The 57,671-nt window shown below is 41.9% G+C and carries 51 protein-coding genes (1 of these 51 running past the window's edge); 31 read left to right on the top strand and 20 right to left on the bottom strand.

Going from position 1 to position 57,671, the window contains the following annotated elements; genetic code table 11:
• Positions 1 to 172 (bottom strand): hypothetical protein (locus tag FTU80_RS16515; protein WP_180084355.1); only part of this gene is annotated, 172 nt, incomplete at its 3' end.
• Positions 173 to 305: 133 nt separating this feature from the next.
• Positions 306 to 563 (bottom strand): sulfurtransferase TusA, encoded by a 258-nt coding sequence (gene tusA, locus FTU80_RS04410; protein ID WP_180084356.1) that lies wholly within the window; start codon positions 561 to 563, stop codon positions 306 to 308.
• A 200-nt stretch (positions 564 to 763) separates the two neighbouring features.
• On the opposite strand from tusA, the gene FTU80_RS04415 reads away from it, so the two are divergent.
• Both FTU80_RS04415 and lnt read left to right on the top strand, forming a co-directional pair.
• A complete protein-coding gene (locus FTU80_RS04415) occupies positions 764 to 1,603 on the top strand; it encodes an HlyC/CorC family transporter (RefSeq protein ID WP_078189781.1) in 840 nt (279 codons plus the stop codon).
• Complete coding sequence (gene lnt / locus FTU80_RS04420; RefSeq protein WP_180084357.1) at positions 1,600 to 3,159, top strand: apolipoprotein N-acyltransferase; 1,560 nt, start codon at positions 1,600 to 1,602, stop codon at positions 3,157 to 3,159. Before FTU80_RS04415 ends, lnt begins: the two co-directional genes overlap by 4 nt.
• A gap of 85 nt (positions 3,160 to 3,244) precedes the next feature.
• Here the strand turns inward: lnt and FTU80_RS04425 are convergent, their stop codons facing one another.
• The 4 genes from FTU80_RS04425 to gspF form a co-directional block, all read right to left on the bottom strand.
• Complete coding sequence (locus FTU80_RS04425; protein ID WP_180084358.1) at positions 3,245 to 3,583, bottom strand: tRNA-binding protein; 339 nt, start codon at positions 3,581 to 3,583, stop codon at positions 3,245 to 3,247.
• Between the two features lie 251 nt (positions 3,584 to 3,834).
• A complete protein-coding gene (locus FTU80_RS04430; protein WP_180084359.1) occupies positions 3,835 to 4,170 on the bottom strand; it encodes a hypothetical protein in 336 nt (111 codons plus the stop codon).
• Between the two features lie 283 nt (positions 4,171 to 4,453).
• Complete coding sequence (gene gspG / locus FTU80_RS04435; RefSeq protein WP_078189784.1) at positions 4,454 to 4,891, bottom strand: type II secretion system major pseudopilin GspG; 438 nt, start codon at positions 4,889 to 4,891, stop codon at positions 4,454 to 4,456.
• Positions 4,892 to 4,927: 36 nt separating this feature from the next.
• Positions 4,928 to 6,133 (bottom strand): type II secretion system inner membrane protein GspF, encoded by a 1,206-nt coding sequence (gspF, locus tag FTU80_RS04440; RefSeq protein WP_078189785.1) that lies wholly within the window; start codon positions 6,131 to 6,133, stop codon positions 4,928 to 4,930.
• Between the two features lie 150 nt (positions 6,134 to 6,283).
• Here gspF and FTU80_RS04445 point away from each other — a divergent pair, with 150 nt between their 5' ends.
• The 11 genes from FTU80_RS04445 (at position 6,284) to FTU80_RS16385 (ending at position 15,860) form a co-directional block, all read left to right on the top strand.
• Positions 6,284 to 8,506: a primosomal protein N' gene (locus FTU80_RS04445; protein ID WP_180084360.1), complete on the top strand. Its 2,223-nt coding sequence runs from the start codon at positions 6,284 to 6,286 to the stop codon at positions 8,504 to 8,506.
• 79 nt (positions 8,507 to 8,585) lie between these two features.
• Positions 8,586 to 10,427, top strand: a complete 1,842-nt coding sequence (locus tag FTU80_RS04450; protein ID WP_111885622.1) for a monovalent cation:proton antiporter-2 (CPA2) family protein — start codon at positions 8,586 to 8,588, stop codon at positions 10,425 to 10,427.
• 50 nt (positions 10,428 to 10,477) lie between these two features.
• Positions 10,478 to 11,353: an Hsp33 family molecular chaperone HslO gene (gene hslO / locus FTU80_RS04455; RefSeq protein WP_111885623.1), complete on the top strand. Its 876-nt coding sequence runs from the start codon at positions 10,478 to 10,480 to the stop codon at positions 11,351 to 11,353.
• A 248-nt stretch (positions 11,354 to 11,601) separates the two neighbouring features.
• Positions 11,602 to 12,054: a DUF2147 domain-containing protein gene (locus tag FTU80_RS04460; protein ID WP_180035003.1), complete on the top strand. Its 453-nt coding sequence runs from the start codon at positions 11,602 to 11,604 to the stop codon at positions 12,052 to 12,054.
• A gap of 284 nt (positions 12,055 to 12,338) precedes the next feature.
• Positions 12,339 to 12,803, top strand: a complete 465-nt coding sequence (locus FTU80_RS04465) for a DUF2147 domain-containing protein (protein WP_168377964.1) — start codon at positions 12,339 to 12,341, stop codon at positions 12,801 to 12,803.
• A gap of 187 nt (positions 12,804 to 12,990) precedes the next feature.
• Entirely contained in the window at positions 12,991 to 13,455 is a 465-nt protein-coding gene (locus FTU80_RS04470) for a DUF2147 domain-containing protein (RefSeq protein WP_078192815.1), read from the top strand.
• Between the two features lie 141 nt (positions 13,456 to 13,596).
• Positions 13,597 to 14,559 carry a DnaJ C-terminal domain-containing protein gene (locus FTU80_RS04475; protein WP_078192879.1) on the top strand — a complete coding sequence of 321 codons (963 nt, stop codon included), beginning with the start codon at positions 13,597 to 13,599 and terminating at the stop codon, positions 14,557 to 14,559.
• 10 nt (positions 14,560 to 14,569) lie between these two features.
• On the top strand, positions 14,570 to 14,908 hold the full coding sequence (locus FTU80_RS04480) for a chaperone modulator CbpM (RefSeq protein ID WP_111885626.1): 339 nt from the start codon (positions 14,570 to 14,572) through the stop codon (positions 14,906 to 14,908).
• Positions 14,909 to 14,989: 81 nt separating this feature from the next.
• Positions 14,990 to 15,253 (top strand): YdcH family protein, encoded by a 264-nt coding sequence (locus FTU80_RS04485; RefSeq protein ID WP_078192816.1) that lies wholly within the window; start codon positions 14,990 to 14,992, stop codon positions 15,251 to 15,253.
• A 158-nt stretch (positions 15,254 to 15,411) separates the two neighbouring features.
• The gene (locus FTU80_RS16380; RefSeq protein WP_257221431.1) at positions 15,412 to 15,657 is read left to right on the top strand and encodes a hypothetical protein; all 246 of its coding nucleotides are present in this window, start codon (positions 15,412 to 15,414) and stop codon (positions 15,655 to 15,657) included.
• On the top strand, positions 15,654 to 15,860 hold the full coding sequence (locus FTU80_RS16385; RefSeq protein ID WP_249748506.1) for a DUF2147 domain-containing protein: 207 nt from the start codon (positions 15,654 to 15,656) through the stop codon (positions 15,858 to 15,860). The genes FTU80_RS16380 and FTU80_RS16385 overlap by 4 nt, the downstream gene beginning before the upstream one ends.
• A gap of 35 nt (positions 15,861 to 15,895) precedes the next feature.
• On the opposite strand, the gene FTU80_RS04495 is transcribed toward FTU80_RS16385, so the two are convergent.
• The 6 genes from FTU80_RS04495 to FTU80_RS04520 form a co-directional block, all read right to left on the bottom strand.
• Positions 15,896 to 17,164 carry a magnesium transporter CorA family protein gene (locus tag FTU80_RS04495; protein WP_180084361.1) on the bottom strand — a complete coding sequence of 423 codons (1,269 nt, stop codon included), beginning with the start codon at positions 17,162 to 17,164 and terminating at the stop codon, positions 15,896 to 15,898.
• 138 nt (positions 17,165 to 17,302) lie between these two features.
• On the bottom strand, positions 17,303 to 19,390 hold the full coding sequence (pnp, locus tag FTU80_RS04500; protein ID WP_111885640.1) for a polyribonucleotide nucleotidyltransferase: 2,088 nt from the start codon (positions 19,388 to 19,390) through the stop codon (positions 17,303 to 17,305).
• 273 nt (positions 19,391 to 19,663) lie between these two features.
• The gene (gene rpsO, locus FTU80_RS04505; RefSeq protein WP_067761248.1) at positions 19,664 to 19,933 is read right to left on the bottom strand and encodes a 30S ribosomal protein S15; all 270 of its coding nucleotides are present in this window, start codon (positions 19,931 to 19,933) and stop codon (positions 19,664 to 19,666) included.
• Between the two features lie 867 nt (positions 19,934 to 20,800).
• A complete protein-coding gene (gene recD, locus FTU80_RS04510) occupies positions 20,801 to 22,576 on the bottom strand; it encodes an exodeoxyribonuclease V subunit alpha (protein ID WP_373685176.1) in 1,776 nt (591 codons plus the stop codon).
• 146 nt (positions 22,577 to 22,722) lie between these two features.
• A complete protein-coding gene (locus tag FTU80_RS04515; protein WP_257221432.1) occupies positions 22,723 to 26,493 on the bottom strand; it encodes a UvrD-helicase domain-containing protein in 3,771 nt (1,256 codons plus the stop codon).
• Positions 26,490 to 30,275: an exodeoxyribonuclease V subunit gamma gene (locus FTU80_RS04520; RefSeq protein WP_180084362.1), complete on the bottom strand. Its 3,786-nt coding sequence runs from the start codon at positions 30,273 to 30,275 to the stop codon at positions 26,490 to 26,492. The genes FTU80_RS04515 and FTU80_RS04520 overlap by 4 nt, the downstream gene beginning before the upstream one ends.
• Positions 30,276 to 30,454: 179 nt before the next feature.
• On the opposite strand from FTU80_RS04520, the gene FTU80_RS04525 reads away from it, so the two are divergent.
• Complete coding sequence (locus FTU80_RS04525) at positions 30,455 to 30,976, top strand: hypothetical protein (protein WP_180024754.1); 522 nt, start codon at positions 30,455 to 30,457, stop codon at positions 30,974 to 30,976.
• A 141-nt stretch (positions 30,977 to 31,117) separates the two neighbouring features.
• Here the strand turns inward: FTU80_RS04525 and FTU80_RS04530 are convergent, their stop codons facing one another.
• A complete protein-coding gene (locus FTU80_RS04530) occupies positions 31,118 to 32,536 on the bottom strand; it encodes a phosphate--AMP phosphotransferase (RefSeq protein ID WP_180084363.1) in 1,419 nt (472 codons plus the stop codon).
• 205 nt (positions 32,537 to 32,741) lie between these two features.
• Here FTU80_RS04530 and FTU80_RS04535 point away from each other — a divergent pair, with 205 nt between their 5' ends.
• The 7 genes from FTU80_RS04535 to FTU80_RS04565 all read left to right on the top strand — a co-directional run bounded on the left by FTU80_RS04535 (position 32,742) and on the right by FTU80_RS04565 (position 39,033).
• Positions 32,742 to 33,455: a hypothetical protein gene (locus FTU80_RS04535; RefSeq protein WP_078192822.1), complete on the top strand. Its 714-nt coding sequence runs from the start codon at positions 32,742 to 32,744 to the stop codon at positions 33,453 to 33,455.
• A 226-nt stretch (positions 33,456 to 33,681) separates the two neighbouring features.
• The gene (ubiE, locus tag FTU80_RS04540) at positions 33,682 to 34,626 is read left to right on the top strand and encodes a bifunctional demethylmenaquinone methyltransferase/2-methoxy-6-polyprenyl-1,4-benzoquinol methylase UbiE (RefSeq protein WP_078192823.1); all 945 of its coding nucleotides are present in this window, start codon (positions 33,682 to 33,684) and stop codon (positions 34,624 to 34,626) included.
• 16 nt (positions 34,627 to 34,642) lie between these two features.
• Positions 34,643 to 35,311 (top strand): SCP2 domain-containing protein, encoded by a 669-nt coding sequence (locus FTU80_RS04545; protein ID WP_180084364.1) that lies wholly within the window; start codon positions 34,643 to 34,645, stop codon positions 35,309 to 35,311.
• An 18-nt stretch (positions 35,312 to 35,329) separates the two neighbouring features.
• Complete coding sequence (locus tag FTU80_RS04550) at positions 35,330 to 36,949, top strand: AarF/ABC1/UbiB kinase family protein (protein WP_180084365.1); 1,620 nt, start codon at positions 35,330 to 35,332, stop codon at positions 36,947 to 36,949.
• Positions 36,950 to 37,052: 103 nt separating this feature from the next.
• Positions 37,053 to 37,241, top strand: a complete 189-nt coding sequence (locus FTU80_RS04555; RefSeq protein WP_180084366.1) for a hypothetical protein — start codon at positions 37,053 to 37,055, stop codon at positions 37,239 to 37,241.
• A gap of 325 nt (positions 37,242 to 37,566) precedes the next feature.
• Complete coding sequence (locus tag FTU80_RS04560) at positions 37,567 to 38,646, top strand: patatin-like phospholipase family protein (protein ID WP_180084367.1); 1,080 nt, start codon at positions 37,567 to 37,569, stop codon at positions 38,644 to 38,646.
• A gap of 72 nt (positions 38,647 to 38,718) precedes the next feature.
• A complete protein-coding gene (locus tag FTU80_RS04565; RefSeq protein WP_078189807.1) occupies positions 38,719 to 39,033 on the top strand; it encodes a hypothetical protein in 315 nt (104 codons plus the stop codon).
• 69 nt (positions 39,034 to 39,102) lie between these two features.
• Here FTU80_RS04565 and FTU80_RS04570 read toward each other — a convergent pair whose 3' ends face one another.
• Both FTU80_RS04570 and FTU80_RS04575 read right to left on the bottom strand, forming a co-directional pair.
• Positions 39,103 to 41,283, bottom strand: a complete 2,181-nt coding sequence (locus FTU80_RS04570; protein ID WP_180084490.1) for a SulP family inorganic anion transporter — start codon at positions 41,281 to 41,283, stop codon at positions 39,103 to 39,105.
• Positions 41,284 to 41,532: 249 nt separating this feature from the next.
• Entirely contained in the window at positions 41,533 to 43,893 is a 2,361-nt protein-coding gene (locus FTU80_RS04575; protein WP_180084368.1) for a Tex family protein, read from the bottom strand.
• Positions 43,894 to 44,228: 335 nt separating this feature from the next.
• Between FTU80_RS04575 and ompR the strand changes: the two genes are divergently transcribed.
• The 5 genes from ompR (at position 44,229) to FTU80_RS04600 (ending at position 49,807) form a co-directional block, all read left to right on the top strand.
• Positions 44,229 to 44,993 carry a two-component system response regulator OmpR gene (gene ompR, locus FTU80_RS04580; protein ID WP_078189809.1) on the top strand — a complete coding sequence of 255 codons (765 nt, stop codon included), beginning with the start codon at positions 44,229 to 44,231 and terminating at the stop codon, positions 44,991 to 44,993.
• A gap of 246 nt (positions 44,994 to 45,239) precedes the next feature.
• Positions 45,240 to 46,700, top strand: coding sequence for an ATP-binding protein (locus FTU80_RS04585; RefSeq protein WP_111885830.1), 1,461 nt, complete (start codon positions 45,240 to 45,242; stop codon positions 46,698 to 46,700).
• A gap of 206 nt (positions 46,701 to 46,906) precedes the next feature.
• Entirely contained in the window at positions 46,907 to 48,424 is a 1,518-nt protein-coding gene (locus FTU80_RS04590) for an acetyl-CoA hydrolase/transferase family protein (protein ID WP_078192882.1), read from the top strand.
• Positions 48,425 to 48,550: 126 nt separating this feature from the next.
• On the top strand, positions 48,551 to 48,970 hold the full coding sequence (locus FTU80_RS04595) for a GNAT family acetyltransferase (protein WP_180084369.1): 420 nt from the start codon (positions 48,551 to 48,553) through the stop codon (positions 48,968 to 48,970).
• Positions 48,971 to 49,120: 150 nt separating this feature from the next.
• Positions 49,121 to 49,807 carry a DsbA family protein gene (locus tag FTU80_RS04600; RefSeq protein WP_111885832.1) on the top strand — a complete coding sequence of 229 codons (687 nt, stop codon included), beginning with the start codon at positions 49,121 to 49,123 and terminating at the stop codon, positions 49,805 to 49,807.
• A gap of 76 nt (positions 49,808 to 49,883) precedes the next feature.
• Here FTU80_RS04600 and FTU80_RS04605 read toward each other — a convergent pair whose 3' ends face one another.
• On the bottom strand, positions 49,884 to 50,084 hold the full coding sequence (locus FTU80_RS04605; RefSeq protein ID WP_180084370.1) for a dodecin family protein: 201 nt from the start codon (positions 50,082 to 50,084) through the stop codon (positions 49,884 to 49,886).
• Positions 50,085 to 50,321: 237 nt separating this feature from the next.
• Here FTU80_RS04605 and FTU80_RS04610 point away from each other — a divergent pair, with 237 nt between their 5' ends.
• The 5 genes from FTU80_RS04610 to FTU80_RS04630 all read left to right on the top strand — a co-directional run bounded on the left by FTU80_RS04610 (position 50,322) and on the right by FTU80_RS04630 (position 54,242).
• Positions 50,322 to 50,570 carry a glycine zipper domain-containing protein gene (locus tag FTU80_RS04610; protein ID WP_218946142.1) on the top strand — a complete coding sequence of 83 codons (249 nt, stop codon included), beginning with the start codon at positions 50,322 to 50,324 and terminating at the stop codon, positions 50,568 to 50,570.
• A 234-nt stretch (positions 50,571 to 50,804) separates the two neighbouring features.
• Positions 50,805 to 50,993, top strand: coding sequence for a hypothetical protein (locus FTU80_RS04615; RefSeq protein WP_111885834.1), 189 nt, complete (start codon positions 50,805 to 50,807; stop codon positions 50,991 to 50,993).
• 350 nt (positions 50,994 to 51,343) lie between these two features.
• Positions 51,344 to 51,523 (top strand): hypothetical protein, encoded by a 180-nt coding sequence (locus FTU80_RS04620; RefSeq protein ID WP_078189814.1) that lies wholly within the window; start codon positions 51,344 to 51,346, stop codon positions 51,521 to 51,523.
• 11 nt (positions 51,524 to 51,534) lie between these two features.
• Positions 51,535 to 52,983 carry a hypothetical protein gene (locus FTU80_RS04625; RefSeq protein WP_180024742.1) on the top strand — a complete coding sequence of 483 codons (1,449 nt, stop codon included), beginning with the start codon at positions 51,535 to 51,537 and terminating at the stop codon, positions 52,981 to 52,983.
• A 98-nt stretch (positions 52,984 to 53,081) separates the two neighbouring features.
• Positions 53,082 to 54,242 carry a hypothetical protein gene (locus tag FTU80_RS04630; RefSeq protein WP_180084371.1) on the top strand — a complete coding sequence of 387 codons (1,161 nt, stop codon included), beginning with the start codon at positions 53,082 to 53,084 and terminating at the stop codon, positions 54,240 to 54,242.
• 68 nt (positions 54,243 to 54,310) lie between these two features.
• Here FTU80_RS04630 and FTU80_RS04635 read toward each other — a convergent pair whose 3' ends face one another.
• From FTU80_RS04635 to FTU80_RS04650, 4 genes are all read right to left on the bottom strand, one after another.
• A complete protein-coding gene (locus tag FTU80_RS04635; protein WP_180084372.1) occupies positions 54,311 to 54,586 on the bottom strand; it encodes a hypothetical protein in 276 nt (91 codons plus the stop codon).
• 154 nt (positions 54,587 to 54,740) lie between these two features.
• On the bottom strand, positions 54,741 to 56,660 hold the full coding sequence (htpG, locus tag FTU80_RS04640) for a molecular chaperone HtpG (RefSeq protein WP_180010233.1): 1,920 nt from the start codon (positions 56,658 to 56,660) through the stop codon (positions 54,741 to 54,743).
• Between the two features lie 117 nt (positions 56,661 to 56,777).
• The gene (locus FTU80_RS04645) at positions 56,778 to 57,125 is read right to left on the bottom strand and encodes a lysozyme inhibitor LprI family protein (RefSeq protein WP_078189819.1); all 348 of its coding nucleotides are present in this window, start codon (positions 57,123 to 57,125) and stop codon (positions 56,778 to 56,780) included.
• Positions 57,126 to 57,282: 157 nt separating this feature from the next.
• On the bottom strand, positions 57,283 to 57,671 hold the 3' portion of the coding sequence (locus FTU80_RS04650) for an OmpW family protein (protein ID WP_180035020.1). It continues 220 nt past the right edge of the window; only the last 389 of its 609 coding nucleotides appear in the window; its start codon lies beyond the right edge, outside the window; its stop codon occupies positions 57,283 to 57,285.

Raw genomic sequence — 57,671 nt, forward strand, 5'->3', positions numbered from 1 at the left:
TAGATAGGCAAATCAAAGTCGCTTGCAGGCCTTGGTTTAAGACATGCTCCCCATCAATACGTTGAATAAAAAGCTCATCATTCAACGCAGGGTTGGAGAATTGCACATGAATGGCACGTTTTTGGGCAGATAAGCCTAATTTTTCAAGTATAAGAGCAATCGAATTTAACATTTTAAAAGTCTGTTTTTTAAACTTTGTATAATTATGCTGCGAATGATATAGGCTAGCCATCAGACTTGACCAGCCTATTTTATTAATAAAAATGTAACATCTTAATAATTATTATTTTTTACAATCTCTTAAATTAACCTTTCTGAACCAAATAATGGAATTCTTTATTTCCATTTTCATCAAGACGTTCTTCTTGAAGCAAAAGCTCATGACCTAAATGCATACAAAATTTCGGAATATCCCAAGAGGTCGAATTATCTGTTGCAAAAACCTCAACAATATCGCCCGATTTTGATTTACGAATGGCTTGATGCAACATCATCACAGGCTCAGGGCAACGTAAGCCACGGGTGTTTAATTGAATTGATGGGTGCACAGAAGGCTCAGACATTAGAAAACTCAGTATTAAAATCTAGGGCTATTTTAGCATAATCCTGACGACCGAATGTTAGCTTGAAAAATGCAAACGATAGCGTCTTAAAATGACTTGATCGCTCATCATCTAGATCAACATTAACAATAGACAACTGTATTTTCTACGGTATGATAAAATCATCATTTATTAGATATTAAGAGTCTTTAGGAAAGATCATGCAAGAGGAATCCGGCCCGTCGTGGGGCATGCGCGGCTTACGTAAATGGCTGGGCACTGCACCAGAAACCCGTGACGAACTGTTGAAATTGGTACAAGATTCACGTCGTTTCTTAGAACCCGATACAGTTGCCATGCTCGAAGGGGTACTCGACTTACCTGCAACTAAAATCCGCGAGGTCATGACCCCCCGTACTGCGATGATCAGCTTACAAGAAGATGATGAGCTATTAGATATTTTGCATGTACTTGTTGAATCTGCACACTCACGTTTCCCAGTCTTTTCCTCAGACCAGCCAGACAATGTTGTCGGTATTTTGTTGGCCAAAGATTTGTTGCCATTTTTGACAGAACCGACCACCAAAGTCGATATTCGTGCATTAATGCGTCAACCCTTATTTGTACCTGAGAGCGCGCGTTCTGACCAAGTTTTACGTATGTTGAAAAATACCCAAACCCATATCGCTGTTGTTATTGATGAATATGGCACAACTTCAGGCTTAGTCACTTTAGAGGACATTCTTGAAGAAATTGTGGGTGAAATTGAAGATGAACACGACAAAGTCGATGAAGAAGCTCAATTTATCATTCCAGATGAAGACCCACTAAGTGCAAATACATGGTTGGTTCAAGCACTTACACCAATTGAACACTTTAACAATCTTTTAGATGCTGATTTTTCAGATGATGAAGTAGAAACTGTGGGCGGCTTACTGCTACAAGAAATGGGCTTGGTCAGTGATTTACAAGGTCAAGTGATTGAACTTGAAAACTGGGAATTTACCATTTTGGAGGCAGATGCACGTACCATTCATCTGATCCGAGCTGTCCGTAAATGAGAACCTACTTTGATAAGCTGCTAAACCACTCACAACAAAAAAAACAGCTACCTTTCATCTATCCTTTGCTGATCGCATTATTTTCAGGTGCCATCTTCAGCTTGTCGCTGGCACCCTATCATTATTGGTGGTTGGCAATTTTATCTCCAGCCCTGTTGTATGCCTGCCTAAGTCAACGTGCACCTAAACAATCGTTTTTCATTGGTCTAGCTTATGGCTTTGGCTTATGGTTTGTCGGGGCTTTTTGGCTATATACCTCAATCCATGTCTATGGTGATACCAATTCAGCACTCAGTGTTTTGATGATTGCCATTATGGCGATTGTGATGGGGCTGTTTACCGCAGTTCAGAGTTGGCTCTACCGCCGCTTCTTTCCAGAAACCCCACTGACCTTTGCGCCACTGTGGGTGTTTTTCGAGTGGAGTAAAACTTGGGTCTTTACCGGTTTTCCATGGCTGTTTGCAGGTTATGCCTTTACTGAACGGTTCCTCGATGGCTATGCGCCATTATTCGGGATCTTTGGGGTGTCTTTTGCGGTCATTTTATTGGCCTGTGCCTTAGTTGAAATCCTGCGTAAACGCATATTTTGGATTGTTCCATCTGCCCTTGTTTTGCTCGGCGCATGGGGTGCAGCGCAACTGCAATTTGTTCAGCCTAAAAATGAAAAACCGCTGAGTGTTTCCTTAATTCAAGGCAATATTCCACAAGATTTAAAATGGTTAACAGAATACCAAGCTCAAACCTTAATGAAATATGCGTCATTAAGTCGGACCGAATGGGGGCGTGATGTCATTGTTTGGCCGGAATCCTCCATTCCAATGTTCCAAACCGATATTGAGCCGTTTCTGGATGCGATGAAAGTCCAAGCCAATAAAACAGGGACGGCTTGGGTGACAGGTATTCCCTATTGGGATTTAGCGGAATCACAGCAAAACCAACACCCTATGTATTACAACACCATCATGGCAACTGGTGATGAATCTTCTGGTCTATACAAGAAGCAACGTCTGGTACCCTTTGGTGAATACATTCCGCTTTCAGGGATGTTAAGTTGGGTACTACCTGCCCTACAAAATGACCCGTCGATGAGTGGCTTTTCACGTGGTGCAAACAACCAAAAGCCTTTGAATGTTAAAGGTCATGATTTAGGTGCGGCGATTTGCTATGAAGTGGCTTATCCTAACTTAACGCGCCGTAATGCCAGTCAAAGTGACTACCTAGTGACTATTTCCAATGACGCTTGGTTTACTGGAACAGCGAGCCCGCATCAGCACCTACAAATGGTTCAAATGCGTGCCAAAGAAAATGGCCGTTGGTTTATCCGTGCAACCAATACCGGCATTACCGCCTTTATTGATCATAATGGTCACATTGTGAAGCAGGCACCGATGGATAAAGATGCGGTACTGCGTGGTGATTTACCTGCCATGCAAGGCGAAACGCTTTACACTCGCTTAAGTGATTGGCCTGTGTTGATTTTTTCATTCTTGTTATTGGTTCTCGGTTGGATTTATCGCCCGCGTAAAGTTGATATTTCTTTTAAATCACGCCGTTGATTCCGCTACAAAAGATCAAAAAAAACCGAGCTTTGGCTCGGTTTTTTATTGATAAACTTTCAGGGTGCCAGTTCACCCTGCTTTTTTAAAGTAACTTGGTGCCGAGGGGAATCTCTGCATCAGGCACACAAAGAGCAACATGCCCCTCTGCATTATGAAAGCCTGTGACTAGGCATTCTGACTGGATCGGACCAATTTGTTTTTTTGGAAAATTCACGACAGCAACGACCAATTTCCCCACTAGATTTTCCGGCTGATATAGCTGTGTAATTTGTGCACTGGACTTTTTAATGCCCAGTTTATCTCCAAAATCCACATGGAGAATGTACGCGGGTTTACGTGCTTGCTCAAAGACTTCTGCCTGCACAATTTTCCCTACACGTAATTCAACTTTCACAAAATCGTGCCAATCGATCTGTTGCATTTTTCCCTCTTTCTTTTCTTTGTTGTACTTCATCTAACTATCTAAGATCTGATATGTAAAGATTATAAAAATTTCATTCAGGCTGACCATATGTGAAACAGACATTCGATGCGTCAAAACGGACAAAGCAAGGTTATGTTAGAGCGCGTACCATGTAGAAGTATGCACTGATGTACGCTACGAACTGTTCATTAACACGAGACATAAAAAAAACTGGAGCAAGCTCCAGTTTTGAAGGTTTAATTTTGGGGTTATAACTGCGTAACTAAATAGGAAAGCATGGCAGCTAAAGATACCATTGGAATATATCGATAAAGACGAACAACCAGTTGTTCGATGGCAGATGCATGTTCTTGTTTTAAATTTGCCACAGTCGCTTTTAATGCAGACCAAAAACTTAAAGCCAGTAATGAACTCATTAAGCTCATGGCAAAGAAGCCCACCATAATTTGGCTACTGCCCTCAGTGCTTTGCCATAAATACACAATGCCTTGACTGATCGGCAGAATACTTAAAATCAAAAGAACAGATTTCAGCATAGACCAATGAAATTGGTTAATTTCATCCGTTAATATTAATGCTTTCATACTATCCTCCATGGCTAAAAAAGTACCATAAAAGATATTATGCGCGGTTTTATTTAAATGAAAAGCCTATATTTATTCATATTTTGCGATTATTGTAATCAATAAAATTGGGAATAAATCTTATTATAAATATCACATATTTTATATTATGCAATTTAAATAAAATTCAATAACTTAATATTAATTTTATAATTAAGATTTATTATCACTTCACTCAATATTGAAACATCCTATTAAGTGAAGTGATTAATTCCATTAAAACTGAATTTATAATTATTCTCAGTTAGTGTTTATAGTAAATATCGGCATCATTTTCTTCACCGCCAGACTGACCATCCGCACCAAATGAATAAAGATCATAAGGACGGCCTTCAGAACCTGGAATCACATATTGGATGTCATTGTCCCAACTGTCTTTTGGATAGCCACCTTTGATATAGCCACCCGGCAACCAGTTTTTAGCAGACTCAGGTTTAGTGACCAAAGCATTTAATCCACCGTCTTGCATTGAAGGGAATTTACCATTATCCATTTTGTATTGATCTAATGAGCCAGCGACACTTTTTAAAGTAATTGCTGTGGTATCAACTTTGGCTTTTTCACCACGGCCCATCACGTTCGGTACAATCAGCGCAGCCAAAACACCTAAAATGACAATGACCACCATCACTTCAATTAAAGTAAAACCTTGTTGCTTCATATTTTTTGTCTTCACTTGCATGTTACAAATCTCTGTTCACATCATTGTTCGAATGTCTTAAATCATATTATTCATATTCACGATTGGCAGCATCACAGCAATCACGATCACCAGTACAATGCTCGCCATAAATACCAACATCAGCGGTTCAAGTAACGCCAATAAAGTTGAAATTAAGGTCGTCACTTCTCGGTCTTGCATCGTCGACGCACGTTCTAGCATCCGGTCTAATTCGCCTGAACTTTCACCACTTTTGATCATTTGTACCATCATCGGTGGGAAATAACCACTTCGCTCAAGCTGTGTTGCTAAATTACCACCTTCTGTTACTTTCTCTGCCGCAAGGTTGACCGAATCTCGAATCACCCAATTATTACTGACCGCTGCACCAATTTTTAAAGCATCGACCAAAGGCACACCAGACTTGGTTAAAATCGATAATGTACTGGCAAAACGAGCGGCATTAATGCCTTTAGACAGTTTGGAAAATAACGGTAATTTCAAGGTCAATCGATCAAAGGCATAATGTCCCGCCGCTGTTCTGAGGAATCGAACCAAGAGAAAAATCGAGACTACGCTACCGACCAATAAAAATGGCCAAGCCATTCGGATAAAATCACTGGCTTTCATTAAAGCGACTGTTATCCACGGCAAGGCATCTTTGCTTTGGTCAAAGGTTTTGACAATATCTGGGACCACATAGGTCATGAGTCCCATCACAATACCGAAAGACATTAACATCAGGATGATGGGATAAATCATCGCACCCTGCACTTTTTTTTGCATGGCGAAGCGGTTTTCGGTGTAATCGGCAAGTTGGTCGAGAATGAGATCGAGATGACCTGAACGCTCACCTGCTGCAATCGTGGCAATATACAGTTCAGGAAAGCGTCCCGCTTGTTGTAGTGCGTTGGCTAAAGAATGCCCTTCCAAAACTTTAGAACGCACCGACATCAACAGGTTTTGCACATGGGCTTTTTCGTTTTGTTTTCCCACAGCACGAATCGCTTCTTCTAATGGAATTGCAGCGGCAACCAAAACTGAAAGTTGGCGAGTCAATAAAGCCAAGTCATAGGCATTCAGCCCTTTTTGAAACCAGCGCTGCTGCGCGTGTTTGTCTTTTTGCTCTATCGGATCGACAGCAACTGGAATGAGTGACTGATCTCTGAGCTGTTGACGAATTTGACGCGCAGAATCACCCTCAAGTACACCCTTCTGCTGCTTCCCTGAAGCGTCTATGGCAGTAAACTGATATGCAGGCATTGTAATGCTCTAATTTTCCAAAATTTCTATCAGCGCAGTTGCGTCTGACCATCAAAATCATTCATATTCTTAGATATAAAATATGAGCTCACTCTAACACAACTCCTTTACGATCACGACGAAATTTAATCAGGAACTTATCCACGTTTTATGGCAAATTCAGCGAGCATTGCAACACCTATTTACCGCGTTCGAGTCGCCGTTCCGGTATATTTATACGACTGCTTCGATTACAGCTTAAACCAAGAGCAATACCAACAAGCTGAAGTAGGTGCACGCGTTGCTGTATCTTTTGGTCGGCAAAATTTGACCGGTATCATCGTGGAAAAAATTGCTCCCGATGCACCACTCGATTCAAGCTTTAAACTCAAGGCCATTACCGAACTTCTTGATGATCGTGCCATTTTAGATGAGAAAGTTTTAAATTTATTGACATGGTCTGCACAGTATTACCAATTTCCGATTGGTGAAGTGATGCAAAGTGCCCTTCCGACGCTGTTACGCCAAGGAAAGCCCTATAATTTACTGGCACGGACATGGAATCTGATCGACCATAATGCTGAAGCCAAAATTAAACGTTCAGAGCGTCAGCAAGAAGCGTATAAAATACTAAAATTACATCCCACAGGCACAGGTGAAAATCTTTTAAATTTGTCAGGTGTGGAAACAGCAACACTCAAAGCCTTAGAGAAAAAAGGCATCTGCGAATGTGTGTTAGCAGAACAAGACTTTAGCCCGATGCCGATGAGCATGGCGCAAATGCCACTTACAGCAAACCCTGACCAAAAAAAAGCGATCGATAGCGTATTAAAAGCACGTAAAAAATATCAGGCCTTCCTGCTCGATGGCTTAACTGGCAGTGGTAAAACTGAAGTCTATTTACAAATCATGCAAGAGATTCTAAAGCATGGCAAACAGGTCTTGGTTTTAGTTCCTGAGATTGGGCTCACCCCACAGACCATCAGCCGTTTCCAATCACGTTTTCATTGCAATATTGCTCTACTACATTCGGGTTTGAACGATTCAAAACGTATGCAAGCTTGGCAAGCTGCGCAAACGGGCAAGGCTTCAATTATCTTAGGCACACGTTCTGCGATTTATACGCCACTGCCTAATCTAGGTTTAATTGTGATTGATGAAGAGCATGATCTGTCCTTTAAACAACAAGAAGGCTTTCGCTACCATGCACGCGATGTTGCTCTGTTCCGTGGGCATCTGGAACAATGCCCTGTCATTCTTGGCTCTGCCACACCTAGTATTGAATGCTATGCCCTTGCCAAACAAGGCAAGATGACAATTTTGGAACTAAACCAACGCGCAGGCACCGCGGTCATGCCGAAAATGCACATCCTTGATTTGAAAGTGGCACAGAAACAGCATGGAATTAGCCAATTATTAATTGGTGAAATCCGTAAGCGCCTAGAAAAAAAAGAACAGGTGTTAGTGTTCTTAAACCGTCGAGGATATGCCCCAGTTTTAATTTGTGAAAGCTGTGCATGGCAGGCCAAATGTCCGCACTGTGATGCCAATTTCACGGTTCATCGCACACCTTATCAACATTTACATTGTCATCACTGCGGCACCATTCACCGTATGCCAGAGCATTGCCCGCAGTGTAATCACCAAGAACTGAAGTCCGTGGGCATGGGCACAGCGAAGGTTGAAGAAAGCCTGAATGAGCTATTTCCGCAGCATGACGTTATACGCGTCGATCGTGATTCCACCAGTCGCGTCGGCAGCTGGCAAAAAATCTATGACAAGATTCAAAAAAGTGAGCCTGCTATTTTGCTTGGTACGCAAATGCTGGCCAAAGGTCATCATTTCCCTTACGTCACCTTGGTGGCGATTTTAGATATCGATTCAGGTCTGCTGAGTGTGGACTTCCGTGCCATCGAACGTACCGCTCAACTCATTGTGCAAGTCACAGGGCGTGCCGGCCGTGGCGAACGTAAAGGCGATGTATTCCTACAAACATTAAGACCCGACCATCCGCTTTTGAATATTTTGGTCAATGAAGACTATCGAAAATTTGCCAAAGAAACCATGAAAGAACGGAAAATGGCACAAATGCCACCGTTTCGCTATGCCGCATTGGTACGCTGTGAGTCAAAAAACCAAGAACTCAATACTGAATTTTTACAGCAACATGCCCAATTGCTGCATCAGGACTCTGCTGGAATTATTGACATTTGGGGGCCGATTCCTGCCCCGATGGAGCGCAAAGCAGGGCGTTACCAATCCCACATGGTTTTACTGTCTACAGATCGTGCGCGCTTACATTATTATCTGCGTTATTGGTGGCAAAAAATCTTGCATAACAAGCCATCAAATATGAAATTGAGCCTCGATATAGACCCACAGGAACTCAGTTAAACGCGTACAATTCAGTCTGAAAATATCAGTCATACTGAATTGCAACTTTCGACCAAAAACACAACTCTAGGACGAGTAAATGTCACTACTGTTACAGATCACAATTTTCCTTGGCGCATCCTTATTGCTTGTCCCTTTGCTCAAGCGCTTTGGTATTGCAACGGTATTGGGATATCTGTTCACTGGTATTTTGCTCGGCCCCGATGTCTTTAACATTGCCAGTGATCCCCAAGCGATCCAAGATCTCGCTGAGTTTGGCGTGATCTTACTGATGTTCCTGATCGGCCTCGAACTCCGTCCACAGCGTCTATGGAGTATGCGTAGTTCTATTTTCGGCATGGGGAGTTTACAAGTCGGTCTGACCGGTCTTGTTTTAGCGCTAGGCAGTTTTTTTGCCTTACAACAAGGCATTGCAGCCAGTATCGTTATCGGTTTCGCTCTCGCTCTTTCTTCTACTGCCTTTGTCTTGCAGATGCTGAGTGAGAAGCAGCAATTAAACACCACTTATGGGCAACAATCCTTTTCGATTTTGCTGTTTCAAGATATGGCCGCGATTCCCCTGATTGCAGTCATTCCCCTGCTCGCAGGAACAGAATCATCACATCACGGAATCGCCTATTTCGCTGCAATCATTGCGACTTTTTCAGGCTTATTTTTATTTAGTCGATACTTAATGCGGCCTTTTTTCCGCTTCGTCGCGAAAAGTGGTGCGCATGAACTGATCACCGCTGTCGGTTTATTTATAGTGCTGGGTGTCGTGGTGTTGATGGATGTACTTGGCATCAGTACCACACTCGGAGCATTTTTGACTGGCGTGCTATTGGCAGACTCGGAATTCCGCCATGAACTCGAAGCGAGTATTGCTCCGTTTAAAGGGCTTTTACTTGGTCTGTTCTTTATGACCGTGGGCATGACCACGGAACTGTCGTTGTTTGTTGAAATGCCATGGTTCATTATCGGTGGTGCGTTGGCACTGATGCTCATCAAAATGGCGTCACTTACCGCGATTGCGCGTTATCTCAAAAATTCATGGCGCAACAGTATTTTACTGGCGACCTGTTTGGCTCAAGGCGGTGAATTTGCCTTTGTGGTCTTTAGTGTGGCGAAAAGTGAAAATGTCGTACAACAAGCCATTTTGGAGCCATTAACCCTCATCGTCACCTTGTCGATGGTGTTGACCCCTATGTTGTATTGGTTAATACAATCACAAATTTTGCCACGTTTTAATCCAAAAACCATTCCCGAATATGACGATATTCCGGATGAACATAATCCTGTGATTATTGCGGGCTTTGGACGTTTTGGACAAATCATTGCTCGTGTGGCGCATTTACAGCATTTGTCTTTTACCGCCATTGATAGCAACTTAGACAAAGTCGATTTCGTACGTAATTATGGTGGTCATCTGTATTATGGCGATGCCACACAACCAGATATTTTACGCGCTGCGGGCATTGAACATGCCAAAGTGTTTGTCCTTGCCATAGATGATATTGAAGACTCGATGAACGTGGCGCGTCATATTCGTCTGAATTACCCTCAGTTAAAATTATTGGTCCGCGCGCGTGACCGTCATCAGGTGCATTTGCTGCGTGATTTAGGAATTGAGCATATTTGGCGTGAAACCTATTTATCCTCTTTAGGAATGGCCTATCACATGCTGTGCGACTTAGGCATCAGCGATGAAGATGCATATAAAAGTATCGAATTGTTCCGTGATTATGATGAAAAACTGCTGACTCAACAGCAGCAAATCTATACCGATGAACAAAAGATTTATGAAACGCATCGTAACGCTTTAGCTGAACTGGAACATTTGTTTGAAAGCGATGCGCAAGCCCGTGAAAAACCTACAGGTGTTGATTTACAACGCAGCTTACAACGTCATCGTATTGATGTCACAAGAGATGATAATGAATGACTTGTGTTTTACAATATCGTCACCATTAAAGCAGGGTTATGGAGAATTTTATGTCAGATTTACGCCAACGCTTTTTTATTGAAGATAGCCCTGTTCGTGGAGAAGTGGTTCATCTTGAAGAAGCCCTACAAACGATTCTTGCACAGCGTGACTATGCACCTGCTGTACAAATTCTCTTGGGTGAAATGCTCAGCGCGACTGCCTTGTTGGCCAGTACCTTAAAAATTAAAGGTCGTATTAGCTTACAAATTCAGGCTGCAGGCACATTTAAATGGGCAATGGCGGAATGTAATCATCTCGGTGAAGTTCGCGCACTTGCCGATTATGAAGAAGACCCGCACTTTCAAGCCGCTGAAGACAGCAGCACGGTACTCAAAGCCTTGGTAAACCCAGTACTTTTCATTAATATCGAGCCTGAATTTGGTGAGCGTTATCAAGGGATTGTACCTTTAGATAAACCGACATTAGCGGGTTGCTTGATGCAATATTATGATCTATCTGCACAGATCCCAACACGTATCGTCTTAGCAAGCAGCAACAGCCGTTCAGGTGGTTTACTGATTCAATTATTACCACGTAACAACGAAGAAGAACAACGCCGTGTCGATGAAGACCTATGGCCACGTTTAACCATGCTGACTGAGACATTAAAAGCAGAAGAGTTAACGTCTTTATCCGCAAATGAAATCTTATATCGTTTATACAACGAAGAAGAAGTTCGTCTTCCTGAAACTGAGGCCTTAAAATTTGGCTGTACATGTTCAAAAGAACGCTGTGCGACAGCACTTGAACAAATCGGTGTTGCTGCAGTTCGTGAAACCCTAGAGTTTCAAAACCCAATTGAAATGGATTGCCAATTCTGTAATACAAAATATACCTTTACTGCAGAAGAAGCTTTATCCCTTTTTGGTCAACACCTCAGCTAAATCATCGTGATGATTGAAAGCCTAAATCTAAGCATCCTTCGGGGTGCTTTTTTTATTATTCCCATTAAATTTAGAACAGTTACTTTCTTGCGCTTAGTCGAATGGTTGCGAACTTTATAACCTCAAGATGATCAGCTGTATTTGCGATCAATTTTTTTTCGAGTAGAATCGCGCCAGAAATAAAGTCAAAAAAATCAACAGAGCTTTATTTTTAATAGAAAAATAATGTAAAAAAAACTGGATAAAATATGAAACTCAAAATACTCGCTATTCTTTTAGCCATGTTCTGCTTTGGCCCAATAACAGCACATGCAGCAGACCTCGTCGGGACATGGAAAACCATAGATGATAAAACAGGCTATGCCCGTGCAGAAGTCCAAATCACCAAATTAAAAGACGGTAGCTATAGCGGTAAAATCACCAAAGTACATGCCATCCCCAACCGCCCTGTCACCACCATTTGTGAAAAATGCGAAGGTAAACTCAAAAATGCACCTTTAATTGGTTTACCGATCTTCTCTGGCTTTAAACATAATGCAAAAGAGAATGCCTATACCGATGGCAAGGTGATCGACCCACTTTCAGGCAATACTTATCAAGGTAAAGGGCAATTGAATGCACGCGGCAATGTGCTGACACTTCGAGGTTATGTTGGAACCACGCTCCTCGGCCGGACGGTATCTTGGATCCGCGTCAACTAAAGCGGCCTTTTGGCTTTCATTGGCATGATAAACTCAACTCCAGACGAGTTCATCATGCCGATAACAATCTACTTTGAGATGAATTCCGACTATTTTACTAGTGCGTAGACGTTCAGCATAAACCTCATTTAGCGCCAACGCGTTCATGTTTTGGCTCAAAATATAAATACCAATCCTAAAAAAATCACTAGAATATTCATATTATTTCAGGCTACATTAAACCCATAATATTTTTATGCCTTTAAGTTTTAGGCATCCGCTTTTTGTGTAATGTGGGTAATTGTATGGCTGTTAAATTCCTCCCTTCTATCCTGTTCGGTATGTTCTCCATCTGCAGTTTATCCTCTGCTTTTGCAGCGATTGACCCCTTAGTGGGGACATGGAAAACCATTGATGATAGAACAGGTTATTCACTTGCCGATGTGGTGATTCGCAAAGATAAGCATGACCTGTATTCGGCTACTATTATCCAAAGCCGAAGCGTACCGGGAACGGCAAATGTTTCGACATGCACGCAATGCACCGGTGCTCAGAAAAATAAACCCATGGTCGGTTTAACCACTTTAAGCGGCCTAAGCGCTGATCCAGAAAAGCCCAATGAATTTGTGGGTGGAGTGATGCTCGATCCTAAATCAGGCAAGCACTACAATGCACGCGCTCGTTTGATGAATAATGGTAAGCATTTGATCATCAATGGTCGTACTGAAGGCTCTGCAATTGGACGCAATGTCACTTGGGTCAAAAACTAAGCACGAGGCCTTTAAATCATTAAAGGCCTTTTTTAACTTAAAATTAGAGTAAAAACTCCATATTAAAGCAGCGTTTTAAAAAAATATGCCAAATACATCACAAACTATCGAATTGATTTTGTAGGACTTTATATATAAATTAGGCAACTTACTCTAAAAACACAATTCTGAATTTTCAGGGGATGAAATGAAAAAAATATATCAACAATTATTTGCCGGAATACTACTTAGCACTTTGTCAGGATTGTCAATCGCTGCGGAAACCGATCCGCTAGTGGGGAAGTGGAAAACCGTCGATGACCGTACAGGATATTCGCGTGCAGACGTTGAAATTCGCAAAAAAGCCGATGGAAGCTATGAAGGCATCATTGTTACCACACGCAATGTCCCTGGCACTGAAAAAATGGGCGTCTGCTCGAACTGCCCAGGTGAATTGAAAAATAAACCTTTTATCGGCTTGCCATTTATTTGGGACTTTAAACAAGATCCAAAAAATCCACGTGAATTCCAAAACGGTAAAGTTCTGGACCCGATTGGTGGAAAAATCTATAAAGGCAAAGCAAGACTTAGTGCTTCAGGAAAACATTTAACTATACGTGGGTATGTTGGTGTATCTGTGATTGGTCGTAGTGTCACTTGGATAAAATATTAATTTTAAATGTGTTTTTAAAAGCCTCCTCGTGAGGCTTTTTTATTGTCATGTTTTGAAACAATAAGCTGCAGTTTGCCCCTATGACAGTTTGATGAACCCTTCTATATTGATTAAAACATGATCAATATTTATACAGAGAGTATGCCAGACAATCACTATCAAACTTTAGGGATCGCCCGAGATGCTTCGGCAGATCAAATTAAAAAAGCCTATCGAAAATTGGCGCGTAAATATCACCCTGACGTCAGCAAAGAAGCTGATGCTGAAACGCGTATGCAAGCGATTAATGTTGCATACGACACTTTAAGTGATGCCGAAAAGAAAAAACAATACGATTTTGAACTCGATCATCCTCAAGGATTTGCTGGGTTTAATGCTGGCAACCAAGGTGGTTTTGACCAATCTCAGTTTTATCGCCAATCGACGAGTGATGGTCAGCATGCGGACTTTAGTGGATTTGAAGACTTGTTTGGTCGTTTTGGGCAAGGCTTTGGTGGCGGTGACTATCAGTATCAACGTGCAAACCGCCAAACCAAGAGCTTCCGTGGTGAAGACCAACACGCCAGTTTAGAAGTGGATTTAGAAATCGCATTTCATGGTGCAACGCAGAATATCACCTTACAGATTCCAAGCCTCAACGCCCATGGTGAGCCTGAAGTCCAACGTAAAACCCTGCAAGTCAAAATTCCTGCAGGTATGAAATCAGGTCAACAAATTCGACTCTCCGGCCAAGGGCAAGCTGGCTATAATGGTGGAGCCGCCGGCGATTTATACATTGAAATTTTGTATAAACAAACTGAGCAAACCCGTGTAGAAGGCGTTGATATTTTCCAACAACTGAATATCAGTCCATGGGAAGCCGCATTGGGTCAAAAAATTGCATTTACCAGTCCTGATGGCAAAACATTAGAACTACAAATTCCTAAAAATGCACGTACTGGGCAGCAGCTACGATTAAAGGACAAAGGGATACCAAATAAAACACCCGGCCACCTTTACCTGATTTTAAATATACAGATACCAGCTGCACAAACCGAACAAGAGCAACAAGCATATGCGGCTTTTGCTCAAGCTTTTCCGTCATTTAATCCACGACAGTCTTAAGGAGAGCACCATGACAACAATTCATTATCGTGAAATTGTCTGTGACGGATGTAAACAGACTGAAATCGTAGACGAAAAAAGTAGTTTTGATCTACAACACTTTGCCTCTGCCTGTGGGCAAAGTCCAGAATGGGTTCTGCAACTACTCGAATACGATATTCTGCCTAGCCGTTCAGAAGACAGGATTCATCAATTTTTTGGCGATGATATATCTCGCGCACGGCGTGCGTATCGGCTTCAACGAGATTTCGATGCCAGTTTTACTGCGGTCGCTATGATGCTTGATTTAATTGACGAGGTTCAACAACTACGTCGCCAAGTCAAACACCAACAGTTTCATTCACATTAAATGTAATCATGAACGCTCTGCCTCGCAGGGCGTTTTTCTTTTCTTGTAGAGTTTGTCTTGTAGAGGAAGTGATCGACAACCATGAAAACACGAGATTGCAATAAAAAAGTCAAAAACATGTTTCCTGAGTACCGTGATTTGGTCTCTCAGTTACGTGATGAAAATCCATACTTTGCACGGATCTTTGAAGAACATGATGAGTTAGATCGTGAAATTATTCAATTGGAATTAAATCCTGTCAATCATCATAACACGGATATTGAGACCATTAAGCGTAAGAAATTAAAGCTAAAAGATGAAATTTATCGCTTGCTGAAAAGTAACGAAAATGATGATATCTCTTGAGATATCGATTCATGTATAGGGGATTTTTCATGATGCATGTCGTTCGCAGTACAACCCACGAGGCTACGCAATTGAATTACTAAGACCATAAGGATCGGTCAAATCGCGTTGTACTGCAGATTTTTAAAAAACAATAAAATCATGACAAAGGATTCATCATGCAAATACATCATGTGCTATTTGGAGCATTACTCAGTTTCAGCGGTCTGTTGCATGCCAAAGATATGACCAGTGTTTGGAAAACAATTGATGACCAAACAGGATATTCACGCGGCGATGTCACCGTCGTTAAAAATGCCGACGGGACGTATAGTGGAACACTCACTGCAATATGCCCATTGCCGTACAAACCCTTGGTTGAAGTATGCTTAAAATGTAATGGCAAACTCAAAAATGGGTTTTGATAGGTTCCGAAATTATCAAAGAATTTAAACCAGACCCACAATATCCAAATCAATATAGCAATGGAAACGTGCTGGATCCCCTCTCGGGCAATATCTATAAAGGCAAAGGCAAGCTGAGTGCAAATGGCAAACGTTTAACCATGCGCGGCTATATTGGCGTGTCTGCACTCGGACGTAGTACCACATGGATTCGTAATGATTAGCAACTAAACCCGCCCATCAGAGAAACTGACGCGAACTATTTGAGTTTCGTCAGCTTCTCAATTTCTTTCATGGTTTTAACCGTACCTTTGACTGTGCCCTTCACCGTCTGTTTGATTGGTTCATAATCCATAAACCAAAACAGATTCATATTTTGATCGCCGTGCTGCTGTGCCAACATATCAATCACGCTTTTTTCACCGCGCCCGACCAAATGCCGTCGATAAAAATAATACAGTAGTAAAATCGTGGTGATCAGCATGATGCCGAGCATGATCCAAAAACCGGTTGGCGATTTGAGTCCCGGAATAAACTCAAAGTTCATGCCGTATATACCGGTTAATAAGGTTAATGGTGCGAAAATCGCCGTAATAATCGCCAGAATCCGCATATTTTCATTGGTTTGGTTGGCGACAGCTGAAAAATGCAGATCAATCGCGGCCTGCACAGCACTGCGTAATCGTGTGGTGTGTTTTTGAATGCGTTCGATATGACTGCTTAAATCATCTACGCGAACCAGCATGATATCTTGCTTTTCACTGCGCTTTTTGCCTTTCAAATGCGGGTAATTATCCACAACTTCATCACGCAGTTCTTGCAAAGCTTCAATTTGCTCTTCACACAAATTTTCCACTTGCTGAAAGGCCATATTTTCCTGCAGCAGCTGATGCCACTTGGTAAAACGTCGATGCCCTTGCAGCAGCTCTTGCTGCCAAAACTCGACACGGCGGGTCAAAGGAACACGTAAATCCAAGTATCCATCTACCATATTATTCAGTAAGCGCAATGCCAAATCTAAGGGTGTGATGGCTAATTTTCGTGGTTTATTTTGTTCATCAATCGGACGAGACATTAAAGTTTCAATCCGTTGGATATAACTTTCAATGGCTTTGTTGCCTTTTTCGCGCACCGTGATCAGCACTTGGGGCGTGATCAAAAAACTGATCGGGGTGGTCGCCAAACCAAAGACCCGCTCATGCTTTTCAAGAGCTTCTGCACCTGCAACAATTTGGTCATCGGGTGTGACCATTTTTCTAAAAATTAATAAATCATAATCATCGAGTGTGTCAAAGGCACACGGATGCTCTAAATTTAAAATATCCCGCAGATGGTATTCATTGACCCGTAGATCTGATGCCTGAAAAATATCACTCTGCCACTGCTCTGGGCGGTTGACGACATCTTCACGGGTACAATCAATCCAAATAAACTCAGGTTCAAGTTCAGGATGATGCTCACATTGCACTTGGTCTTGCACATAGATATGCGCGGCTGTTGGATGCTGAAAAAAATAATAGGTTTGCATATCTCATTTATTATTGTGTTTACTTTTTGCATGATGCCATAAAAAAAGCCTTGAGCAAGTCAAAGTTCATACTCTGACTACACTCAAGGCTTTTGTGAATCCATTCACAGAGCCGAAACTCTGTGAATCAACAAACCATTAAGCTTGTTCGATGTCTTTCATAGTTAATTTGATACGACCACGGTTGTCGACATCAGCAACTTGTACTTTGATCTCTTGACCTTCAGACAATACGTCTGAAACGTTCGCAATGCGTTCGTTTGAAATTTGAGAGATGTGAAGTAAGCCATCAGTACCTGGAAGGATGTTTACAAACGCACCAAATTCAACGATACGGATTACTTTACCAGTGTAGATTGTACCTGGTTCGATTTCAGCAGTAAGCGCTTGGATTTTCGCAACAGCAGCAGAAGCAGCAGCTTTAGTTTCACCAAATACGCGTACTGTACCGTTGTCTTCGATATCAATTGCCGCTTTGGTTTCTTCAGTGATTTGACGGATTGTTGCACCGCCTTTACCAATCACGTCACGGATCTTATCAGGGTTGATGTTGATCACTTGGAATGTAGGTGCATGCATTGAAATTTCAGGACGAGCACGTGAAATCACTTGGTTCATTGCATTTAAGATGTGCATACGACCTGCATACGCTTGGTTTAATGCAACTTCCATGATTTCTTCAGTGATACCTTCGATTTTGATATCCATTTGAAGTGCAGTAATACCGTTTGCAGAACCGGCTACTTTAAAGTCCATATCACCAAGGTGGTCTTCATCACCCAAGATGTCAGAAAGCACTGCGAAACGTTCGCCTTCTTTCACAAGACCCATCGCAATACCAGCAACTGGCGCTTTAATTGGCACACCAGCATCCATAAGTGATAAAGAAGCACCACATACAGACGCCATTGAAGATGAACCGTTTGATTCAGTAATATCAGATACGATACGAATCACGTACGGGAAGCGGTCAGCTGCAGGAAGAACAGCTTGTACACCACGACGCGCTAGACGACCATGACCGATTTCACGACGTTTAGGACCAGATTCACGACCAGTTTCACCTACAGAGTATGCAGGGAAGTTGTAGTGCAACATGAAGTTGTCAGTTTTCGTACCTGCTAATGTATCCACCATTAACGCATCACGTGTATTACCCAAAGTTGTTGTTACCAACGCCTGAGTTTCACCACGTGTAAATAATGCAGAACCGTGAGCACGGTCTAATACACCAACTTGTACGTCAAGCGCACGAACTGTTTTGGTATCACGGCCATCAATACGTGGCTTACCTGACAAAATATTGTCACGTACTGTACGGTATTTAAGGTCTTCGAATAATTCAGCTAAGTCGTCAGCGATACCATCAACGTCTTCTTCTGGAACGAATTGAGCAACAGCTTCAGCTTGAAGCGCATCAAGTGCGGCATAACGATCGTGTTTAACAGCGATTGTGTATGCTTCAGAGATTTTCGCTTCAAACGCTTCTTTTAATTTCGCACGAAGCTCTTCGTTTTTCGCAGGTGCAGTCCAAGTAGACTCTGTTGCACCAGCAGCTGCAGCAAATTCTTTAATCGCTTGGATCGCGATTTGCATTTCGTCATGACCGAACAATACAGCGCCAAGCATTTGGTCTTCAGAAAGCTCTTTCGCTTCTGATTCAACCATCAATACCGCAGATTCTGTACCTGCAACCACAAGGTCAAGGTCAGATTCTTTTAGCTGTTCGTGGTTCGGGTTTAGGATGTATTCACCGTTGATTAAACCAACGCGTGCACCACCAATTGGACCACGGAAAGGTGTACCCGCAATTGCAAGAGCAGCTGAAGTACCTAACATTGCAGCAATGTCAGCTTCCATTGTCTTATCAGAAGAAATAACAGTCGCAGTCACTTGGATTTCGTTGTAGTAACCTTCTGGGAACAATGGACGAATTGGACGGTCAATTAAGCGTGAAATAAGCGTTTCAGCTTCAGACGCACGGCCTTCACGTTTACCATAACCACCCGGAATACGACCTGCAGCATATTGTTTTTCTTGGTAGTTAACAGTCAATGGGAAGAAGTCTTGACCTGCTTTCGCTGTTGGCTGAGCAACAACAGCAACAAGAACTTGTACACCACCCATAGTGATGATCACAGTATTCGCTTGACGCGCAATACGACCTGTTTCTAGGACAACTTGATGCTGACCATATTGGAATTCTTTACGAATAATATTAAACATCGACATGTTTTATTTTTTCCTGATTTTATTCTAGTGGAGACCCCTAAGGTTTGGCATTCATTCAACGCCCCAAACGCTGTAACATAAATGACAAAGCTTAGAAGCCGACCTCACTAGAGATTAAAAACATTAATTTAAAATACTAATTTAAGACACAAAGAAGGAGCGAATCATCGCCCCTTCCCCATTATCCAACCAAGGTTGGATAGACTTTAGTTTTCAGTAATACGGCACTTAGCATGCAATAGTCCGAAAATAAAAGTTTAAATCGAATTAACGACGTAAACCTAAAGCAGCAATCAATGCGCTGTAACGAGTAGCGTCTTTACCTTTAAGGTAGTCAAGAAGCTTACGACGTTGGTTAACCATACGAATAAGACCGCGACGGCTATGGTGGTCGTGTTTATGCTCTTTGAAGTGACCTTGTAAATCATTGATTTGAGCAGTTAAAAGAGCTACTTGAACTTCTGGTGAACCAGTGTCGTTTTCAGCGCGAGCGAATTTTGCAATGATCTCTGCGCGATCTGCGTTTGTTAAAGCCATTCGATTTCTCCGAGATGCTTATAAAGTTAACTATTGATACGAATCAACCGATAAATCAGCTGACTGCCGTGCATCACTACAGCAAGTGCATTATATTAAGGGAAAATCGTCCCAATTGCAAAAAGAGATGGCCGACTTCGTCAGGTTTTCTTAATGACAATAACGCCTTATTTTTCCTCTCGATTCCATTATAAATTTTTTATATGCTTCGACACTCTATACGACATAAAACTGCATATTTCCAACACATTGAATTCCAGATTATTGAATGAATTTTAAACTTATTTTTGATACATTTTGCCACTCGATGTTTAGAATACAAAACTCAAACTGGAATGATTAAAAAAAAGCCCGAGCTGGGCTCGGGCTTTTTTGCGCTGTAGTTTCTTCTTTTTTAGTTATTGTTTTATTATTTATTGTTTTATGTGGCGCTTTTCCGCGTCCTTATGTTAAACATTCCATGTTTTAACTTGCACTTCCTTATGTGGTAGATTTTGCCACAACGGCTGTTAGATAAAAGTCGTATTTTTCGTATCTATATGTAAGCTTTTTCGTACATCGGTTAAGCTCTATTTCCTTTCTGTTACAGCATATAGGCATTTCTTATTTTCTATACATAAAAAAGCCTTGTAGTCTCTCCCAAAACTACAAGGCTTAGCGGCTGTAAGTTTCCTATTTCCTTACTTCACTGTAAGTTCGCTGTCTTTTGACGTTATTCTTATACTTTTGCGATTTTACTCAACCATCCGTGTTGAGTTCTTTTTCTGTGAAGTCATCTTCTCAAAAAGCTCTAAGAAGCTCTATGCGCAAATCTCCTGAATCAATGTAAGCTATTTCTTACAAAATACGGTACATTTTGCCCAGGCTTTACAAAGATAGGTGATTGTTAATTTTTTCTAACAAACCACTAACTCGTGCTGTTCTTTTTATAAGCGCTTTTGCCAATGCATCTTTTGCAACAAGTAAACTCACCACTTTTTTCGCACGAGTGATGGCGGTATAAATCAGCTCTTTACTCATCATTTCGGTTGCATGATTTTCCAAAACTACCGTCGTATGGGTAAATTCAGAACCTTGAGACTTATGTATGGTCAATGCGTAGGCAGTTTCTATACTTTTAGGTAACCGTGTTACCACAACCCATTTATCCAAACTTGGAAAATAAACCTCAAACTGCGACTTTTCCGTCATCGGTCGTTTTAAGCAAATCCCAATATCACCATTTGATAGTCCAAGTTGATAATCGTTATAGGTCATCATAACTGGACGACCAACATACCAATCCCCTTGTTTCAACACACCCAAGGCATTTAAGACCCGAAGTTCAATCTGCTGATTGAGTTCATGTAAGCCTAATTTTCCATGTCGAATGGCCGATAGAATTCGATAATCATCAAAATAACGAATCAATTGGGCTAACCAATCTGCATATTCAGCGGGTTGCTCTGGCCATTGTTTTAACCATGCCACATAGGGCTGAAAACCATACATTAGTTGATCATAATATTTTGCCCAATGTGCCGCACTGTTCGTGGCTTCGGGGAGATATTGCAACTGAATCACATCGCTCATATTCGGTGTTAGATGAATCGGCTGAAGTTCGGATGCAGATACCACCTGATGTTCGAATTTCGCCAGAACTTCTGTGGTTGTTTGCTGTTGTTCTTGTTGTTGAATAAAATGGGCAAACTCACCAATGGCTGCACCCTGTACAAAACGGCGGCTGGTCTGTAAATGGGTACGGTTGGCTTGTAAGGCATCCACATCCTGAAGATTAGCCAAAACAGCGCCAACATCGACCGAAGCCAACTGTTCTGCATCCCCCAATAGAATCAGCTTACTGTTCTGAGGGATTGCCGCGAATAGCATCTGCGCCAAACTTAAGTCCAACATAGAGGCTTCATCGACCACAATGACGTCATAGGGTAAGCGTTGACGTTCATTAAACCGCGGGATAGCGCGCGTCCCTAATCCCAATAGACGATGCAAAGTTATAGGTTTCAGTTGTTTATGAATAATCGAATAATGCTGCAATGCAGGATCTTTAAACGCTGCTTGTAAGGCTTCCTCCATTCGCTGCGCCGCTTTTCCTGTCGGCGCTGCCATGGCAATTCTTAAATTTGGATTTTGCTCATTCAACACGGCAATAATCCGTGCCAAGGTATAGGTTTTACCTGTCCCAGGCCCACCGGTAATGATATTAAAATTGTGCTGACACACCATGTGCAGTGCTTGAATCTGAAGGGGATCGGTCAGTAAATCCTTTTCAATATTAAGCGTCTGCGTTTGATTGAGATTTTGCTCTGTTTGCTGCTTTAAACGTGCGACTTGCTTGGCCAAAGCATTTTCTAATGCCCAATAGCGATAAAGATAAAGTCGTTGTGAATCAAAAATAAAAGGCGCAACAGGTGTTTTTTCAGCTTGCTCATGCTGAACCATCTGAGCCAAACATTGAATCTCTGCATCTTCGGCCAAAATACAACTATCGCCTTTTTCCACGGCTTGCATCAATTGTTGAATTAACTGATTTGCAGCAGGATGACTGGCCTGATTGGGTAAATAATGTTGGATTAAATAGTCAATCCAATCCGGCAAAACCGCCTCTAAATCAGCTTTTTCTTGGGTATTTTGGGGAACTAAAATCTGCGTTTCTACAGTGTTTTCTTTTCCCGCGTGCAAAGGCTGTGCTGATAAGGCTTTTTGATTATTTTCCACACAGTTATCCTCAAACTTATCCACAATGCAACTTATTGTTTCAGCGTAAATATTTTTATCTTTTTCGTGCTTATTCACGTTTTAGCCACAACCTTTTCGCTCAATATTGCATCGAGGTTTTGAATGAATGTATCCGCCGGCTTCCAGTGATATACCCCACGATCGGACTGTCCATCCATACCGCGAAGATACAAATAACTCGCCCCACCCAAATGCTGCTTCATGTCATAGTCTTTCATCACGGCTTTCAAATAACGATGTAGGGCCACCAAATATAAAGCCGCCTGCAACCAGTAACTAGAGTGACTCATACTTTCTCGAATATAGGTATGATTGTAATGTGCGGTCTGATCGCCTAAGAAATTACTTTTATAATCGGCAATGTGATAACGCTGACCATCAAAATATACCAAGTCAATCGACCCCGTCAGATAGCGTGCCGTAAACACATCATTCAAATCTTGTATCTGTAAATCTGGCTCATTTAGGCTTTCAAATAGCATGCGTATTTTACGTATTGCCAATGCACGATCCGCCATACTTAAATGAAAGTCCATTTCTGAACGGTATTCACCATCGTTTAACTGATGCAGGCTAAAACCATCATGCAACGGTGTATGAATGATTTGACTGTACCATTCCTGCATTTCTTCAATCAGTTCAGCTTCATCTTGTTCAGGGTTAGCCGTTTGCCCAAACTGTTTAATCAAATTTTGCAATATTTGCGGCGAATCAAACTCAACATCACTATGAAAACGCGATGCGATGGCTTTGGCCAACTTATCTTCTGGGGTGCTAAATCGAACTTTTTCCATCAACTTGTGCAAGAAACTTCCGGGCTTGGTTCCCTTTGGAAAGTGCCGTTTAATCCAACTAATTTTCTCTGCAGTTTCTGCTTCAATGATTTCAATTTGTTCAACTTCATCGGCAGCCCTGTCTTCTGGCTCGGTCATTGCCGCCGCCAATTGGTCACGTTGTATGTGCGCCTTATGCGCCGTGCGCGTGAGCGCGGTAAAACTGGTGGTTTCCCGTGGATAAAAATGGCTGTTAGGAATCTCTTCCGCCTCTAATACAACAGCTTCAACCTGAGTCTGGGTCAAAATCGGTGGTGCTGCACGCAGGACATCGGCATCCACACTTTCTGCATGTTGGAACAGATCAGGTGCGCTTCCACGCCAAAAAGTCAGTCCTGAACGCGCTTCTGCCACTTGTTTCTTTTCGACCTCATGATGACGTAGCACCGCATAAACACGATAACTGGCACGGGTCAATGCCACGTACCACAAGCGATGATGCTCTGCTTCATTGCGCGCATCATTTTGTTGAATATCATCTTCAGGTAAGTCCGAAGACTTCACAGCAATCACACGTTCTAACCCAAGGCTTTTTTGCTGATTGTCTTTAAGGGAAAAATTCAAATTGCCTTTTTCACTTAAGCCGGCATTTGCTCCCAATAAAAATACACAACCAAACTCTAAGCCTTTGGATGCATGGATCGTCATCAATTGCACCCCCAATTGCCCAGTCAATTTTCGCTCTTGGGTGCTTTCATTATTGATGCCTAAATTGATTTGGCGAATAAACCATTGATAAAGCTTATGTGCACCTGTGTAATGTTCACTTTGCTGACTTAATAATTCTGCGATATGGCGTAAATTCACCACTGTGCGTTCATTATCTCGACTTTGCCCAGCCACCAAACGCGTCCACACCTGAAAGACCGTCATGCAGCTATTCCACGCGCTGCGGAATCCTTGCTCATTCCAAATTTGTCGGATCTGTTCGAGTTTTTCGATAATTTCGCTCAGTCCATCTGCCTGCTGTTCGAGTGCGACCAGTTGTTTCAGATCAAAACCCAATAAACGGCTCAGCAGCGCACGTTTCACCTTGGCTTCTTGATAAGGATTTAAAATTGCGGTCAGCAAAGCGGCAACGTCTTGTGCGACGGAACTTTTATAGACGCTGTCCCGTGATGCTTTATAACAAGGAACACCCAGTTGCAATAAACATTGTTGCACTTGCTCTAAGTCGAAATGGTTTTGCCCTAAGACCGCAATATCGTTTGCTGTCAGTGCTCGCTGGATATTGTTGTCTTGAAAATATAAATGTCCTTGCTGAGCTTGGTTGAGTAATGACTGAATCTGCCAAGCTACTTGTTCAGCTTCATTTAGCGTTTCATCCAAAGCCAACCAACGCAGCGGTTGTGGATTGACTTGATCATGATCAATCAACGGAGGATGCTCGCGCTCCCCTGCTTGAATTGGGGTGTATTCAACATGTTCACCAAAATCCATTTGCCGATGAAACAAGGCATCCACCACTTCAACCAAATTTTTGACTGAACGATGGTTTTTGTTCAAGGTATAACAACGTCCACCCTTAGTTTGAATATCATGACGCGCTTTACGATAGGTCAGCATGTCACCGCCACGAAACCCATAAATCGCCTGTTTGGGGTCGCCGACCATAATCATACAACCCTGATGTAAGCGCTCCTTGACCCGCCAAATACTGGATAGCATGTCATCTTGATCTTGGTTGGTGTCTTGAAATTCATCGACTAAAATCAGTGGATATCTTGCCAAAACATGAGCGGCAAAACTGTCTTTCCCTGCTGCTGAGCTTTGCTGTAAGGCTTCCGATAAGGTCCTAATTTGTTGTGAAAAGGTGGTTTCGCCAGCGTGGGACAACACTTGAGGTAAACGCTTTTTGACTTCCTGTGCCAAATAAAAGTTTAGAAATTGTTCTGCTTGATTGATATGTTCATAAGCATTGAGCACCGCTCGGAGTTGTTGCACAAAAGCATGTTGATAAAATTCTTTTGAGACATCTGGCTGCTCTTCAACGACTTTGTCTTTAAATACACGTGGCTTGAATTCAGTTTTATTCGGATCATAAAACAATGAACGAATGGCTTTCATTGTCGGTTGTAACACGTCGGACTGAGTCAATACCCCTTGGCTACCCGAATCTTCAAAGTGCTGTAAAAACTCGGGAATGCGTGTGTTAAAGGTGAAAAAGAATGCCCCTTTATTAAAACGCCGAGCGTCGACAAGGTTCTTATAATGACTTGCGGCATCAAAACACGCTGCAAGTTCTACACGAGCAGCAGGCAGCATTTGCGCAAGCTGATGACACATCGCCTCAAAATGTGCCAAAGCATTTTCGGGTAATTCAGGGACACGTAAATCCACCGATGGGAAGTTTAGACTTTCCTTTACCACGCCCAGATAGTATTCAGGGCCTTTCAACTGATGATTCAACAGCAAATATTCAATCAAATGCGCAGGCTGCTGCTGGATCCAATCTCTTAATAAATCATGAATAATACGTTCAATATGTAGATCTTCATCTTCACTGATTTGCACCTGTTCAATACGACCACTTTCAAAGGCAAATTCACGTAATAACTTTTGACTAAAGCTGTCTAAAGTTCCGACAAAGAGTTCTTCATATTGTTGTAAGACCACGTTCAGCCGATTGTAGGCATAATCTAAATGATGCCCATGATCTTTCAACACCTGCTGATACAAAGGGTCACTCAAACTCTGCTGAAGTTCGGCCAACTCATCTTGAGGTGCCGCTAACAGGCTATAAATAAAGTCACGGGTTTCTTCAATCCGCAGTCGAACCCGCGCTTTGAGTTCCGCTGTAGCCTTACGTGTAAAGGTAGTGGCAATGACCTGATTCGGCATATAACGATCGAGAAAAATCCGCACCATCAGACTGGAAAGCGTATAGGTTTTCCCTGTACCCGCAGAAGCCTCTATCCAATGGAGTCCTGTAAAGCTCATGTCTGCAATCGGGTTGGTGGAAATATTCATCGTTTGCTGTGGCATATTCATTTTTTCACCTCAGGCTTGATGACATTGAGTTTTTTTAGGCCGTCATCCGCCTCGGTATCCATCACATGATATAAACGTTCTGCATAATAACGACAGGACAATGCCAGAAGTTCATCTGCCGCTTGTTGCTGTAAAATAAAGCTCCAATCACGATGGTGGCTATTGGCTTCATTCGACTCCAAATCCACTCCACCAAAACTATGATTTTTCAGCCATTCCTCTTGAAGCTTTGCAAAATTATCAGGCATGAGTTGGCCTGTTTCATTTTCCACCCAAGTGCATTTTTCTTGGCGAATTAAAGCAGCAGGCAGCACCACAGGACGTTTTTGCGCATGTTTCCACATCGCCAGCCATTCACTGAGCTGTAGCTTGGCTTGTGCAGAGCTTAAACCACAACAGACTATGCTTTTATCATTACAAATCACTTCCCGACGATATGCAGCCCCCTCATCACCTAAGTCTAAATAGCTCAACCACAGTAGATATTCGAGCCACGTTTGCGTCTGACGTTTAGGCTTTGCCCCAGATGCCATACAGCTTAACCAATGCATACTCTGACGGTCTTCAGGCACGGTGATGCTCAGTATCAAATGCGGTTCAAGCTGTAAGTTTTGTAAAGTGGTCGCAGTTACACAACGTCCATCTAAACGTGCTAACAATTGTGTCTGCTCTTGCAAACTAAGCTTCCACGTTGCTATTTGGCTATGTCCTACAGGCAGTACATCTTGGAATAATGCTATATCTGGTTCAGTTGGAGTCGTAGTGTTCTGATCCTCAGCTTGATTGACACGAGATGCAGGCTGCACATAATGCTTTTGCAACAAGTCACGGACATGGTATTGCTGTAAACGGTCAAGTAATAAAGGCTCTTTCTGTGGTAACTGATCACCGGTATACACACTGGCCACACCAAGCGTTTTCAAATATACCCGAGCTGGGAATACCACATCTTTAATCCATTCCTGACCATCTAACACCCTTACTTCTTGTGCATCATGCACTGGATAATCAAGGTTAATCCAGGGTTGGCGTTGTCCAGACTGATTTAAAATATGTTCCGCCACAGCAAACCATTGATCTTTATATCGTACGTTTTTCGACTGCTGAAATCCTGTCGGGTCAAATGGCTGCAAAGGATAAATATGATAGAGCGGTTCGAGTTGCTCTGGAATTCGTAACCCATCCAAATCCAACATGGCATCATGTGGCTGATCTAACTGCTGGGGTTGAATCATTCGAGCAAGGAATTGGCTAAACTCATAAATGACAGATGATGGTTCACGACTTTCACCTCCATTGACATCAAAGCCATTATAGAAAATCCATAAGGACTTTCGGGCAAATAACAAGGCATCTAAAAATGCACCTTTATCATCTTCCAAACGTGAGCGATCACCCAATACTGGCTTAAACACATCCATTAAATCAAAAGGTACTTTCTGATCACGACGTGGGAATTTTCCACTATCCATGTTCAACAACACCACCAGTGAAAATGGGACTTGACGGATTTTACCCATGTCTGCAAAGGTCACTGAACCAGTTGGTTCGATCTGATCGACAGAACCATCGATGCCTTGTTGTATCTCTTTGAGCAATAAAGATAGTGGTAAATTAAAGCTATTTGGTAGCGACTCAACTTTTTCACTTTGGGCATTTTTCAATCGTTGTGTCATTGCACGCATCACACCGCGTATGGTTTCAAATGCTCGACCACTGGCTTCCACAAAAGGCTTTAAATCTGCATCTAATTGTTGCAACCACACTTTGACAGTCTGTGTGCTGAGATTCGGATTGAGCCAATCTCGACGCGCACTGATATCTCGGTAGATCTGAATTAAAGTTTGAACCAACTCAAAATCACTACTCGACACCCCTGCAAAACTTAAGGTGTCCTCAAATACGGCATGTTGTGGTATCGCAATTCCTAAAGCTAAACGGTCTAATGCAAATTTAAAGGTATAACGATAATCTCGGTCTTGCTCGGACAAATAAGCCAACATGTGCTGTTCGTCTAAACCACGACGGAAACCAGCTTGAATCAGCAGTTCCATCATACGTTCCATTTGCACATGGTCGAGCTGATACAGTTCTTGCACCGCATTCAAATTCAGCCAATCATGAAAATCTTCTGCGGTAAAACGACCTTGGCTAATTTCAATGCGTCCAACGAAAGCTTGCCATGCATTTTGAATATCTTGGCTGACCACCCCTGCAATTTTTACTGGGATATAAGGTAAATCCACCGCACTGCGTCCCATGCCACGAGTCGTCGAAAAGACCGTCCGAATATGCGGTTCAAGCTCTTTTAAATTTGGCACCAAGACCAAGATATCACTCGGATGGCGTGGCTCCTGTTCCGTGCCCTCGGCCAACCAATGTACCAACTGCTCACGTAAAACCTCTAATTGACGCAGGCTAGAATGACAGACATGAAATTGAATCGATTCATCTGAACCCGCGAGTGCATATTGATGCTGTTCGGGCTCTTCTAAAGTCATGATGTCATATTGAATTTGAGCGAGCAGCGTTGTCGGCTCAGTATCTGGAAAAATATCTTCCCAGCCTTCGCCACCAGACATATTCACCAATAATGCAAAGTTATCCCGCGCACGTTTGCCTAAACGCGTCAGTAATGAATGCTGAGATTCACGAAATTCCGCATTGGTCGTACTCAGATAGGCCTGAATTTGCGCTGTGCTGACATTAGGATTTCGTTCAATATAACGCTGTTGCAATTTTAGGTTATAACGATCTTTCCAAACAGGATCGACCATGTCTGCCCAATACTCACGCGATGGATTGAAATACAACAAATGTACTTCGGTATACGCCGCCAAACGATATAAAAATTTGAGTTGTGCAGGTGGTAGTTCTAAGGTAGTAAAGACGAAAATCTGTTCAGGTAAACCGTTATAGGTTTGATGACGCTCATCATCATCGCGTTCATCATCCTCAGCATCCAAATCAAACTGCTGCTGCCGATTTTGCTCAGCATGCGCCAAAGCAAACCAAAATTTATTGTCTATTTCCTGACGGTCATTAAAATCTTTTTTGAATACTTGATGCCACAGCCAACGCTGCCACTGCTCTAGTTGTCGAGCCTGCGTCGGTAAATATTCATCAGCTTGTTCAGGTTTCAGACCTGTGAGTTGCATAATATTTAATGGCTGGTTATGACTCCACGCTTTTAGCCAGTCGGTATCGCAATGTGGACAAATCCATTGCTCAACACCTTCATCTGGGGTATGAATACAACTGCCACGAAAGGCCATGTAGTTGGTAAAAAGCCGGGTGACTTGAGCAGCGATCCAGTACAACATTTCTTGGCGCTTTTGCTCACGTATTTTTCGATCTGAGAGTTGTGCTGTGTTGTCAAAAATACGCTGAACTAAGGGCTGCACGTCTGTCGGAATCTGAGCAGCATCAAACTTGTCTGCCGCAATAAACCCGGCTAAAGCATTATAAATACGCCATTGCATAATCAATGGCGGCATGTTGATACCTTTAATTCGCTCACGGTCTTGTTTGTTCGGCAAGGCCCAATCGTAGGCTTTCCACTGCAACCCTAAAATTTTACGATGATGCTTAATATTGGCACTAATACTGATTTTTTCAGCAACTTGTTTTTCTAACCATGCTGCAATGGCTTGATCGGGTACCACGATATGCCGTTCTTGCAAGACAGATAATGCATTAGTCGACTGATTTGATTTCAATTTTTTGATTAGACAATCCACCAAAACTTCGATTCTTTGACTCTGAATTACATGTATTGCCATGGATTACCTTTACAGCCTGAGTGACCAACTACTACAAAACAACAATGATTATTTACTATACATCTTGGGCTGTCTATGCGACTTTGACAAGAGAATAGATTGCAAAAAATGCTTTTAAACAAGTATCTTAATGATACTTTATGAGAAAAAAACCAATCCAGTATTAAGGGTATTTGCTTATGAAAATTGATAACATTCCTGATTCCATCGACCCTAACTTAAATCTGGACATTATTCGCGCTGAATGCTTAGAGCTCGTCAAAAAACGTGCTTATTTTTCAGCAGGTGCAGCTATTATTCCTGTGCCATTTTTGGATGTGGTGATTGACGTCGGAATTTTGTCACAGCTCATTCCAGAAATTAATGCGCGTTTTGGTTTAGCGCCAGATCAAATTAGTGTGTATGATCCGAAAACCAAACAAATTCATTGGACAGAACTGCGTAAACGTGGTGTCGAATTTTCTGGTTTAGTGGTTGCACGAACCGCGATGAAAAAATCGCTAAATAACATTGCAGCAAAATATATTACCAAACAAGTCACTAAATTTATTCCATTAGGTGGACAATTGGTGGCAGCCAGTTTGGGTTATATTGTGATGAAAAAAGTCGCTGAAACCCATGTAGAAGAAAGCTACCAATTGGCAAAGCGTATTCAACAGAAATTTCCGAACCAACCTGTCCCAACACCTAACAATGGTTAACGAAACGATGTATAGCGCATCAACAAGATTTAAGAATCAAAGCGATTTAAACCATAGATCTAAAGATGAAGTAAATCTGAAAATGAGCGAGTTTTGAAAATGAAGAAAAAAGCCACGAATTGCGTGGCTTTTTTCATAAAATCAATCTGCTTTCAACTGCGCTAAAATCGTTTTTAGCACTTGTAAACGAGCACTATGCTTATCATTGGTCGCAATCACATGCCACGGCGCATATTCTGTATTCGTGCGTTGCAACATATCTGCAGCAGCTTTGAGATAGTCATCCCAACGGTCACGATTCCGCCAGTCATCTGGAGTAATTTTAAAACGCTTATGCGCGGTTTCTTCTCGAGCTTTAAACCTTGCTGCTTGCTCATCCTTTCCAATGGCTAACCAGAACTTGATGACAACCGTTTGACTGTTATATAGGTCCTTTTCAAAGCGATTAATTTCATCGTATGCCCTCTGCCATTCAACGGTATTAGCAAATCCTTCAATCCGCTCAACCAAAACACGACCATACCAACTGCGATCAAAAATCGTGATTTTCTCTTCAGGGACAATTTTATTCCAAAAGCGCCATAAGTAAGGACGGCGTAGTTCATATTTTTCAGGTGCTGCTATAGTATGAATTTCATATTCGCGTGGGTCTAACTTTTTAACAATACGTTTAATTGCTCCGCCTTTCCCTGCGGCATCCATCCCTTCAAACACGATCACCACGTTGCGTGAATCAAAACGTAAAGCTTCAGCCACCTTACGGCTTAATTTTTTTAATTCTTTTTTATAATCGGCTTCATCAGCGACGGCTGTACTTGGCTCCAATAAAGCCTGTGGTGTTTTGGCTTGTTTCCAACGCCCTACCGCTTTAGTTTCATGTGTTGGACAATGTTTTAAAGTGCGTAAAATATACTGTGCAAATTGCTGATCACGGACTTGCTCATCTTCACAGTCGATAATGATCCAGTCATGACTAAAACGCTGACGTAAACGTTGCAAGTTGTCATATTGTTTTTTATTGCGCCAATCTAAACCATGCAATTTATGCCAACGCGCTTCACTCGGGTCCATTTCATCCAAACGTTTTTGTAAAGATTTCCAAGATAAATCGAACCAGACCTTAATCACATCGACATGATTATTTTTTAGGTCTTGTTCATAGGCCCGCATGTTCTCAACATATTCATCAAATAAGGTTTCATCCAAAGGCTTCGACACATGCATGGCGGTACTGAGCAAATCACTGTACCAGTTTCCAAACATCACCATGATTTGCCCTTCGGCAGGAATAAACCGTGCATAAGACTGCCAAAACGTTTGTTTTTGATTAAACATGATCGGGGCATCCGCTTTCACCCTTAAGTAGCGTGGATCGACCCATTCGCGGAGCTGTTTGACAGCCTCTCCCTTACCCGCAAGCTCGATTCCACTCACTAAAATCAACATGCTTTTGGCATTGGGCTGACGGCTGGTATTTTTCAGTTGATACTGCGCTTCAATCAGCTCAACCGAGAGTTGTTCTTCATCCATCAATTGAAATTCTGTTTCTTTTAAGCTCATGGCGGACCCTTGGTTTTATTCTGTTTTGAGTATAACCATGCCATTCATCACACAACAATGCTTTCATGTATATGCTGAAATGCAAAATATGACCGTTTCTGCAACAAACTGACTCAGATTGACCTGTAATTTCGTCACTTTGTCATAGCCCTAAGCTCCAACACCCACTAAGATTCAAACATCTAAAAAATAATTGAGACACTCAATGTCCAAACTTGCAGTATTAGATGATTTACTTGAACTGTATTACCAGTTGAACTACCACAAAAAGCCAGAAATTTTACAGCGTTTACAAGATGTCCAGCAGTGGCAAAAACAGCGTATGCAACGCACGCATGCCGTACAATTTGCTGAAAAACACAATGTGCTGATGTCTGAATATTTTATTAATCGTTTATATGGCGGTCCTGATTTTGATGCATTAGCAGCACAAATTGCTCGTCTCACGCGCTATGCACACAAAGCTGAAAAATTGATTCCAGACAATGCTATAAAGACTGGTACTTCGGGCGTACAACTTGCCATTTTAGCCGTACAGCTTGATGAACAAGTGGCCATGCAATTATTAGAAGATTATCCATCCAATCTGCCCCTAACCGATGAAATGATGCGCCAGACTTATCTTAAGCTTGATCAGGGCAAGGACCGTATGTTACAGCTGCAACTATTGGACGATTTAGGTCGTAATTTAGATAAATATATGCGCTCATTTATGGTCTATACCGCCTTTAAGATGTGCAAAGGTGCAGCAATAAAATATAACTTCGAAGTGATGTATGACTTTATGCAAGATGGCTTTCTCGCAATGAAACCACTTAAGTCAGCAGAAAAATTTGTCCGCGAATTTACCACTGTAGAACGTCAAATCATTGACCGTGTACATGCTGGAGACCCGAACCCGTTTCAGCCTGCGGCCTAACAAAATTATCATCCCCATTCAGCCCACATTTGATATAAAACAAACAGGGCGCTCAAAGCTGAATTCAGCTTTTTTATAGGGGTTTTGCAAAGCAATTACAGCAGCCCCTTATTTTTTCTGTATATTATTCACAACAAATGCAAATGACTGCTGTATAACAACAGAGAATCTGTCATCATGCTTACAAAGTAACATTAACCCTATTTATAAGTTAGGAGTGACTCTAATGTCTAACGAGAATCAAACGCCTGTCCCTACACCTGAGTCGGCACAAAATACAGACAAAGCGAGTCCATTCTTAACTGAACCTTTACCACAAGGGACAGCGCAAGGTCAGCAACAATCTTTAGAACAACGTCTGACCGACACACCTGTGACAGGTTCAGTACCCAAATATAATCTGCCACGTGGCGCGAACACAGGTAATGTTGGGCCAACCACACACTTTGGTTATCAGACCGTGAGCAGCGAAGACAAAGCGCAAAAAGTCGCGGAAGTTTTCCACTCAGTGGCTGCGAAATACGACATCATGAATGATTTAATGTCATTTGGTATTCACCGTCTATGGAAACGTTTTGCCATTAACATGTCAGGTGTTCGTCGCGGTCAGCACGTACTGGATATTGCAGGCGGTACAGGTGACCTTGCTAAAGTGTTCAGTCGTGAAGTTGGTCCGACAGGTCATGTGGTGCTTTCAGACATTAACGAATCGATGCTCAATGTCGGTCGTGACCGCCTAATTGATGCTGGTTGTACCAATGTCGATTTCGTTTTGGCCAATGCTGAAACTTTAGAACCTTTTGCAGACAACAGTTTTGACCTATTAACCATTTCATTTGGTCTACGTAACGTGACTGACAAAGATGCTGCTCTTGCTGCAATGTACCGCGTTCTTAAGCCAGGTGGTCGTTTACTGATTTTAGAATTCTCTAAACCGGTATTTGAACCATTCTCAAAACTGTATGACTTATACTCATTCACTGCATTACCAATTATGGGCAAAATCGTAGCAAATGACTCTGAAAGTTATAAATACCTTGCAGAATCAATTCGTATGCACCCAGACCAACGTACTCTTAAAGGTATGATGGAAAATGCAGGCTTCCAAAACTGTGATTATCACAACTTAACGGGTGGTATCGTAGCCGTACATCGTGGTTTCAAACTTTAATACTGCAGGCTGAACTATGTGGTCGATTCTCGCACTTGGTGCAGTTGAACGCTTAATTCATCATTTCATTGATCTGGATACTATTACTCGCATCCAACTGAATGAATTGCAAGGCAAAATGCTTCGTGTGGTGATCGACTCACCACAGTTGTCGGTGGATGTGTTTTTTGACAATCAGAAAGTTCGCTTAGAACCGACGCCAACAGGACACTCTGAAACCGCATCCATCTTTGAGCAACGCCCTTACGAGCAGCAGTCAAGTACGACCGAAGCAACGGCGACCTTGCATGTCAAAACGGTCGTCGAGCTCCTGAAACTGCTGTTGGCTGAAGATGTCGGCAATATCCCATTGCAAGGTGATTATCATTTATTGCAGGATATCCAACGCATTATGCAGCAAGCTGAGCCCGATTTAGCTTCGCATTTAAGCCCTTGGATAGGTCCAAGCCTTGCGCATGAAATTGGTAAGTTGCAACTTGCACCCAAATATCTCAAACGTACTTTACAAAGCCATTTGTTCTTTGCTGAAGACGCGTTAAAAGAAGATTCCGGCTTGTTTGCCCCACGTTGGCAGATGGATGACCTGAATCAAGACACACGAATTTTGAATCAAAATCTGGACCGTGCAGAAGCAAAAATTCAGCAACTGCATAGCCAAATTGACTCATTACAAGACAACACTTAAGACTAGGTAATTGCACATATGATTCCGCACGTTTCACGTTTACTCGACCTTTGGCGCATCGCTGCGCACTATAGACTCGACACGTTGTTTCCTGCGGAAGAATTACCGGAAAAAGCCCGTCATATTCTTTCTCTCATTCGCATGCACCCTGCGGCATGGTCAAGCCGCGAGCGTAAAAATCCGCTCAAGCTCAAAGAAGCCATGGAAGAGATGGGCCCGCTGGCCATTAAAATGGGGCAATTACTGTCTACCCGTCGTGACTTGATTCCACCTGAAGTTTTACAGCAATTGGTACTACTACAAGACCGTGTAAAACCTTTTTCGAATGACGTTGCCAAAATGCGTATTCAGGAATCACTAAAAGCGGATGTGAATACCTTATTTGCACGCTTTGACGAGCAGCCTTTAGCCGCAGCATCTATTGCACAAGTGCATACTGCAGCCCTGCATGATGGTCGCGAAGTCGTGGTAAAAGTGACTCGCCCAAATATTCGCAATCAAATTCTGGAAGATTTTGAAATATTAGAGTGGCTTGGTCAGTTCCTTGAAAAACGTCTAGAAGCCGCTCGTGCCCTGCATTTATCTGAAATTATTCAGGACTACCGTCAAATTATTCTCAATGAATTGGATTTGACTTTAGAAGCGGATAACACCCGTCGTATGCGTCATTACTTCACCGGTTCAAGCATGATGTACGTGCCTGAAGTCTATATGGATAGCCGTGATGTCATGGTCGAAGAACGTATTACGGGTGTACCGATTTCAGATATTGTGACTTTTGACCGTTTAGGTATGGATCGTAAAGATTTAGCCGAAAAAGGGCTCACCATTTTCTTTACCCAAGTGTTCCGCGATAACTTCTTCCATGCAGACATGCATCCGGGGAATGTCTTCGTCGAAACCATCAATCCTAGCAATCCACGCTTTATTGCCTTGGACTGCGCGATTATGGGTGAGCTTTCAAAGCACGACCAAATGACCGTAGCACGCATGCTACTTGCGGTTATGAACAGCGACTTTATGCAGCTGATTCAAATCGTGCATCAAGCGGGTTGGATTCCACCGGGTACAGATCAAGATGCCTTAGCACGTGAAATGCGTCGCACAGTTGGCCCAATGGTCTCTAAACCAATGCATGAATTGGACTTCGCCGGCATTCTGATTCAAGTGATGGATATTGCGCGTCGTTTCCATTTAGAGATTCCGCCACAACTGATGTTGCTGCTCAAAACCTTGGTCCATGTCGAAGGTTTAGGAACTGATCTCTATCCTGAATTGGATATTTGGAGTTTGGCAAAACCAATCCTCACCGATTGGATTAAAGCGCAAATGAATCCTCAGAAAAACTTAAAAGAACTCGGACAAAAAATTCCAGACTTACTTTTAGGTGCGCAAGATTTACCAACGCTGATGATCGACAGTCTGAATGGCTTAAAAAATCAGTCGGCTTGGCATGCCAAACAACTGAATGAACTGCAAAGCATGCGCTTGCAAATGGAACATCAGCAAAAGCGTAGTTGGGTCTTTGGCAGTGTTATGGCCATCTTCCTATCCATAGCGATAATTGCGCCATGGTACGTTTCCATCGTATTAATTGCACTTTCAAGCTTACTTGCCATTTGGCGTGTGTTTAAATAATCTTTGTATTTAAAAAATATGTTGTATCCATAGCTCCTTTAAGCCCTTTGACAATAAAGGGCTTAAAGCTATAAAAACAAAAAATTAAATAAGGCTGAACGCCATGTCATACAGTTATTTAGGGGTACTGTATGGTCGAAATCCACTCAGAGCTTGTGCAGCGGCCTTGCTATATAGTTTTTCGACCCTGCTCGATGTGTTGGTTCAATTAAATATGCACATGCCTTTTCTAAACTGGCAACCGACAGCCAACACCACCCTGTATCGGATGCAACATAGCGCTGCATTTTAGTGGATCATTATCTTTAATGCACTTCCCTGTTTATTCCAGCTTTGTTTGCCACAGCAAAAACTGATGGCCGGGTTAAATTATTGGTTATTTGTTGGGACCGTGATTTTTATCATTAACTTTTTTACGTGGGCGGTCTTCCCAATGGCGACATGGGCAATTGTCTGCCTCAGTTTGTTTCAATTGCATCGGCATAATGAACAATTATTACAGCATTCGTGAGCGGTGCCCTGATATGACTGAGAAGTCATTTGTCGTAAGTTTCAGCCATTGGGTCTCTGCAAAAACGCACTAGAATAATTCTATGACTGTATTTTAAGCGACTGCCATGACTCAAATTTTGCAAAAAAAACCGCCTGCGCTCAATATCCGTGCTGGCCATTTAGCCCGCCAACTGATTGAGCAAGAGGGTTTAAACGCTGCTCAAGTGGATATCCTGCCCGGTGCTGCTGGTGGCCCGAAAGGCATTGGTATTCAAGGTTTAGATCAGGCGATTTTTGCTGACTTTTTGCCACGTGCGCAACAAAAGCGTACTTTAATTGGTTCATCGATTGGCAGTTGGCGCTTTGCCAGTATTGCTGCTTGGGGAGCTATCGAAGGCACGAAACGCCTCTCTGAGCTGTATACCAATCTGAGCTTTCATAAAAAGATGAGTCGTCAAGAAGTCAGCGATGTGTGTCGTGGCATGCTGATCGATTTGATTCAAGGTCAAGAAGCGGCACTGGTTAATCATCCTGATTATCACCTCACTGTGCTTTCAGTCAAAGCTCAGCATATTTTCCAAAGTGATAAAGCCCTGCCGCTGTTAGCCTCTGTCGCAGGGATCGTGGGCACGACAGCGCTTGCACGTAAACACAGTCGTTATTTCATGCAGCGTGTGATTAGTCAGCCTGTGTCAGGTCATCAATTTACCGTGGCAGATGATGGCTTTACCACGCATTATCATGCATTGACTCAAGACAGTGTTATGCCGTGGCTTATGGCATCTGCATCTATTCCTGGTGTTATGGCCGCGATCCGTGATATCCCTGATGCGCCACAAGGCAGTTACCGCGATGGCGGCCTGATTGACTATCATATTGACCTACCCTTCCAAAGTCAGGGCATCGTGCTGTATCCGCATTTCACGGATAGCATCACCCCAGGTTGGTTTGATAAATTATTTAAACGCCAAGCCAATCCTGAAAATCAGGCGCGTACCCTGTTGCTGTCACCTTCACAAGAATACCTTGCAAGCTTGCCGCTTGGCCGACTGCCTGATCGTAAAGACTTTACCCTCAAAGGCTTAGACAACCAACAACGCATTAAAATGTGGAATCAATGTGTGGCTGAAAGTCAGCGTATGGGCGATGAGTTTTTGGAGTTGGTTGAAAACCAACATTTCCCAGCAGTCATGCAAGCACTCTAAGCGTTACAGTAATCTCTTGCGAGGGACGCTATAATCCTGTTTCAGAATTTTGAGCTTATTTAGTATAGATTTATGCGGATATTTTTAACTGTTTTGCAGTATGCCTGCATCGCTTTTGCACTTTTCCTTGTTTATCAAGTGTCAACCGCCTTGATCAGCGGCCAATACGATTTAATGGAAGTGGTAGCAGATGTCGGTACCATTTTAATTTGTATCGATTTGGCGGTGTTTTTATTTACCAGTAATGCAAAACAAGGCATTAGCATCGAAGACTATGCGAAACAATTGGAACAAAAGCCGTCAAAATTGGTATATGTCACCCGTAAATTGGGACATTTCGGTATTTTGCTGATCATTACCAGTTGGATTGTACCGATGATTCGCTAATGTATTTTAGTTCAATAAAAAGGATCATCATGTGTTCATGATGATCCTTTTTATGTCATCGGATTTTATTTATCCGAAGAAATTAACCCGTCCAGTTTTTACATCATACACTGCACCAACAATCGCCACTTTACCTTCTTGCACCAACTGCTGTAGCACTTCACTATTTTGCAAAATATAGCGGATGTTGTAATGCACATTCATTTGCGTCACTTGCTCTAAAAATGCCGGACTCAGCGTTTGTGGTTGCATCAATTCGGCAACACGCGATACAGACTCATTGAGTGGCCCCAGCACATATTGAATATGTGGCATACGCGTCAGGCTCTGAATCGATTGACCAGCTAAATGCAACTGACAAGCACTGCTAACCGCACCACAGTCCGTATGACCAAGCACCACGATCACTTTGGCGCCTTTGGCTTCGCAGGCAAATTCTAATGAACCCAAAACTTTTTGCCCCGCGACATTCCCCGCTATACGTAAACTAAATAAATCACCAATTCCAACATCAAAGATCATTTCAGTCGGCGCACGAGAATCCATACAACCTAACACTGCCGCAATCGGATGCTGCCCTTCTTCAGCGGTCACCCGCAGTTGACGATAGATATCTCGTTGCAAACGCTCATTTTGTACAAACCGCTCATTGCCTGCTTTAAGCAAAGCGAGCACGGCCTCTGGGGTCAAACGTTGCTGTAAAGCTGCGGTACTGATATCAATATCTAATGCCGCCTCCTGCGCATCGGCATAATGTGCCTTGAAACCAATCAACTGTACTTGCACTTTACGCTGTGCTGCCTTTTCCTGTTGGTACTCTTGAATGAGTTGGAAAATATCAGCATCCATATCACTCACATGTGTGGCATCAATCACCACTTGTTCGCCGCGATGGATATGTTCCAATGCCGAGATTAATGCCGAACGGTTGAGAAAACTGACTTGTGAAGGCAATTCAATCCGTGTAATCACCCCATGTAAATGATGCTCTTTATACACCTTCAGTCCCTTATTAAAATTGGCGTATAAAATAAAGGCCGCACTACTGGCTAAACCAATCAAGATCCCGACCAATAAGTCTGTGAATAAAATCGCCAGTAAGGTAATGATAAAAGGAATAAATTGTTTCCAACCTTTTAAATACAGCTGTTTAAACAATTTGGGATGTGTCAGTTTAAACCCAGTGAGGATTAAAATTGCGGCTAATACTGAAAGCGGAATCATGTTCATCAAAGGCACTAAACACAGTACGGCAAACAAGAGCAATACGCCATGAAAGATGGCAGAACATTTACTTTTAGCTCCAGCACTAGCATTGACAGAACTACGAACAATTACTGACGTTAGCGGCATCCCGCCTATAGCACCCGAAACGACATTGCCGATGCCTTGCGCCCATAACTCTCGGTTGGGGGGTGAAGAGCGCTTATGCGGATCCAATTTATCTGCTGCTTCTAAATTCAATAGAGTTTCTAATGACGCCACAACCGCCAAAGTGATAGCGCCCGTATAAATCAGAGGATTATTTAAAGCGGTCCAATCCGGAAAGATCATCACATTTTGTGGCTGATCCCAAAGGTTAGGAAGTTGGATGAGATTTGATGGATGAACTGCAAAAGACGAGCCACTAAGCACCAACATGGCATTACATAGTGCAGCGAGGACTACAGCAACCAAGGCTGAAGGCAGAACCCAGTTTTTGCATGGACTCCTCTCCCAAAGTAACATCAAGACAATGCTACCTATACCGATCAGAACGGCACCGATATCCCATTGCAAATCGAGCGGCTGTGACTGCCACAGCACAGACCATGAAAATTGGTTCAAGCCAAACAAATAAGGTATTTGACTCCCAATCAAGATCAGCCCGATAGCTGCCAACAAACCCAATATGACATTGTTCGGAATAAAGTTGGCAAAGAAACCGAGCCGAAATATGCCAAATCCAATCTGTAAAATACCGGCAAAAACAATACACAATAAAAAGGCGGCATAGTTGCCGCCGAGTAGCTCAAGCTGTACCAAAATGACTGCTGTTAAACCTGCTGCTGGGCCTGCAACACTGATATGTGAGCCACTCAGTACCCCAACTAAAATACCACCGACAATGCCAGCAATAATGCCAGAGAGAATCGGTGCGCCAGAAGCCAATGCAATGCCTAGACATAGTGGTAAAGCCACGAGAAATACCACTGTTCCAGATAAAAAGTCGTGAATATGAAATCGATGTCGTTCAATTTTAGATGTCATCATTTTACCGTTTATAATAAATATCAAATAATTAGATGTGAGTATGTAAAGCCTAAAGTTTGTGACCACTTTATGGCGTGACTTATATTGTCTGACAATCGAACGATTCTATAGTGTGTTTTGATACGTGATTTGTGTGATTTTTACACTTTATTGCGAAGTTTAAGATTCAGCTCATTTATCTTTGATAGGCCGTAAAAGAAAATAAAAAAACCTCCCAAATGGGAGGTTTTTTTTAACAGTTCAAGATTACTTCGAACCTTTAATCCCTGCTTGTAATAACAACGCACCTAAACCACCAATTTTATTTTCTTGTGGTTTCGCTGCTTGAGGTTTTTTATGACCTTGTGGGCGGTCGCCTTGAGGACGAGACTGCTGTGGACGTTTCGCATGTGGCTTACGCTCACCGCGTTGCTCTTGCTGTGCATTGTCACGACGTGGTTGACGTTGTGGTTTTGCCGCAACAGCGCCTTCAGCACGCATAGACAAGTTGACACGGTTACGTTCAACATCGACATTCAAGACACGAACTTGAACAATTTGACCTGGTTTCACGACTTTGTGCGGATCTGCAATAAATTCATTTGCAAGTTCAGAAATATGCACTAAACCGTCTTGGTGTACACCCACATCCACGAATGCACCGAAGTTAGTCACATTCGTAACCACACCTTCAAGCTGTAAACCTTCAGTCAACTGCGCCACTTCTGTGATGTCTTCACGGAATTTAGCCGTGCGGAACTCTGGACGTGGGTCACGGCCTGGTTTTTCAAGTTCAGATAAAACGTCTTGAATTGTCGGTAGACCAAATTGGTCATTCACAAATTCTTCGGCGTTTACTTGGCGAATAATTTCAGTATTACCAATAATATCTTTGACTGTGGTTGCTTTCGCTGCCACAATTTTTTCTACTAAACCATAAGATTCAGGGTGAACAGCAGAAGCATCAAGTGGCTCAGACCCATCTTGAATACGCAAGAAGCCTGCTGCTTGTTCAAAGGTCCGCTCGCCTAAACGAGGAACTTTTTTCAAACTTTGGCGGTTGTCAAAACGACCATTTTCTTTACGGTAATCCACAATTTGCTGTGCAATTGATTTATTCAAACCCGCGATATAACCCAAAATTGCAGATGATGCTGTGTTGACATCGACACCTACTGAGTTCACGCAGTCTTCAACTACTGCTTCTAGTGTTTTTGCTAAACCGGTTTGGTTCACGTCATGTTGGTATTGACCTACACCAATCGATTTCGGATCAATTTTCACAAGCTCCGCCAATGGATCTTGTAAACGACGAGCAATCGACACTGCACCGCGAATAGATACATCTAGCTCTGGCAATTCTTGAGATGCCAATTCAGATGCTGAATAAACAGATGCACCCGCTTCAGAGACAGACACACGAATCAAATTCAAATCCGTATTCGCAGCCATCATTTCAGCCACAACCGCTTCAGTTTCACGGCTTGCAGTACCATTACCAATCGCAATTAATTCAACATTGAATTCGCGGCAAAGGCGCGCAAGTTCAGCAACTGAACCAGCTTTGTCTTCTTTCGGAGCAAATGGGTAAATAGTGCTGTGTGCAAGAACATCACCTGATGCATTGACAACAGCCAATTTCACACCCGTACGGATACCAGGGTCAACACCCAGAGTGGTACGCGCGCCTGCTGGTGCAGAAAGTAATAAATGACGTAGGTTTTCAGCAAATACATCCATCGCTTCAGCTTCGGCAGCCAAACGTTTTTCAGTCAATAATGAATGCTCAATAGCAGGACGTACTTTGCCCAACCAGAACAGTTTTGCTGTTTGTTTTAAGAAATCTGCACGCGCTTGTGGCTGAGCTGTTTCTATATTATATTCAGTTTCAATACGTGCCAATGGTGCATCATCTTCACCATCGACTTTTAAGCCTAAGACATTTTCTTGACGGCCACGTAGCATCGCCAATAAACGATGTGACGGCACTTTATTTAAGCTTTCAGAAAAATCGAAGTAATCACGGAATTTTTTACCGACTTCCTTTTTCTCATCACTTGCCACTAAACTTTTTAACATTGCTGTTTTTGCAAATGTTGCTTTGAGTTCAGTGGTTAATGGAATATTTTGCGCCCATTCATCAATTAAAATGTGTTGAATCGCATCAAGTTGACTTTCAACATCTGCATAATCTTCATGGCTAAAGCCTGCCAAAGCTTCCGTAGGATCGATCGCTTCATTAAAGATTTTTTCAGCGATTGGGCCTAAACCCGCTTCTTTGGCTTTAAATGATTTACTTGTACGTTTTGGACGGTACGGCGCGTAAATCTCTTCTAAAGCATTTTTCGTTTCTGCTGCATTCACGCGAGCAAGTAAGTCATCAGATAACTTGTTTTGTTCTTTTAGAGATTCGATTACCTTTTCACGGCGCTCAAATAAATCACGCAGGTAAGTCAGACGTGTATCGAGCTGACGTAATTGAGTATCGTCCAGACCTTGCGTCACTTCTTTACGGTAACGTGCGATAAATGGAACACTGGCACCTTCATCAATGAGCTTGATGGCAGCTTCAATTTGATTTGGACGTACGGCAATTTCTTTTGCCAACTGCTGAACTAAGTCAGTCATCGTATTAGATCCCTGCAAGGATAAGTTCTAAAAGCCATGATTATAAAGACCAAGACCATAAAATCCACAATTGTTTTTATAAATTTATTCGTGGTTTTTAATGCCAATTCATCTCAAATACACATTTTTTTACGAAACTGACTATGAAACAGCAAATTAGCGAGACTTAGACAAGCAAACTGATTCGAACAACATGTATACATTTGGTATCTATGTCTTGATTTTAACTGCAATATTTGTTGCTTTAGAGCATAGTAAATTTATATAAATGAATCGTATACTCAAGTGAAATCGACTTTTTGTTTACGATGACAATAAAGAATAAGGAGCACGTCATGAGTTTAGTTGTACCTGCTGAAAAAACAGATGCCGTACAAGCCGAAACCGACCGAGTCGAACGCATTCTGGTTGTCGATGATGATGTGCGTCTACGCACCCTCTTACAACGCTTCCTAGAAGATAAAGGTTTTGTGGTCAAAACCGCACATGATGCGACTCAGATGGATCGTCTGTTGCAGCGGGAACTCTTTTCCCTGATTGTGCTCGACTTTATGTTACCTGTTGAAGATGGCTTGAGTATTTGTCGCCGTCTGCGCCAATCTAGCATCGATACCCCAATCATTATGCTGACCGCTCGTGGTAGCGATTCAGACCGTATTGCAGGACTTGAAGCCGGTGCAGATGACTATTTACCAAAACCATTTAACCCGAATGAGCTATTAGCTCGTATTCGTGCGGTCCTACGTCGCCAAGTGCGTGAAGTTCCGGGCGCACCAAGCCAACAAATGGAAGTGGTGTCTTTTGGTCCGTGGTCACTCGACCTGTCTACTCGTACATTAACCCGTGAAGGTCAAGTCGTCACATTAACCACGGGTGAATTTGCCGTACTCAAAGCATTAGTTCAACACCCTCGTGAACCACTGACACGCGACAAGTTAATGAATCTTGCTCGTGGTCGTGAATGGGGTGCTATGGAGCGTTCAATTGACGTTCAAGTTTCTCGCCTGCGTCGTTTGGTTGAAGAAAACCCGGCACGTGCGCGCTATATTCAAACCGTTTGGGGCGTAGGTTATGTCTTTGTTCCAGATGGTGCTGAATAAGCCATAAAATAAGACCTGAGAATCGAGTCACCGTACCTCTTGTCCGGAAATGCCATTCGCTGCTGTCCGAGCCACTTGAAATTGAATGAATAAAAGTAATGTGCGCGAGTTCAGCGAATGGCAAAAATTTTGGTTACTTTTTTAAAAAGTAACATAACGAACTCCTCCCGAAGAACGTTCCAGCAGTAAGATTCCATCGCAAAGAATAAAAACTGCCTTTCAAAAAATTTGCTTAAAGGATTCTGCGTGAAACTCGAACCCATCGACCCACAGGAATTTACCGACTACGTTACCTACTCCGAAAAAAAACGGACACCTTGGGAACGCTTTCTCGATAAAATCAAACCCCGCTCTGCAGCCATGCGGACCACCGTATTGGTCTTATTTGTGGTGTTTTTTAGCCTGTTTATGTCCTTATGGTTCTTTTGGCGGACACTCTATTTACCCGAAATTCAACAACATGCTCGTTACCTCGCGGTCGAACTTGAAATCATTAACAATCCTGATTTACGGATTTTTCATAACAATGCCGAAGTGGATGTCGACGACTGGATGCGCAACCGTGTCGGGATCGAATATGTGACCGATCCGAAAGAATTCCCCAACGTCAAAGACAAAGTCATTGCAGAGTTCTTTACCAATCAAATTGAAAAGAAACTGGCCAAAGAAATGCGCATTGATAATGCGACCGTGTATTTCCAATTTAAACCTGACCCACGCATCTGGATTCAAACTCCAGAAATGAATGGCAACTGGGTTCGCGAGCCTTTAAAAACCTATGCCAACTATAGCGCAGAGCTGATTTTAGGCTGGTTATTGGGTATTCCGCTGATTGCTGGCATCATTATCTTAACCTTGGTTCGTCAGCTCAACCGTCCACTAAAACGTTTACAAGATGCGGCAAACAACTACAGTAAACACGGCACTGCACCTTATTTAGAAACCAACCATGGGCCACAAGAAATCCGTGAAGTAAACCAAGCCTTTAACCACATGGTCTACACGCTGGAACAAACTGAACGTGATCGTCGCATCATGTTGGCCGGTATTTCCCACGATTTGCGTACTCCGCTGACCCGTATTCGACTCAGCGCAGAAATGATGCCTGATGATGACTTCCTAAAAGAAGGTCTGATTTACGATGTTGAAGATATGGATGCGATTCTGAATCAGTTCATTTCGTATATGCGAGATGGTTCAGATGAAGTTCCGCAAGATACCGATTTAAATGCGCTATTGCAGGAATTAGTGATTCAATTTAAACCTTTAGATATTCGCTTTGAACCTCAAGACTTACCGATTATTCAAGCACGTAGCCTGTCCTTAAAACGACTAATAGGCAACTTAATCAATAACTCAAAACGCTATGGTGCCGAGCCGATTGAACTGTCTACCGAATATGAAGGTGACCATATTCAAATTCGCGTTGCCGATAATGGCGAAGGGATTCCTGAAGACCAAATTGAAGACCTGATGCAACCTTTTGTACGTGGTAATGATGCACGTACCATCCAAGGTAGTGGACTCGGTTTAGCCATTGTAAAACGTATTGTGGATATTCACGAAGGTCAACTTTCAATTCACAATCGAGCAGAAGGTGGACTCGAAGCGATCATTTCTTTACCACTGCAAAAACTCGAAAATGATGAAATATTAAACAACAGCCCATTGGAAAAAATTAAGCAAAGTTTAACTGAACGCTTTTAACAAGCGTTCAAAAAAGCAACGAACAGTTTTGTTTAATCCTTAACCATTGTTATTTTTAAGTTTATTATTCAGTAGCTTAAAAATCATAATAAAATCTTATACCCACATTTTTTCAAAAAATTAGACCTTAGCCTAACAGGGATGCAAAATGGCTTTTTTGATCGGTACAATCCGTATCAGTTTTGAGAATTTCACGAGAGTATATGATGTCTTTAGATCGCATCCGTTTAGCTGCCCTTCACGACAAAGTTATCAGCGCAGAAAAAGCTGCTGAATTCATTCAGGATGGTATGACGGTAGGTATGAGTGGTTTCACACGCGCAGGTGAAGCGAAAGCTGTACCTTTAGCGTTGGTTCAACAGGCTCATGCTAATCCTCTTAAAATCACCCTAATTACTGGCGCGAGCTTGGGTAACGATTTGGACAAAAAATTGACTGAAGCAGGTGTTCTTGCTCGTCGTTTACCGTTCCAAGTAGACAATACATTACGTAAAGCGATCAACAAAGGCGAAGTAATGTTCATCGATCAGCATTTGTCTGAAACAGTTGAACAAATGCGTAACCTTCAGCTTAAAAAGCCTGATGTAGCAATTATTGAAGCTGTTGCGATCACTGAAGATGGTGGCATCATCCCTACAACTTCTGTAGGTAACTCTGCAAGCTTCGCAATTTTTGCTGAAAAAGTGATTGTTGAAATCAACACCAACTTAAGCCCAGCATTTGAAGGCTTACACGATATTTATATCCCAACATATCGTCCAACACGTCAAGCTATTCCATTGACTCATGTTGACGAACGTATTGGTACACATGCAATCAACATCGATCCTTCAAAAATCGTAGGTATCGTATTTAACAACGAATTGCATGACTCTCCATCTACAGTTACTGCCCCTGATGATGAAACTCAAGGTATTGCAAACCACCTTATCGCTTTCTTTGAAAAAGAAGTCGCTGAAGGTCGTTTACCGAAAAACCTAGGTCCATTACAAGCAGGTATTGGTTCAATTGCAAACGCAGTATTGACTGGTCTTAAAGATTCAAACTTTGAAGACTTGATCATGTACTCTGAAGTACTTCAAGACTGTACATTTGAATTGATCGACGCAGGCAAAATGAAATTTGCTTCAGGTTCTTCTATTACGCTTTCTGCGAAATATGGCGAAAAAGTATTTAATAACCTTGAACAATACAAAGATAAACTTGTATTACGTCCACAAGAAATTTCTAACCACCCAGAACTTGTACGTCGTTTAGGTATCATCGGTATCAACACAGCACTTGAGTTTGACATTTACGGTAATGTGAACTCAACTCACGTTTGCGGTACAAAAATGATGAACGGTATTGGTGGTTCAGGTGACTTCGCACGTAATGCGCACTTGGCGATCTTCGTGACCAAATCAATTGCAAAAGGCGGCGACATTTCTTCTGTTGTTCCATTTGCTTCTCACGTTGACCATGCAGAACACGACGTTGACATCTTGGTTACTGAACAAGGTCTTGCTGACTTACGTGGTCTTGCTCCACGTGAACGTGCTCGTGCTGTAATCGACAACTGTGCACACCCAAGCTACCGTGCAGCATTAAATGATTACTTCGACCGTGCTTGTGCGAAAGGTGGTCAAACACCTCACCTTCTACGTGAAGCATTGTCTTGGCACATCAACTTCGAAGAGAACGGCCATATGTTAGCTGCTCAACCTGAAGTGAAAACGGCTTAATTGACAGTGAAATAAAAAACGCTCTTCGGAGCGTTTTTTTATGGCTTTTATTTTTCAATATGACTTATCAAGTCTGCAAAACTCGACTAATCTAAATTGGTCAAAATACATGCTAAAACAAAAATTATGTTTATTATCCGCCCCTATCTCGAAACTGATTTAGACGATGTGATTGCACTTTGGGAACTGTGTGATCTGACCCGCCCATGGAATAACCCTGAAATTGATATATTTCGAAAACTAGCGCAACGCGACCAACTATTTTTATTGGCGGTCAAAGATGATCAACTGATTGCAACTGTGATGGGTGGCTATGATGGACACCGAGGCTGGGTCAATTATCTTGCCGTACATCCACATTTTCAGCGAAATGGCGTCGCTACCGCTCTCATTCAGCAATTAGAAAAACGCTTAATTGCTCTAGGCTGCCCAAAACTTCAATTACTGATTCGCCAAGACAACATTGACGTACAAAACTTTTATGAACAATTGGGCTATGAAGAGGTTGAAGTAATTTGTTTGGGTAAACGTTTAATCACGGATTAATCGTTCGACAAATCTTCATTCAATCCTTGTAACAAAATCAAAAAAAAAAACGACATTGCGCCATCGAAACAAAAATGGATTGCATTGCTTGGCTTTAAATTTTAGGATTTGCCCCCATCATTTTCCCAGAACATAGAAAAGAGATTTCCCATGCGTGTAGATATCTGGTCAGACGTGGTTTGCCCATTTTGTTATATTGCGAAAAAACGCCTTGAAGCTGCTGCCGAAGAATCGGGTGTAGAGCTTGAAGTGTTTTGGCATAGCTATCAACTTGATGCAGATGCGCCCGCTCGCCTAGAAATTTCCAATACTGAACGTCTGGCTCAAAAATATGGCCGCAGTATTGAAGAAGTAGAGGAAATGCAGCGCAATATTGCCGAAATGGCAAAAGCTGAAGGTATTGAATTTAACTGGCAAAAAGCCAATTCAGGCAATACTTTCAACGCGCACCGCTTGATTCATCTTGCACAAAGCAAAGGTCTCGGCAGTGAAGCCAAAGAAGCTTTCTTCTATAGCTATATGACGCAAGGCTTGGCCATTGGTGAACGTGAAACCTTAGAAGACGTTGCATCTCGTATTGGTCTAAACCCTGTTGAAGTCGATGACTTATTAGACTCAGATGAATTTGCTGATTTCGTCAAATACGATGAAGAAGTAGCACGCGATCAACTTAAAGTTACGGGTGTACCGTTCTTTGTATTTGAGCAACGCATTGCTTTAGCAGGCGCTCAACCGAAAGATGTATTTAAAAAAGTGATGGACAAAGCTGCGGAACTCCCTGAGCTTGCTCCTACACCTGTCTGTAATGATGAAAGCTGTGAAACACCTGAAAAATAATTCAGCGCGTTCAATCAAAAATCCCCGAACTTCGGGGATTTTTTATGATCAGTTTTTAACTTCAATAAAATTAAACTTATTCAACCAAGAAGCTGATTTTTAAGTTCACTCGATATTCCGTAATTTTATTGTCTTTCACCACAACTTTTTGTTCATTAATCCATGCACCCTGAACGTTCTTTACGGTTTCAGTGACTTTATTAATTCCCGTTTGGATCGCATCTTCAAAACTTTTTGTGCTACTTGCATTTACTTCAACGACTTTAGCAACAGACATTGTATTTATCCTCATTGTTATGATTTTGAATCTTCATCATATGATTAAGTCACTTATTTTGGTTATTTTTTAAACATCAAAACAGCAAAATATTACATGTCTTACACAGGAGTGAATTCCACTTCGAGGGATTACAAACTGACCATCATTTATTACATGCTTTCTGTTTAAGCCAAGGCCACTACCGATTAGGCTAAAAGCTTCATTCTTCAAACGATCATGCTCGGGAGTAATGTCATGACTATTGAACCTCAAGCAACTTCTGCTGAAACCGAACTATCTACCAATACAACCCCTCAAACAACCACCAACGAGTCCCAAACAGGGAAGAATAGCTTTCTCTCACGTTTTTCTCCGACCGTCAAAGGTGCTGCGATCGGAGCTGTTGCAGGCAGTATATTGCCTGTTTTTGGTACGATTAGTGGTGCCATTATTGGTGGTATCGCAGGCAAAGTCTATGAAAAGAAATGTGCTAAACATTCATAGATTTTTCATCTATATCTGAGTGATACGCCGCTGTCACTCAGCCACTAAAAACTCTAGAGCAATAACTCTAATAGACTGTTTTATATAAATAAAAATTCATACCGTTTATCTTGCGTTGCCGAATCGATCATTTTTAATTGATTATTTTTTGATATTATTTTCACATAAATTCAAGTGATTAATTTTCTCCCTGACTCAATTTTTGAGTTACTAATGATTGATAGGAATACACAAATGAACGCAATCAAATATGCTATGGCTGTTGCTGTGATGGCGCTTTCTGCAACTGTTTCTGCACAAATCGTTTACGTACCAGATTTTCCAGTAAAAAAAGCTGTAACTGCTGAAACTGCCAATGCAGAGAGCCAAGCTCCAGCTGCTGATACAACTGAAGTTATAACAAACACAGAAAAAAAAGCTTAATTTTTAGCTGATTTTTCCATAAAAAACCGATGGCTCCCACCATCGGTTTTTTATTTTTTGTGCCTTTTATTTGGGCTTTATTCTTTACTTAACATTAAAAATGAACATCTAAAAGCGCTCGATCGCTGATGATGACTTCAAAAAAATTGATCAAACCATACCGCTATATCTTTTGCAAAACCTATCTTTAAGCTGATGATTTGGTATTATTTTTAAACAAAATGCGCATTAATTGTCATATTTAACGCTTAATTTGTAGAAGCTGACATTTATTTCCATGTTTTTTTTAATGAAATCTCTATAATCAAATGAACTAATCGACTTCTTTATTTTTAAATTTACATTGTCCTATGCAAGAACTTCAGGCACTGATACAAGGAAAAATTTCACCGCAGGTTATCGATATTGAACGCCTGATTGAATTGGCCAATACATATCGAAACCCGAATTCGGCTGAATATAAATTAGTAGAACTTGCAACCAATATTGTATTGGCTAAATATTTAGAAAAAGCACAAAAAGTCCTTTAGGAAGCGGACAAATGAATTTACAAGAGAAAGTACAATTAATAAAAGAAATCCATGTACTCACCCATCAACTTGAACATCGTGCTTTAAGTTTTTATGAAACGGCGCTTTCTAAACGTCGGATTCATGAAATTTTTGCCTTATGCGATGAACCAATTTTTCAAAAGCAAATATTAAGTTATCGCGCATTAACTGAACCACAGATGGCTGCCACTGAATTTGCCAAACAAACGCCATATTCATGGTTATTTCGTGGCTATTTTAACCATGACGCTGCACTCGAAAGTGCTTTATATCAATATCCAGAGATGGGTTGGGCCTTGCTGCATGACCATGAGTTAGGTTGGCAAGTTTGGATGATTCCAGCCAAACAGCGCACGGCGTTACTCAGTGAATGGGGCAATTTCAGTGAATGCTATGATTGGTTAATTGAGCAACAACAGCTATATAAATGTTTAATCAGTGATATCGATCTACGTCTACATGCCGTACGCCTAAAGGACGAAGTCAGCACAGCACCAAGCTGTGTTGCAGCAAGTGTGGATGTCCTACTGCCAATTGAAGCGATAAATAAAGACGGATCTGTCGATCTAGATCATCGCGATAAGCAAATCAATGAAGTGGATCTGTTGCTTGATAACTCAAATACGGATAAGCCGGAGCCTTCTTCACCTGATACCGCTCCTCTTGTTCTAATTGAGCAGCCAACACATGCGCCATCAGAGGAACATCTCAACTCGACAATGGCAAGCGTTGAACTTCCTGAACAGGTTCAAATCGCTCAATACACTGCTCGCATTCAAAAGCTGCAAAACATCGATGCACAATTGGCCTTGTATGAATTGCAGTTTATAGATCAGCCTGAACTCACAACGCAACTTGATGTTCTATTGCATACGACAGATGGTACAGATTGGAAAAACCAGCCACTGTATTTAGCAGAGCAAATCAATACCGAAGGTCGCTTCATCAAATATCTCTTGTTGTTTGGTGCTCAAACGCAAATGGAAGCCATTCGACTCTCTCAGCTGTTTTGCCAACAACATCAACATGAACTTGCTGCGATTAAAGTCTTATCATGGGACAATCTAGAGCAACTCTGTGCTGCACCTGATCAGCTCTATCAACAGTCTCAGCAGGCTGAAATGATATGGTCGCAAAACGACTATTATCCATTTATTCCGGCACAGTTAATTCATACGCAAAAATTCATTCATTTTGATGAACCTGAACCGACACTACATACCCCGTTGTTATTATTACAAGAACGTCAAAAAATACGGTTAATCCACGGTCAAAAACGCATGGCACTCTTGCGTACCGAACAAGCCCTTCCCTATTTGATCCTCCATCGACAGCAAGGTTTAAATTGGCAAAGCATCCAAAATGTGATCCAACAATTGCCTCAACCTATTGATGTGATTTCGCTTTATCAAGCACTTAAGCAAATGACCGAAGATTAATTGCATTTATTTTGTAGTTTGGCTTGCATTTATCCGATAAAAATAACAAAACTACAGATGCAGGATACTCAGATGATAATTAAATAGAGCCAAAACATATGCATAAAAAACAACAGTACTTTATTCGGACTTTGCTTTTTTCCGCATCAATGAGCTTGATGTATCAAGTTGCTTGGGCCAATGAAACTGATGCTGTCGTCAATGAAACTGAGGGTGAACATTCGCAGGATGTGCCTGCAACCGAGCAAAGTTCACCGTATATCATGCCAAAGACCTATGATTTTTTAGATCAAATTCCACGTTGGATTGATGCAACACCGACCTTCTTACCTGAACAATCAGATCACCCCATTGTTCCGACAACAGAACAAACGGAAAATAATAGCTGGACCGATCGACAACAGAAGAAAGTCCGAAATTGGGCAGATCGAACGGCCGTTCGCATGGATAACTGGTTTGGGCAAAGTGAGCCTGATAAACCAGCCAATGCTACCCTTAGGGTGATTTTAGACAACAGTTGGAATAAGCACGATGAATACGAAATTAAGCCACGTATTCGCGGTAAAATTAAGCTTCCCACTTTAGAAAAAAAATTGAGTGTGGTCTTTGGTGATGACTCACTTGATAATGAATTAGAAAATAATGCTGCAATTACCAATGAAAACCCTGCGGGGCGTAGTGATAAAAATTATGACAATAAGCAAACCCGTGAAGATAACAGTTCGCTCGCGTTACGTTGGTCAGAAATTTCAGATCGACTGCCTTTCGAAACTGACGTTGATCTAGGTTTACGTTCTGGTGATGACCTATATGTCCGCTTAAAAGCAGCTAAAAAATGGCAACTCGACAATGATTACAGTTTTTTAGCCGAACAAATTTATCGTTATGGTATCGATAGTGAAAATTATCTAAGAACCAATTTAGAATTAACCCATGCCCGTCCAGGCCAACCCTTTATCTCAAACCAATTCAACCTGACCTATACAGATGCACAGGATGATGATCTGAAATGGGATAACTTCAGTTACCGCCAACACCAATTTTTTAAAGGTAACCGATTCAACTACGGCCTATATACAGGTGGTTTTTACAATAACGATCAACTGCGTTTAAACAGTTGGGGACCCTATGTATCATGGCGACAGCCCTTTCTGCGCGAATGGTTTTATATCCAAGGTGATCTCAACTACCTCAACAACCATCGTGACGATAAAAGCCACTTTGTGGGCGCTTTAGTGCGCCTTGAAGCCTTGTTCTAGAACCCGCTATTTCACAGCGAATAAAAAGCCCATCTCAACAGGATGGGCTTTTTTTAAATAACTCAGCTTCAATTTTTCTTAATCACACGTACACGATCATTACGTACAATACTTGGCTGTTTTTCAGCGACTTTTTTCACTTTAGGAAAACTATACTGAACACGATCATTTCGCATCACACGGCGACTATCTACAAAAGGATTAATATCGTATTGTGCGATCTGCTTTGAAACCTGCACACGGTCATTACGCACCATTTTTTGCTTAGAGCTGTCTGCCTGAGCAGATTGCATGAGGCCCATAGACAGCAGCGAGCCCATTGCAACGATCACTAAAATTTTCATCTTAAGATTCCCAACACTTAATGATCGTTATTATATATTAATTATTTATTTTTAATTTATTTTAAAGATTAAAACATGGACGTTTTTATTCATGTGCTCTATCGAAAAACCAAATAAAAAAACCTCCCGAAGGAGGTTCATTTCATATCTACCGTTACTTCAGCAATAAGCTGTTAATCCGTTTAATATATTGGGCAGGATCTTCGGGTAAACCGCCTTCAGCAATCAACGCCTGATCAAAAATAACATTTGCTAAGTCATCAAACTGCACCGAACTTTCTAATTTTTGTACCAACGGATGGGATGGATTGATTTCCAAGACTGGTTTTGACTCGGGAACCGCTTGTCCTGCTTGTTTTAGCATACGGACCAGTTGCGGTGATAACTCACCCTCAGCCACCACCAAACACGCAGGAGAGTCCACTAAACGTGTTGTTACACGCACTTCAGAGGTCTTATCTTTTAACGCATCCGACAGTTTTTCAACAACAGGTTTAAACTGCTCAGCAGCTTCCTCAAGTGCTTTCTTCTCTTCAGCATCTTGTAGATCACCCAAATCAACTGCACCTTTCGATACATTCTGTAATGGTGTTCCATCAAACTCAAAAACAAATTCCATCGCCCACTCATCCACTCGTTCAGTCATGAGCAGCACTTCGATACCTTTTTTCTTGAACAATTCAAGTTGTGGTGAGTTTTTCGCAGCATTTAAACTATCAGCAGTCACATAGTAAATTGCCTTTTGGCCTTCTTTCATATTGGCTTTATAGTCTGCAAATGATGTTTTCACTTCATCATTATTTGACGAAGCAAAGCGTAATAATTTTAGAATACGCTCACGATTCGCTATGTCTTCGCCTAAGCCTTCTTTTAAGACTGAACCAAACTCAGCGTAGAATTTTGCAAACTTCTCTTGATCAGCAACATCTTCAGATTTCGCCAAACCATCTAGCACCGTTAAAATACGGCGGGCGTTACCTTCACGAATCGTTTTAACGTCGCGACTTTCTTGTAATAATTCACGGCTTACATTAAGTGGTAAGTCTGCGCTATCCACCACACCTTGAACAAAACGTAAATAATTTGGAATCAAATTATCCGCATCATCCATGATAAATACACGTTTCACATACAGCTTAATTCCTGCTTTAGCTTCACGTGTGAAAATATTGCTTGGTGCGCGAGATGGAATATAAAGTAACTGTGTATATTCCGTACTTCCCTCTACACGGTTATGTGTCCACGCAAGCGGGGCTTCAAAATCATGGCTCAGGTTTTTATAAAACTCAGTATATTGTTCTTCACTGATCTCATTTTTATTACGCGTCCATAATGCACTTGCTGAGTTAATCGCTTCCCACTCATCCGTCAGTACATATTGACCAGGTTTTGCTTCTTCGCCTTCGGCAGCTTCCTCTTGTTGCCAAACTTCTTTCTGCATCTCAATTGGTAAACTAATATGATCAGAGTATTTATTAATAATCTGCTTAACTTTGTAACGATCTAAATAATCTAAAGCATCCTCGCGTAAATGCAAAATGATGTCGGTTCCACGTGAAGCCTTATCAATTGGCTCTACATCAAACTCACCTGTACCATTACTAACCCAACGTACCCCTTCAGCGGCATTTACCCCAGCACGACGTGATTCTACTGTAATTTTTTCAGCAACAATAAAACCTGAATAGAAGCCCACACCAAATTGACCAATCAATTGTGCATCTGACTTTTGATCACCCGTAAGCTTCGACATAAAATCTTTAGTGCCAGACTTAGCAATCGTACCCAAATGATCAATCGCTTCTTGTTGTGTCATACCAATACCATTATCCGAAATGGTAATTGTCTTCTGCTCTTTATTTAAATGAATACGCACATGTAAATCTGGATCATTTTCATAATATTCAGGATGGTTAATCCCTTCAAAACGCAATTTATCACAGGCATCAGATGCGTTTGATACTAACTCACGAAGGAAAATTTCAGGATTTGAATATAAAGAATGTGTTACTAAATGCAGTAACTGAGCCACTTCCGCTTGGAAGCTGTGTTTTTGAGATTGTTGTTCGCTCATCAGTCTCTCCGTTCATACTGAGTAAAATTATCAATTGCCTATATGAATGGAGGGACTTCACTATTTTTCAATAGTGTGAATGGAAAATTTTTATTCTATCGCACTAAATTTTAAGGTTTAAAAAGGTCCTTGTTTATAAACGCGGTCCATGTAGAGATCCAGTTTTTGCTGCCGCATTTTATATACATCACTTAAACAACTGACATTGTCACGGCACTGATCGCGTAGTTGTAGCCATTTTATTTGTTGATCTTGAATTGCACCACGTGTCCCCATGGGAACCAAATGACGAATAATCGTATAGGTTGTTGCCATTTTGACATCGGCATCATTAATACTACGGTTATCACAAACCGCATGTTCGGTAATGGTTTTCGCCTTTTTACAATCAAAACTTGCGGCATAACTTGTCGAAATAAAATAAGCACTGCCCAAGACCAGCATACCCTGAATAATTTTTTTCATCGTCTTTTCTCTTCTTCCAACTTGCTGATTTATTTCGACTCTAACAGTTCCACCTAAATTTTCTATTGCCTATTTGTTCAATTCGATCAACTGATGGATGGAATATGCTGCATAAAAAAACCCTGCCATTCGACAGGGTTTTAAAATTAGCTACAGCTTAGAATTTGTAGCTATAACCAATTGTATACACCATTGGATCGATATCTAAATCAAAAGTTGTAACATCTTTAATTTCAACTTCTGGGCTGATCTGTGCATAACGCGCATCAAAGAAAACACCCCAGTTTTTTGCATCAGCTGGCTGGTAGTTAAAACCGACTTGACCTGCAAAACCAAAGTCTTCTTTTACTTTTACTTTAGCACCAGCTAAATCACCACTTGCTTTTTCATCCCACGCAACAAATGCTGTACCACCTACACCAATATACGGTGTGAAACGTGTTGAATTTTTGAAGTTATATTTTGCAGTAATTGTAGGTGGCAAATGTTTAACCTTCACACCAGCATCTACAGCACCTGTAACATTTACATCATGACTTATTGGCG

The sequence above is a fragment of the Acinetobacter sp. YH12145 genome, from assembly GCF_013418335.1.
Lineage (GTDB): Bacteria > Pseudomonadota > Gammaproteobacteria > Pseudomonadales > Moraxellaceae > Acinetobacter > Acinetobacter amyesii.

What these genes read in the sequence shown, in the direction of transcription:
- tusA (WP_180084356.1), bottom strand. Translation starts at nt 563, where the DNA reads ATGTCTGAGCCTTCTGTGCACCCATCAATTCAATTAAACACCCGTGGC.
- FTU80_RS04415 (WP_078189781.1), top strand. Translation starts at nt 764, where the DNA reads ATGCAAGAGGAATCCGGCCCGTCGTGGGGCATGCGCGGCTTACGTAAA.
- lnt (WP_180084357.1), top strand. Translation starts at nt 1,600, where the DNA reads ATGAGAACCTACTTTGATAAGCTGCTAAACCACTCACAACAAAAAAAA.
- FTU80_RS04425 (WP_180084358.1), bottom strand. Translation starts at nt 3,583, where the DNA reads ATGCAACAGATCGATTGGCACGATTTTGTGAAAGTTGAATTACGTGTA.
- FTU80_RS04430 (WP_180084359.1), bottom strand. Translation starts at nt 4,170, where the DNA reads ATGAAAGCATTAATATTAACGGATGAAATTAACCAATTTCATTGGTCT.
- gspG (WP_078189784.1), bottom strand. Translation starts at nt 4,891, where the DNA reads ATGCAAGTGAAGACAAAAAATATGAAGCAACAAGGTTTTACTTTAATT.
- gspF (WP_078189785.1), bottom strand. Translation starts at nt 6,133, where the DNA reads ATGCCTGCATATCAGTTTACTGCCATAGACGCTTCAGGGAAGCAGCAG.
- FTU80_RS04445 (WP_180084360.1), top strand. Translation starts at nt 6,284, where the DNA reads ATGGCAAATTCAGCGAGCATTGCAACACCTATTTACCGCGTTCGAGTC.
- FTU80_RS04450 (WP_111885622.1), top strand. Translation starts at nt 8,586, where the DNA reads ATGTCACTACTGTTACAGATCACAATTTTCCTTGGCGCATCCTTATTG.
- hslO (WP_111885623.1), top strand. Translation starts at nt 10,478, where the DNA reads ATGTCAGATTTACGCCAACGCTTTTTTATTGAAGATAGCCCTGTTCGT.
- FTU80_RS04460 (WP_180035003.1), top strand. Translation starts at nt 11,602, where the DNA reads ATGAAACTCAAAATACTCGCTATTCTTTTAGCCATGTTCTGCTTTGGC.
- FTU80_RS04465 (WP_168377964.1), top strand. Translation starts at nt 12,339, where the DNA reads ATGGCTGTTAAATTCCTCCCTTCTATCCTGTTCGGTATGTTCTCCATC.
- FTU80_RS04470 (WP_078192815.1), top strand. Translation starts at nt 12,991, where the DNA reads ATGAAAAAAATATATCAACAATTATTTGCCGGAATACTACTTAGCACT.
- FTU80_RS04475 (WP_078192879.1), top strand. Translation starts at nt 13,597, where the DNA reads ATGCCAGACAATCACTATCAAACTTTAGGGATCGCCCGAGATGCTTCG.
- FTU80_RS04480 (WP_111885626.1), top strand. Translation starts at nt 14,570, where the DNA reads ATGACAACAATTCATTATCGTGAAATTGTCTGTGACGGATGTAAACAG.
- FTU80_RS04485 (WP_078192816.1), top strand. Translation starts at nt 14,990, where the DNA reads ATGAAAACACGAGATTGCAATAAAAAAGTCAAAAACATGTTTCCTGAG.
- FTU80_RS16380 (WP_257221431.1), top strand. Translation starts at nt 15,412, where the DNA reads ATGCAAATACATCATGTGCTATTTGGAGCATTACTCAGTTTCAGCGGT.
- FTU80_RS04495 (WP_180084361.1), bottom strand. Translation starts at nt 17,164, where the DNA reads ATGCAAACCTATTATTTTTTTCAGCATCCAACAGCCGCGCATATCTAT.
- pnp (WP_111885640.1), bottom strand. Translation starts at nt 19,390, where the DNA reads ATGTTTAATATTATTCGTAAAGAATTCCAATATGGTCAGCATCAAGTT.
- rpsO (WP_067761248.1), bottom strand. Translation starts at nt 19,933, where the DNA reads ATGGCTTTAACAAACGCAGATCGCGCAGAGATCATTGCAAAATTCGCT.
- FTU80_RS04515 (WP_257221432.1), bottom strand. Translation starts at nt 26,493, where the DNA reads ATGAATATGCCACAGCAAACGATGAATATTTCCACCAACCCGATTGCA.
- FTU80_RS04520 (WP_180084362.1), bottom strand. Translation starts at nt 30,275, where the DNA reads ATGGCAATACATGTAATTCAGAGTCAAAGAATCGAAGTTTTGGTGGAT.
- FTU80_RS04525 (WP_180024754.1), top strand. Translation starts at nt 30,455, where the DNA reads ATGAAAATTGATAACATTCCTGATTCCATCGACCCTAACTTAAATCTG.
- FTU80_RS04530 (WP_180084363.1), bottom strand. Translation starts at nt 32,536, where the DNA reads ATGAGCTTAAAAGAAACAGAATTTCAATTGATGGATGAAGAACAACTC.
- FTU80_RS04535 (WP_078192822.1), top strand. Translation starts at nt 32,742, where the DNA reads ATGTCCAAACTTGCAGTATTAGATGATTTACTTGAACTGTATTACCAG.
- ubiE (WP_078192823.1), top strand. Translation starts at nt 33,682, where the DNA reads ATGTCTAACGAGAATCAAACGCCTGTCCCTACACCTGAGTCGGCACAA.
- FTU80_RS04545 (WP_180084364.1), top strand. Translation starts at nt 34,643, where the DNA reads ATGTGGTCGATTCTCGCACTTGGTGCAGTTGAACGCTTAATTCATCAT.
- FTU80_RS04550 (WP_180084365.1), top strand. Translation starts at nt 35,330, where the DNA reads ATGATTCCGCACGTTTCACGTTTACTCGACCTTTGGCGCATCGCTGCG.
- FTU80_RS04555 (WP_180084366.1), top strand. Translation starts at nt 37,053, where the DNA reads ATGTCATACAGTTATTTAGGGGTACTGTATGGTCGAAATCCACTCAGA.
- FTU80_RS04560 (WP_180084367.1), top strand. Translation starts at nt 37,567, where the DNA reads ATGACTCAAATTTTGCAAAAAAAACCGCCTGCGCTCAATATCCGTGCT.
- FTU80_RS04565 (WP_078189807.1), top strand. Translation starts at nt 38,719, where the DNA reads ATGCGGATATTTTTAACTGTTTTGCAGTATGCCTGCATCGCTTTTGCA.
- FTU80_RS04570 (WP_180084490.1), bottom strand. Translation starts at nt 41,283, where the DNA reads ATGACATCTAAAATTGAACGACATCGATTTCATATTCACGACTTTTTA.
- FTU80_RS04575 (WP_180084368.1), bottom strand. Translation starts at nt 43,893, where the DNA reads ATGACTGACTTAGTTCAGCAGTTGGCAAAAGAAATTGCCGTACGTCCA.
- ompR (WP_078189809.1), top strand. Translation starts at nt 44,229, where the DNA reads ATGAGTTTAGTTGTACCTGCTGAAAAAACAGATGCCGTACAAGCCGAA.
- FTU80_RS04590 (WP_078192882.1), top strand. Translation starts at nt 46,907, where the DNA reads ATGTCTTTAGATCGCATCCGTTTAGCTGCCCTTCACGACAAAGTTATC.
- FTU80_RS04595 (WP_180084369.1), top strand. Translation starts at nt 48,551, where the DNA reads ATGTTTATTATCCGCCCCTATCTCGAAACTGATTTAGACGATGTGATT.
- FTU80_RS04600 (WP_111885832.1), top strand. Translation starts at nt 49,121, where the DNA reads ATGCGTGTAGATATCTGGTCAGACGTGGTTTGCCCATTTTGTTATATT.
- FTU80_RS04605 (WP_180084370.1), bottom strand. Translation starts at nt 50,084, where the DNA reads ATGTCTGTTGCTAAAGTCGTTGAAGTAAATGCAAGTAGCACAAAAAGT.
- FTU80_RS04610 (WP_218946142.1), top strand. Translation starts at nt 50,322, where the DNA reads ATGACTATTGAACCTCAAGCAACTTCTGCTGAAACCGAACTATCTACC.
- FTU80_RS04615 (WP_111885834.1), top strand. Translation starts at nt 50,805, where the DNA reads ATGAACGCAATCAAATATGCTATGGCTGTTGCTGTGATGGCGCTTTCT.
- FTU80_RS04620 (WP_078189814.1), top strand. Translation starts at nt 51,344, where the DNA reads ATGCAAGAACTTCAGGCACTGATACAAGGAAAAATTTCACCGCAGGTT.
- FTU80_RS04625 (WP_180024742.1), top strand. Translation starts at nt 51,535, where the DNA reads ATGAATTTACAAGAGAAAGTACAATTAATAAAAGAAATCCATGTACTC.
- FTU80_RS04630 (WP_180084371.1), top strand. Translation starts at nt 53,082, where the DNA reads ATGCATAAAAAACAACAGTACTTTATTCGGACTTTGCTTTTTTCCGCA.
- FTU80_RS04635 (WP_180084372.1), bottom strand. Translation starts at nt 54,586, where the DNA reads ATGAAAATTTTAGTGATCGTTGCAATGGGCTCGCTGCTGTCTATGGGC.
- htpG (WP_180010233.1), bottom strand. Translation starts at nt 56,660, where the DNA reads ATGAGCGAACAACAATCTCAAAAACACAGCTTCCAAGCGGAAGTGGCT.
- FTU80_RS04645 (WP_078189819.1), bottom strand. Translation starts at nt 57,125, where the DNA reads ATGAAAAAAATTATTCAGGGTATGCTGGTCTTGGGCAGTGCTTATTTT.